This window comes from Acidipila rosea (assembly GCF_004339725.1).
Classification (GTDB): domain Bacteria; phylum Acidobacteriota; class Terriglobia; order Terriglobales; family Acidobacteriaceae; genus Acidipila; species Acidipila rosea.
Genome location: NZ_SMGK01000003.1, coordinates 1 through 57,671 on the forward strand (window position 1 = coordinate 1; position 57,671 = coordinate 57,671).

Below are 57,671 nucleotides of genomic sequence, written 5' to 3' on the forward strand. Positions count from 1 at the left end.
GAGAGAGGATCTCCACTCAAAGGCCGAATACATTGCCGCAGACTTGTCTTCTCGCCCACGCTTTCCCCTTGCAGTCGCGCGGCGGACCATACATTGGTCAGGTCTTCATGGGTCCGGTATGCTGCTTCTGGGAGTGCGTGAACTTGAAACGATGTCTCTGGTGTTTGATACTCCTCCTCTGCCCTGGAGGCGGGGCAGCCCAAGCGCAAGACGCCGTGGTGACCTTCTACTCCCATGGGTCTTTGCTGACAACTGGCCTTCCAGGTACCGTACATGATGTCTACATCGGGGGCGTCTTCGATGGGGCCCAAGGGATCTTTTCTTTTAGGGACGGCTTTTTTGCGCACAATAACCGCTTCCTCACTCTCCGTTTCGCTCCCGGACCACATACCTTCGGCGCAAGTAATGGAAAGCGACCGGAATCGCGAGAGACCTTGGACGTGGACCTGAAAGCCGGAGGGCAGTACTTCATCCGGGCACAGGGGGAAAGCAAGGGAGTCCCAGGCATCTGGACTATTCAGCATGGACGACTCGATCTCATGTCGTGTGCGGATGCTCAGAAGGATATGGAGAAGGCGAAGCCGCTTGACGAGAAAGCACTCTGGAAGAAGATGCGGCCACAGCGCGCCTCACTGATAGTGGATGAGAGCAGCCCCCCGTCTTGCCAATGAAGGGAACGTGCCGGAACGGGCATAGCAGACAACGGGAAATTATCTGGAAGCGGCATTTCGCCCTTCCCGGAAAATACATATGATAAAGGACGTTATCATACATATCATGCAAGATGAGATTGAGCCTCCGATGCCGCCTGAATCCGCTCCACGTAAGGGAGATGTCCTTTTCCGAGGAGACCTTCCCGATTGGCATAACAACGCTTGCCTGAGCGGAACAAGTCAAGGTGACCCAGTCGCTTACGTTGAAGGATATCGGCGAGGAGCGGAGATCCTCGTCCGCTTCGTCAACGACAACGGACGTGACCAGGATTTTCTGGTGTACCCGATTCTTTTCCTTTACCGCCACCATTTAGAGCTGGCTATGAAGAGAATCATCCGTCGCTTGCCGCGCCTGCTGTATCGAGAGTTGACTTCCAACGAGACAGGCCAGCTGCGGCAGCATAGCCTCACTGGCCTATGGCAGGCGCTGAAGCCAATGGTTGCCTCCATCTATAAAGCGGTAGATTGGCCTGATGCGAAATCTGAGGACATTGCGGGTGCTGACGACTACGTTCGGCAGCTTTCGGCCATCGATCCAGATTCCGAGAGTTTCCGTTACCCCTTCGGCAAAAGCGGCAAAGCCAACATGCCGGAAGGACTGATTCGTCTCAACATACGGCATTTCGCTGTAACGATTAGCCGACTCGTTCAGTACATCGATGATATCGACACCGCTACCAGCGTCGTGGGAGAGTGGCAGGACGATATGGAGGCTGATGGTGCTCCATAGTCAGCCGCAGGCTATAGCGATAAGCCCCCGCCTCCCCGAACTCTTTCATGCAGTTCCCGATGGGGGGCGGCGGTTTTGGGAGTTCTTCACCGTCAACATCCGCAACCCGAACACCCGCCGAGCTTACTTCAAGGCCGTCGAAGGATTCGCCGCCTGGTGCGAGGAGAAAGGCCTGGGGGATCTGTCCACGGTGATGCCGATGCACGTGGCGGCGTATGTCGAGCAGTTCGGCCGCACGCACTCGAAGCCCACCGTCAAACAGCACCTCGCCGCGATCCGGATGCTCTTCGATTGGCTGGTAACCGGGCACGTCATGGAGAGCAACCCGGCCCATGCGGTACGGGGACCGAAGCACAGCGTCAGGAAAGGCAAGACCTCCGTGCTCTCGGCCGAGGAGATGCGGGAGTTACTCGCCGCGATCGACACCACTTCCCTGCTCGGGCTCCGCGACCGCGCTCTGATCGCCCTCATGGGTTACACTTTCGCTCGCGTCGGCGCGGCCACTGGAATGAAGGTCGAAGACTTCTATGTGCAGAAGCGCCGCGGCTGGGTGCGGCTGCACGAGAAAGGCGGCAAGGTGACTGAGCTTCCCTGCCATCACAACCTGGACCAGTATCTGGAGGAGTGGATCGCAGCATCCGGGCTTGGCACCGAACCCGAGGCGCCGCTCTTCCCTACCCTGCGCTATGGCCGACTGACCGATCGCACTTCCCTGCCCCAGGCCAACGTCCACATGATGATTCAGCGGAGGGCGCGAGCCGCGGGACTCCGAACCAAGATCAGCGCCCACAGCTTCCGCGCGACCGGGATCACTACCTACCTGCAGAACGGGGGCAAGCTGGAGATCGCCCAGCAGATGGCTGGCCATGAATCAGCACGGACCACCGGGCTCTACGACCGTCGAAATGATGAGGTCGCGCTCGATGAGGTGGAGCGGATTGCGTTTTGAGTGTTCTTGGGGTCCCGTCAGAAAACGGACGATAGAGCACGGTAAGGGGCGTGATCGTCCGGGGAGAGACTCATTATTAAGCTGCAATGCCTCACAGATCCCCTAGCGGCCTCGTGGAGGGCATTCAGACGAGCTTCCTCCAACCGCCAAAGTGAGCACGCATTGTCTGCCCTTCTTGCAATCGAGAAGGCGCGGCCTACGACCTCAGTTTAGCGTTCTCGCAATCAGTTCTCATTTGCTGTTTTTTTTGCGTTTAGGAAGAGGATGACTTCTGAGAAAGGCGCTAGCTGATGAACGGCTCAGCGAAGCCCGAAAATCACTAACGTGCTCTATTGTCCGTTTCCTGACGGGACCCCTGACTCGCTATCAAGAACCGCAAACTCTACTCGCCGAGAAGCGACATCGCACGAACTTCTGAACTATCATCTCCAGCATGGCTGACGACCGTGCCCTGTACAGCCTTGAAAGTGTTACGTATCACCTGCCTGAAATCAGTAACAAATTCTTGGACCAAGGATCTCTCATGGGTTTTGTTCGGGTGTTAGCGCGTCGTTCAATGCTCTTGCTCGCAATGAGCTATCTCACAGCCCATGGGTAAAGGCGCAACAGGCGCCGTCCGACACTATGACCATCCAGGTAAACTCGAGCCTGGTCTTCCTCGACGTCACCGTCCTCGACAAGAAGGGTCATCCCGTCGTCACCGGTCTAACCAAGGACGATTTCAGCATCACCGACGACAAAATGCCGCAGCGAATCTTCTCCTTCGAGCCGCCCGAGCGCCATACCATCGATACCCATGCGACCGCGGATCACCCCGCAGGCAGCCTTCCCGTAACCATCTTCGTCGTCGATCTCCTCGATTCCAGCTTTTCGGACTTCGCCTACATCCGGTTCATGGTGCACAAATACCTGGCCGCCCAGCCCTCGCAACTCAAAGCGCCAGCCGAACTCATGGTGCTCGGCAACGATTCATTGGAGATGGTGCAGGGCTACACGCGCAGCAAGGCAGACCTGATCTACGCGCTGGACCACATCCAGACGACCTTGCCCTATAAAGAGATGAACGGCTCGTTCGCCTCAGAGCGTTTCGGGCAAGCCATCGACGCACTGCAACAGATCGCCTTGCAAAACAAAGGGATCTCCGGTCATAAAAACATCATCTGGGTAGGCCACGGCGGCCCCAGCATGGAGACGTTTGGACTGCCAGGCTCGACCGTAGAAGAGCTGAATCGTTACGTGCACGACACCACGAATCAGCTGGTGGACGCTCGCATGAGCCTGTTCGTCCTCTATCCCGGTCTGCCGGTTGGCGGCCCCATCCTGACGCTCAGCCAACTCTCCGCCAACTTCAATTTCGGCGACGACGATGACCCCTTCTCCGGAGACATCAACTTCGGCGTCTTCGTCAACGAGACTGGCGGCAAACTCTTCTACAACCGCAACGATGTCAATACCGAAATCAAAGAGGCGCAGCAGCTGGGCTCGGAGTATTACACCCTCACCTACCAGCCGACGGCAGGCAATATGGACGGCAAGTTTCGTCGCATTCGCGTCACTCTGCGCAATCCGAATCTCCACGCGATGACCAAAACGGGCTACTTCGCACCCGACAAGACCGCAGCCGCAGATGCCCGTCAGCAGCGAATTGTCGACATCTCCGAAGCGTTGTACTCGACCCTGCCCCTCGATACCCTCGGGGTCACGATCACCAACGTGGTGCGCCATCCCGACACGCATACAGCGCAGTTCACCGTCCTCCTGGCCCCACGAAACATCGCCTGGCAGCGGACCGACAACGGAGGCAGTTCTGTCGATTTCACCCTGGCAGCGGCCAGCCTCAGCGGCTACAGGAACTTCCTCGCCACCAGAGTCCTGTCTCTCAAGGCCTCTTCAAACAGCCAGGACAGTGCGCGCCTGGGCGCTCTGGTCACACGCATCCCGGTCACCATCAGGATCCCGCGCAAAACGCACACCGTGCGTGTCGTCATTCAACTCACAGCAAGTGGTCGAACGGGCGCGGCAGAGCTGACGCGGAAGGCCATCGACCATGCTCCACAGGCGCCAACCCCAGCGCCGCACCTGTTGCCCCGGTCGCAGAAACCCCAAGTGCCCTCGAGCCAACCCTAGCCCCTAACGTGGTTCGGATCAGTACCGAGATGTAGACATGGCGACGGGAATCCCGTGCCCGGGTCCGGCGGAGGATTCTGTGATGCTCCCTGATGCCTCGATCCCGCTCAACCGATGGCTACCATCGCAAGTCGTGGTTGACGCTCGCACTGTGATTCTGCAGGTGTAAGCTATACTTCTTCACAATCCAACATGGAGCGCCACGTCCTCATCTTCGGTCTCGTCGGCGGCCTCCTCATCGCCACCCTCCAATACACCGAATACCGCTTCGTCATCATCGAGCACTCCGTCGAGCTCTACAGCGCAGTGGTCGCTATCCTCTTCGCGACCTTCGGCATCTGGCTCGGCCTTCGCATCGCGCGCAGTCGCGAAACGATCCGCGAAACGAGCCGTGAGACGATCCGGGAAACGGTCGTGGTGAGGGAAGCGCCTGTCCCCGCGCAAGCCCCCGCCCTCGAACCCTTCGCTCCCAATACGGCTCACCAGCAGACCCTGGGCATCACCGCACGCGAGCTCGAAACCCTCACCCTGGTCGCCCGCGGCTTCAGGGGGCACCTCAAGAAAGGGAATTTTATGTACGCTAAGGCGCGCCGGAGGAACAAGAGCGAGCGCTTCAATCAGTTCCTGCAGTGGGTCACCACGCTCCGCGCCATTGCTGCGGAGCTGAACGACCGTGCTGTAGACGCGCCTCGCGGTGGGCAGTGGAGCGGGGTTCAAGTGCAAAGGGTGCTTGTTCGCGCTTAGAAGAGGAGTGGTCACTCAACTTCCTCAAGCGCGTCTTTCGTTACTTGGTAATTTACGATTGCGGTATGCGAAATGTCCGTTTAGCGTTGACGTTCTGCTTTTGCGCGGTCGGTTGTCACGCGCAGGTGGCAACCGATGATGCGTCGTTCCTTAAACAGGTCCGCGCGAAATATGACGCTCCGTGTGAAAGAAATCTTGAACCGTTCAGTTGCGCCGTGGAGTTTAACTGGTCGCGACACTTCTCTGAGTCTGTACGTCTCGGTGATGAAGGCACGGACGCGGAAATCGCTGAAGTCATTCAGCCCATTCGCAATCGCGTGACGGTGACTCACCAAAACGCCGCAGTGTCAGCCGGGATGACCGAAGACGAAGTGAAGAAGCTTCCTCATGGGGGTATGGCAGAAGACCTCCTTGAACATTCTGTTCAGTACAGCTTGAACAACTGGTTGGCTGCCAGCGGCACTGCTCTGCTTCCACCGCCAGATGCTTCCGTTCACGTCGAAGCGTCCGCGTCAGGCTATAAGCTCAGTCTCAAGATCCAGACTTTTGATGTTGAGATGTTGTTCACGCACGACTTGAGTCTCCAAAGCGAAGGGGTAAAGGGATCTCCCTCAGATAGCCGCGAGACAGATTTTCGTCCGGGACCGCAGGGGTTTATCTTGACTTCGTTCAGGCAAGGTGAGGATGGGGATTTCAGGCCAGGCAATCGAGTCGTCATCACCTACACGTATCAAAACGTTGGAGGATTTCAATTACCAGAGCAAGTGGCCATCAACCGAGAAAGCCACCACGAAAATTGGCACTACAAACTAACCGACTGTAGCGTTCAGACGGCTAAGTGATTCAGCCGTTGAAGCCAATCCATCGCACTGCGGCACCGTCCGGTTTGGGCACTGCTAAAACGTCCGTTTCAGGAGTAACAAGCCAACCCTTCAGGCGGTGATAGGGATGACATCCGCAGTCTATGGCACTAAGTGCTACACTTTAGGCAATGAGACCGGCACCCTCCAGAACGCTGTCGGTTTACAAAGGCAAGGCGTTCGTCCGCTTCGCCAGGAAAGCTCGTATTACCGACGCCGATCTCTGGCAGGCAGCACAGCGGGCGAATGATGGTCTGGTCGACGCCGATCTTGGTGGAGGGGTGATAAAGCAGCGTATCGCTCGGGCAGGGGAAGGGAAGTCCGGAGGTTCGCGGTCGATCATTCTCTTCAAAAAGAACAATCGTGCTGTGTATGTCTACGGATTCGAAAAGAAGGATGCAGCCAATATCGACCGCCGGGAACTGGAAGCGTTTCGAGAGCTTGCGGAAGTGATCCTTGGCTACACGGATGTTGAGATTGAACAACGAGTGAACGATGGAGCGCTCTTCAACGTGGAAGAGCCAGGAGAAGACAATGCCAAGTAAACATCGGAGTGACGCCTTAGCGGCCATTCACGAGACGGCGGCCGATCTGCACCGCGTCGGCGGAATGGATCAAAAGACGATGCGCAAGTTCGACGCGCTGTGTCTCACACCCATCCAGGAGATGACGCCTAAGAAGATTCGCGCCCTGCGAACTCGTGAGAAGGCCAGTCAGACGGTCTTTGCCGCCTATCTGAACGTCACTCCCAGCCTGGTCAGCAAGTGGGAGCGTGGAGAAAAGCATCCCCAGGGAGCGTCTCTTAAGTTGCTCTCCCTCGTGGACAAGAAGGGCTTAGAAGTCGTGGCCTGATTCTGAGTACCTCTCTGAAACGGTGATTTCAGAGAGTACAGGGCTGCTGGCTGCTGATTTAGAGTACGAGGAGTAGTGATTCCACTATTCAGCTGCGGGCCGCTTGTCCTCGTTCTTGCCGCGTGGATCGGACTTCTTTGGGTCCGGGTTCAGCAAAGGCCGAGGCTCGCGGTTATTGCGCTGAGCATCGTCACCGCAAATGCCATGTTCGCTACGTGGGTTTACGTCTACTACCGGCTACATCCCCCTTCTGCTTCGCTCCCACCCTGGAAAGATCCGCAAATCCTCGATTTTGGATTGTTGTTCTTGTTGGCCCCGATAGGCATGATCGTCGGCGGCATAGCCGCTTCGCGCGGCACTGTGAAGTGGCTGAGATGGGTTTTAGAGGGAGCTTCAATACCGCTGCTAGTTCTTGGTTTGCTTGCTGGCGCAGCGGTTTAGCCACGACAACTCCGGTTGTCGGTGGTGGTCCGCTCCAGCTCAAGGTGCTGTACGCCCAACTAGCGACTGGGAAACGGTACAACATCCGCGTCCGATAACGACCCCCGCCATTAACGGTACAAAATGAGGCTTATCAGGCGTAAGTGTTTGATTGCAAGATGTTTATAAGATTATCGCGCAACCCATCCGGTGGTGAGTTTGAGTCCTTAGCCTGATACTGGCTCCTGCGCTGTTCGACCTCCAGGGCTGCTGCGGCTTCGGCCTGAGCGGCTTGTTTCTTCCGCTCCTGCTTCCATTCCTGGTAACGCAGCCTGAAGGATGCCCGGCCCAAGAGGATGTAGACCTTCACGTGTAGTGGCGTGATGGTGGGATTGCTCATTTTTGCCTCGCTGCTAAAGCATGACCGTGGAAATGCCGGAACCGTGCAAAGCGTGGAACGGTAAAGCGGTCCCACCCTTCGCACCGCTCCTTGGAAGACGCCACTGCTGCCGGCGTCTCCCACTACTGGAATGGTCCGCCGCAGGCTTCACCAGACGGATTATCTTGGTTAGCATGAGGAGGCTCGTCATGGAAATTTCCACTCTTGGCATCGACTTGAGCAAGACCACCTTTCATGTAATAGGATTCGACGCGCGAGGCGAGATTGTTTTGCGTCGTAAGTTTTCTCGAAAGCAACTCCTCCAGTTCACGTCAAACCGCCAGCAGATACTGATTGGCATGGAAGCCTGCGGGGGCGCACATTTCCTCGGCCGTGCCTTGCAAGCTCAGGGGCATGATGCCCGACTGATGCCGGCACAGTTTGTAAAGCCGTTTCGTAAATCAAACAAGAACGACTATCTGGATGCAGAGGCGATTGCCGAGGCGGATCACCGCTGGCGGTCGCGTGGAGCGCTTCGGCTATCGCCTGCTTGTCGCCTTTTCGGTAGTAGCGGCCACACATGGCTACAGGATACGCTGAGCCTCTCCGTTAGCAGGCTCAGCTCTACTGTGCCCTTGAGGTAAGCCGCCAGCGTGCCCCGTCCAGCCAGGGCGCACTCTCAGACGCTCACCAGCAGCCAGACCTCAGCCGGACGGCCTCCGGTCTGTCTACGGCCCATGCGGATCATCCCGCCTGATTGCGCCAGCGTAAGCGCCGCATCCAGTTCTGCGCTGCTCTTGTGCCTGCCAAAGTGCTCGCTCAGCTCCGTGCGCGTCACGCCTTCCGGTCGCTCGCGAAGCAGTTGCACGATGGCATCCGCCGTAGGGTCGCCGATGCTCTTTCCAAAAATGTAAGCGGCTGAGTCTGCCGAGTACCGCCACAGCTCAAGCGCGGCGTGCAAGTGCTCCAGGCGAATCTCTGCCGAGCAATCGAGCAGGGCATAGAGCAGCGCCAGCCGGACCGCCTGCGCTTCACCCCGCGCAATAATCGAGCCGAGCAGACCCGGCTTGCCCTCGCTGAGCTGCGGATAAACCTCTTCCCATAGCGTCTTCGCATCATCTGCCCAGCTTATGGCCTGCATCGTGCTCGCGAATGCTACAACAGCACGCGCGCGCTCACCGATGAGGCTGAGCGCTTCAGCATTGACCGCCCCGCCAAAGGGCAGGCACTTCGAGCGCGCCGAGCACACCCACAGAAAGCGATTGGCGAAGCCATTGGCCACGTCAGACGCTGTGAGTAGACGTTGCAGCTCCGTGATGGTGATATGACCGATCACGGAGATATGCGGCTCCGCACAGGTCGCCTTGGCATTCTTCGTCAGCACGCGAAGCGGTACGCCGTCCCACGCCTGCCGCACTACAGGTGAGAGCGTGCTGCCTTCCCGTGCCGCGCACTGCAGCGTCTGTCCCAGCTCGCCCTCTACGCACAGCAGCCGCTTATCCCGTTCGCCAGCGTCCGTGAGCTGATCCTGTGTGTCAACCACACGGCCCTTCTCTTTTATCTGCACGGATTCGGTAATCGAGTCACGCACAGCATGGATCAGACCTTCGCCAGTCGAAAGCCCGGACGAAATGCGGGTCTTCGACCAGTGGATATCGATCAGTTCGCAGACGCGCTGCACTTCGCTCCAGGACGTTCCCTTGCGGGCCTTCGATGAATTGCCCACCAGCACCACGTAAAGGTTTGTGTAGTGCCGATCAGACCCGGCCATGTAGTGCGGCCCGCGCCCGATCATCGAACCAATCGCCACCATGAATTGAAAGAGCAGCGCGGCGGGGTCTGCCTCTGTGCCCGGCTCCACCAGCCGCACAAACTCACCGGCCAGCCCATAGAGTGCGGCATCCGCCAGCGGAGCGGGCCACTGCCGCGCATCCTGTTGCGCCGGATGCGGCTTTGCCTGCTCCGCAACCTGCACGGGCGCTGCTGGCTCATAGCGGGACACACTGCGGGCAATCTCGCGCACCTCCGCATCCGGCAGCGGCGGCGTGCAGCGCGCCGCGTTCTCAACCAGCAGCGCGGCCTCGATTGCAGCCGGAGTCATGCTCTTGCGCCGCATGGCTCCGCCCCGTCTGGCGAGCGCGTCATTGCGCCCACCTTCACCAATCAATGCCTGTTGCGTGCCCGGTTGCGCTGGTGCGGCCTGTTGCTGCGCTGGCTTCGCCTCTGAGAGCTTCGCCAGCAGCCATACTGGTGCATCCGCCGGCGGCTGCTCTGGCGCGAGCCATTGATACAGCCGCCCGCTTGGATGAAGAGACGGCGGGGCGACCACATAGCCGCCCTCGCCGCGAATGTCCAGCCCCTTGCCGAGAATGCCCGCACTGTTGCGGATCAGCACGCCCGCTGGTGCGCGGAAGTAGTAATGGCAACCCTTGCGATTGCCATCCTCACCTGTCCTGCCCGTCATGACGCAGAGCGTCTTCGGCAGAGCGCCATGCATGGCGGTGAGCGCCTGCAGAGAAGCCTTGCCGTCTTCCCCGTCCACGTCGAGCACCAGCAGTCCGCTTTCTCTGCCGGTCACGATGCCCACATTCGCTTCCGGCCACTGCTGGAACCAGCTCTTTATCTGCGCCGCGTCTTTCGATGCGTCTTTCAGGCCATGCGCCGTGCGCGGATGCTTGCCAGGCGAGCCGCAATTCTTCTTCCGGCAGGAGCACACCCCCTGCTTTGGATTGTGAAGCGGGACTGTCAGCCAGCCCCGCTTCGTGTAGTCGAGCGCTTCGGTGAGCGTGCTCACTGGCACCTGCCCCGGCACCTGGAGCAGATGGCGAGGTGCGCGAACCAGCTTTTCTTCGCTGCTTTCGCACGCTTTGCCATCCGCAGGTATTCAGGCGAACCGCTGGGCTCTAACTCACGAGCCCGAAATAATGAGCTCGTCTCCTTGTCCCAAAAATATTCCCCCGTTGGGCAGCAATCTTGTGGAGCGCTGCACATGGTGATAACCTCGCCTACAGTTAGGGTTGAAGTAGACGAAGGGCTCAGCGCTCCACGCTGAGCCCTTCGCTTTTCATCGTCAGTGGTTAGCCTGAATTCGGCCATTATCCTGAAGCCCTTGGCGACCGTGTCGATGTAGTGCCTAACAAAGCCGCTCAAGCTTTCACCCCTTTACCGGATGTTTTGCTCAGTCCGTCGATAAACGCCGTGATGTCGCTCTCGCGCCATCCCCGGGCGCGAGCGCCCATCTTGACAGGGGCGGGAAATGACCCGTGGGTGATTTTTAAAAAAATCGTCGATTTACTGAGAGGTACACGTTTTTGCACCTCAGGTAGGCGTAACAAAGTTTCTGGCTCCTTACTCATTGAAGTCCTTCCGGGATCAATGATCCAACCAAAACATAGGACAACAACACTCGTAAGAAAAGTGATTTATGTTGCAGCAATGAGCCTCTTGATATAACAGAAATCAGATAATGCGAGGATGCCGGAAGGATCAAATGGAAGTGCTGCTTATTTTCGATGAGGACGAGTTTGTGAATCTGCTAAATGGCGATTACAGCACTAACAAAAATTCAGGCTGGAATGCGATGCCAAAGAACCTGAAGCCTGGCCAAAAGTTGTCCGGGAAAGAAATGGTAATGGTGTTCAACGCGCTGCCGAAGTTTTGGCAGCCTTCTGAAGAATTTAAGCAGCAAAACCCCGAACTTCCTTCTATAGCCCGGTTGCTTAATCAAGAAGCGCAACGTCCTCACCTAGCCAAGTCGCTTCGTAGATACGTCGATCAGTGGATTAAGTCAGGCTATATCGATGAACTTGAATATCCCGGCAGGAGAAATATACCGAGCCAAATACCGAGCAAGAAGCCGGGCGGCAGGCCGCGCGAGAGCGAGATATGGAAAAAGCTGGAGAGCTTTTTAGCTGAAAATCCTATAAACCTTACCCTGTCCAAACGGGGCTCTCCAGTAGCGGTTTTTCCTGAGCCAAACGAAGATAGCTGGGGGAACGATGAAACTGTGCGTCGATGGTTGGGCTTTATGGATTCGGAGCTGCGCACCACAATCGCCAAATGCCTCAAGTGTGGAACTTACTTTAAGCGTTCGAGGGTACAGGAATACTATAAGCGGGGCGCTCTCTGCAAAGCTCATAGTGTCTCCGAGGGAGTAACTCAGGCGCGAGCACGGAAGCGAAAACTACGCTTAGAAGTAGCGTCAAAAGCCTTCCAGTCGTGGACTGCGCGCAAGCGAAGGCCGCTCAAGGATTGGATTGCACATCATGTAAATAAATCCCCTAAGACGGAGGGAATCACTGGAAAATGGGTCTCAAGGCACTTGAGGGAAATCGAGGCGATGGCATGCGACAGTACGGATATCACCTAATAGCATGAGGCTCGGTTGGGGCTCAGGGTGCTTTTCCAGGCAGGTGTTGCACGCCAATGTCTTACCGGCTCGTCATGGAAACGACCGCCCCGCCCTTAATTCGCACTTCCTCCGCATAAGTTCATGAAGCTAGATCGCCTGATAGCAAGGCACTTACCAGCTTACTTCGCTTCATTCGCTTCTTTCGCACTCCTGCAGGGAAATGCGCGCCGTGGCATCAGGCCCGCGCATTGCCAAAGTTGCCCACCAGCACCTTCGATTCCGTCACAATGCCGTCGATGTGGTCAGCCCACCATTGCATCATGCGCTTGCGCTCAGGCAAGTACTCAGCACGGTTATAAGCGCCGCGCACGGCATTGCGTTCGCAGTGGGCAAGCTGGCGCTCGATCACGTCAGGGCGAAAGCCGGACTCGTTGAGAATGGTGGAGGCCACTGCCCGGAAGCCGTGGCCGGTCATGCGGCTCCTGTATCCCAGCCGATAGAGCGCAAAGAGCATGGTGTTATTGCTGATCGACTTCGCCGCATTGCGCCCAGGCAGCAGATATCTGCTCGTGCCCGCCAGCGGCTTCAGCTCTTCCAGCAGCACCACCGTTTGCCGGGCCAGCGGGACAATGTGTTCCGCGCGCATCTTCATCCGCTCTGCCGGAATCACCCAAAGCCCTTGCTCCAGGTCTAACTCCGCCCACGTCGCGCCGATCAGCTCATTGGTGCGCACAAAGGTGAGCGCCAGCAGTTGCAGGGCAAGCCGCGTCTGCCTGTCGCCTATCTCGTCATAGGTGGCAATCTTCCGCACCAGCTCCGGGAACTCTTCAGGCCTGACGGCGGGCTGGTGCTGCTTCACATGCGGAGCCAGAGCGCCGCAAAGATCAGGCGCTGGATTCCGGCTGCACCTGCCCGTCGCGATGCCGTAGCGAAACACCTGCCCGCATACCTGCAAGACGCGGTGGGCGAGGTCATACGACCCGCGCGACTCTATGTTGCGGATCGCAGCCAGCAGCTCCGGCGCGTCAATCTCGGCAATGGGCCGCGAACCCAGCAGCGGGAAGATGTTTGCCTCAAGTCTCCGCCTCACGTCGCTGGTGTGGCTGGCCACCCATGTTGCGCTCTGCTTACCAAACCACTCGCGCGCCACAGCCTCAAAGGAATTGGCGCTGGCGAGCTGCTTCCGCCGGGCCTCTGCCTTGCGCTCGGCTGAAGGATCAGCGCCGGACTGCAACTGCTTGCGGATCGTCTCCCGCTTGGCCCTTGCTTCCTTCAGGCTTACCAACGGGAAGGTGCCCAGCAGCAGAGACTTCTCTTTGCCGTCCTGCCAGTAGCGAAACCGCCAGTGTTTCTTTCCCTCACGGTAGACCCAGAGGTAGAGCCCGTCGCCATCGGACAGCTTGCGGATGGTCGTAGTGGTACAGGCTGCATTCTTGCAGTCCAGAGCAGTGAGAAGATTTGCGGGCATGGCCGATCCTCGCGATAGGAAATTGGCGCAGAGTCAAAGCCGCTTCAGACCGTGGTCAGATTCCCAACCCCAAAAACGTGACCACGGTTTCTGACCACGGTTTGACCAAGGTTTGTACAAAACGTCATCGGACCACGCTGTACTCTATTTTGGCCTAAGTGATTGACTTTATGAAGGAAATCGGACTCTATGGGATTCGATAGGAAGGGAGTCTGGCGGAGGGAGAGGGATTCGAACCCCCGTAGCCCTTTCGGGCTAAGCGGTTTTCAAGACCGCCTGTTTCAACCGCTCACACATCCCTCCGCGTGAGTTATCAATAGCTTAGCAGCACTTGCCGGAACTTCGCGCTCCCGAGTTGTCGCCGTTCCCTGCTCCAAGCCGCGACGGCTCAATCAAGTCCTTCATCTTCTATTTCTTAGCCCCGTCAGAAAAATTCCTGCCATAGTGCCTTCATGCGTCACAGCGACGCCCAGGCGCAGCCTTGGCGCCTCGCGGCTCGCTTCACCTCTCCATCTCCGAATAGAAATCGCGCGCCCCTGTCGCTGGCAGCCCAGCATCGACTATCGTTTCAAAATCATGCAAACAGCTATTCAGGCAGGGCTATGATCGGGACCGGACGCAGGCAGGCATCACGCAAACTGGCATTTCTACTTCTTGCTCTTGGAGGCTGCAGCGCTGTATTGCGGACGGCCGCAGCCCAGTCTCAGACAGATATCGACTGGCCTGCCTACAACGGTCACGTCACCGGCGATCACTACTCCAGCCTCTCGCAGATCAATCGGGGCAACGTTGCCCGACTCAAGGTTGCGTGGCAGTTCGACACTGGAGAAAAGGGCGGCATCCAGACCAATCCTCTCATCGTCGGACACGTCCTCTATGCCTATACGCCGTCGCAGAAGGTCGTTGCGCTCGATGCCGCCACCGGCAGGCTGATCTGGAAATTCGACTCCGGCATCACGGGAACGCAGCCGGATCGCGGCGTAGCTTACTGGACAGACGGCAAGCAGGGCATCCTCTTCGCCGGCGTCATGAATTATCTCTATGCGCTCGATGCCGCGACCGGCAAACCTCTTCCCGGCTTTGGGGAGAATGGCCATATCGACCTGCGCAAGGGTCTTCGTGGCGACTATACACAACAGTCCATCGCTCTCACTGCTCCGGGCATGATCTACAAAGACCTCATCATCGTGGGTGGACGAAATCCAGAGACTCATCCTGCCCCGCCCGGCGATATCCGCGCCTTCGATATACACACGGGCGCACTTCGCTGGAGCTTTCATACCATTCCCCACCCGGGAGAGTTCGGCTACGATACCTGGCCCAGGGATGCGTGGAAGAATGCCGGGGCAGTTAACAACTGGAGCGGCATGGCGCTTGATGAGAAGCGTGGCATCGTCTACGTGCCTACTGGGTCGGCGGTATTCGACTTCTACGGCGGCGATCGAGTCGGCAATGATCTCTTTGCCGACACGCTGCTCGCTCTTGACGCCTCAACTGGCAAGCGCCTCTGGCATTTTCAGGGCGTGCACCACGACATATGGGACCGCGACTTCCCCTCGCCTCCTGCCCTCGTCACGGTAACGCGGAAGGGGAAGCGCGTGGATGCAATCGCGCAGACAACGAAGCAGGGCTACCTGTACCTCTTTGATCGCGACACCGGCGCGCCGCTGTTTCCGATTGAGGAGCGCGCCTATCCGCCCAGCCATGTGCCCGGCGAAGTAACCTCTCCCACGCAGCCCATGCCGCTCGCTCCGGCGCCCTATGCACGGCAGCGGCTCACAGAAGACATGCTGACCACGCGCACACCTGAAGCTCATGCATGGGCGCTCCAGCAGTTCAAAACATTCCGCAGCGGCGGCCAATTCCTCCCCTTCGCCGTCGACCAGCAGACCGTCGTCTTTCCCGGCTTCGATGGCGGCGGCGAGTGGGGCGGCCCGGCTGTCGATCCTGCAACCGGCGTCCTTTATGTCAACGCCAATGAGATGGTCTGGACGGGCGGCCTCACGGAAAAGAAGCAGGGTCAAAGCCCCGGCGCGACGATATATCAATCTCAATGCGCCGTGTGCCATGGAGCAGACCGCGCAGGCTCTCCCCCCGCATTCCCTTCGCTCGTGGGTGTGGAGCAGCACCTTACCGACCAGCAGATCACAGACGTCCTTCACCAGGGAAAGGGCAGAATGCCCTCCTTCCCGAGCTTGAACTCCGGCCAGCTCGACGCCCTGCTGCATTATCTGAAAGTGGGCGACGCGGAGGCCAACAAAGCAGTGGCCGGAAGCGGCAACAGGAACGACAAGCAGGAACTGGCCTCGGCTGCTTCATCCGGCAGCAGCCACCCCGCAGCGGACTATCAATTCACGGGATATCGAAAATTCCTCGCCCCTGAGGGCTACCCGGCATTTACGCCGCCCTGGGGAACGCTGAACGCCATCGACCTCAACACCGGCCAATACCTATGGAAGATACCTCTCGGCGAGTATCCGGCGCTTGCCGCTCAGGGCATGAAGAATACCGGCTCAGAGAACTACGGCGGCCCCATCGTGACTGCCGGCGGCCTTGTCTTCATTGGCGCCACCGTCTACGACAGAAGGTTCCGCGCCTTCGACAGCCACACGGGAAAGCTTTTGTGGGAGACAGAGCTGCCCTTTGCCGGGCTTGCGACCCCGTCCACTTACTCCATCGACGGCAAGCAGTATGTCGTCATTGCAGCGAGCGGCGGCAGAGATCCGAAATCACCCACCGGAGGGATGTATATCGCCTTCGCCCTGCCATGAAGATCGCGCCACGACGAGAAGTTCGCGTAGGGAAATTTCAGGATCTGGCAGTTCGCCCCTGAGCGGACGGTACAGCAAAGAGGGAGACTGCACCATTGGCCGCATGCACACCGGACTGCGTCCGGCGGGGTGCGCCTCCTACAGCTTTGCCCTTGACCAGGCGCATCTTTTCCCGGTCCAGAATCTTTCTCACCTGCGTGCGCGCATGGCTCGCCCATGGGCCGCTGCGGTCAAGCTTGAGGTAGGCGGTCCAGTGGTGGAGCGCCTTGCGCCGTTCTCCACGCCGCTCATAGGTCAATGCCAGGTTGTAGTGTGCGTCGCCATAGCGGGGCATCAGGTGGATGGCTTTCTTATAGGCCTCGACTGCCTCAGGCAGCCGCTGCAGCTCGTCCAGCACATTACCGAGGTCGAAGTAGGCCAACGCATAGCTCGCATCTGCCACCGTCGCCTGACGGTAGAGCTCCTCCGCACGGGAGTAGGCGCGGCGATTGTAATGGATCGTGCCCAGGTTGATGCAGGAAGGCGCGTGGTCCGGCTTCGCGGCAAGAATCTGCTCATACAGCACCGCAGCCTCGCTGACCCTTCCCAGCTCCTCATCACGAACAGCCTCGATGAACCTGGCCTGAATCTCCGCCTCCAGCAGCGCCTTCCGCTCCGGCATCGTTGAGGGCAGCGTCTCGACATTGGAGAGTCGCTCGCAACCATTCAGATCGAAATCGAAGACGAACTGGCGGGCAATCGGATCCATCACCGAGCCCGAGTGCCGGAAGACGAGCCGTGAGCCCTCGCGAGTTGTTCCCGCCTCAAGCAGCGGGTTGGCCACGCCTGAGACGGCACGCATTGCCAATACAGAGGCGCGGATGCTCGCTGCCGAGATCCGCAGCGCACGCAGATCGCGCAGCTTGCGAAGCTGCCCCAGATCCTGGAAGGAGTAGCCACTTTGGGGCGCGATCAGCCCCGCGCGCTCCCAGCCTCGAAGCTGCTTGGCTGGAATTCGTAAAATCCGCAAAACATCGGGACGGCTGTATGGGGTCACAGATGCGCGCTCCGGAGGAACCGTCAGCATAATCACTACCGCTTGTGGTTGATTATGAGGACAGCGGAGGGCCTAGTACAAGATGGCGATGTGAAATTTCGGTGGATAAACGCGCAGAAATGGAGTTTTTCTGGAGCCGACGACCGGAGTTGAACCGGTGACCTGCTGATTACGAATCAGCTGCTCTACCAACTGAGCTACGTCGGCTTTTCCTCTCTGATACTAACGTCCCCGGCGTTGGAGGTAAAGGGCTGAGGCCCCGCAAAGACGCGAAAAGGCTGCCCGGCAACAGGGCAGCCTTAACGCTTAGGGAGAATAGTTCCAACGGAGGCAAGCCATCAGAACTTTCTGGCGAAATATTATGGTCGTACCAGTGGGGTGTCAAGGCAAAATCGGCGTTGCTGCAAATCCCTGTATGCAGGAGAGTTACGGGCTGCCGCCCGCGGCGGATGGTTCGAGAGCGGGAAGCGGCATTTTGCCTTTTCTTCGCAGAAATTTCCTGGAACCAATGAAGATTGAACGGTTTACCCTCAATCTTGCACTGCTATTGGGTCATCGCCCTGTTAGCGGCCAAGCTTGAGACTGATGAAGTCGTCGTCGTTCATGGTGGAGAGCGGCTTGCCCCGCGCCATGCGGATGAGCGCTCTGCCGCCACCCAGAAACACTCCGAGTACCAGGGCAGCCAGAGCCAGCGCGATGGTCATGTAGGCGATGCTCAGCAACAGGCTCGCGGTCTTCTTGGCCTCTCCTGACCCGGCCAGCGTATTGCTCCACACAATGCCCGCGTTGTAGTGGATATCGTCGAGCAGCTTGCGCGCCTCGCCCGGATCAAGGTGGCCTGTCGTCACCGCCAGCAACGGCCCCGCGCGGCGCACCAGCAGCGACTCTGGATCGCTGGCCCCGAAGGCTGAGGGGTTTGCCTTGAGGGCTGCGGCAAACGCGTGCTCCCGGTCCAGCGCCATCTGGGGCGTCGGATAGTTGATAAGCGTGAGCGTGCCCTTGCCGCGGCGCGCGCGATATTCTCCGCTCACCACCTCGGCATCACGGCTGAAGTCGATGATCTGCGCCGGCAGCTGGCCGCCGTCATGCGCATAGCTGGCAGGGCCGAGGCTGTAGTGGACACTTGCAGGATCGAGCGACTGCGCCGGCAGATAAGCTGGCAGAGACGGCGCGATAGCTTCCGGCCCGGCTGTCTTCGGCAGGGCAGCCGCAAGTTCGCTCAATACATGCCGCGCGGCTGCGTCTGGACGGGCGAAGTCCGCCTCCACCATCGTCGCTCCCGACCAGAACGCGTAGTGCGTCCCATTCGCCGCGCCACCATTGCCGATCTTCAGATCGCGCATATCAGGCTGACGAAAATAGGTAAACGCCCCATAGGCACCCGTCGCATCCGGAAAACTGAACGCCTGCAGCGTCACCTTCTGAGCTCCATGCTCATAAGTGGCGGCCGTGGCCTGCGTGAGCCCGAACTCCTTGAGCGCGGCTGCGTCCGCTGGCGTGGGAGATTGCGGAGCGCTGCTCTGCTGCTGCCAGCCTGCAAAGCTCGCCGGCAGCGCCGGTTTCGACGAGGGAGCAGCGAACGCAGCGGCAGACGCCAGGAGGACAGTGGCTGCAGCCTGCACGATACGGATGTATGGGGAGTGAGACGGCATAGGACCTTTGTTACTCTTCTGAGATTATCACTGGGCTGCGCGCCGGAGCCCGATTCGAAGAATCCAGATCCGCTCCTGCGCTATACTTGTCTAGACAGGAAATTGCTTCCATGAAAAATTCATCTGAATCCGCAACCGGACGTTCTTTCGCCCATGCCATGCTGCGCGAAATCTACGAGCAGCCTCAATCGCTGCGGGACACAGCTAACAGCTACGTCAGCGATGGCGGGTTGAGCGCGGAGGCCTTCGCCGCAGCGCAGGAAGCGCTGCGCGGACATCAACGCCTGGTGATCGCGGCCAGCGGCTCCAGCCGACACGCCGGGCTTGCAGGCGAAATCATGCTCGAAGACCTCGCAGGGCTTACCGTCGATGTCGAGTACGCCAGCGAGTATTGCTATCGCTCCACCCACACGCTGCAGGACCCCGGCGTCATCGTCATTTCGCAGTCAGGAGAGACGGCCGACACGCTGGCCGCCCTTCGCGAAGCGAAGTCGCGCGGACTCTCAACCATCGCCATTACGAACAACGCGGCGTCAACCATGGCGCGCGAGGCCGATGCTTCCTTGCCGACAGCAGCCGGCAAGGAAAAAGCCATTCCCGCCACCAAGAGCTTCACCACGCAGCTGGGCGTGCTTTATCTGCTGACCCTGGCCATGGCCCGCCTCCGCGGACGCATGACCGCGCAGGGCGTCTCGGCCATGCTCGATCAGTTTGCCGCGCTGCCGGGTCTGCTTGAGCAGGCACTCCCGCGCTGGGAGCAGCAGGTGCACGAGATCGCCGAGCAGACTGCGTCCGCCCGCACCTTCCTTTATTTAGGACGCGGCGTCCATTACGCCATCGCGCGCGAGGGTGCGCTGAAGCTGAAGGAGTCCGCCTATGTACAGGCCGAGGGCTATCCGGCAGGCGAGTTGAAGCATGGTCCGAACGCCCTTGTCAGCAAAGATGCGCCGCTGGTGATGATTGCAACTCAGGACCGCAACGACCCTGACTCGGTGCTGCGCTATGAGAAGACTCTGCAGCTGATGAAGGACATGCAGGCCCAGGGAGCGGAGATCATCGCGCTCGCACTGGAAGGCGATACGGAAGTAAACAAGCTGGCGCGTTGGACCATCGAGGTTCCGGCCGCGAGTGAATATCTGCTGACGATCCTTGAAGTGGTTCCGCTGCAGCTGCTCGCCTATTTCACGGCAATTCTCCGCGGCATTGATGTCGATAACCCTAGAAACCTGGTGAAGGCGGTCGTAGCCGAGTAGCACGGCCTACTTCGGCAGCTTCGCCGTGTAGATATTTGCGGTGGACATGCGGGCGCTCACCAGCGGATTGTCTGCCGGATCGAGGCCCGCGAACTGGTAGTCGAGCGCATCGGCAAAGCGCAGATCTTCCAGCGCGGCAACCCGCTCTGACTTACCGTCGGCAACATTGACCCGATAGATCGTCTGGCTTTTTTGCACATAGGTGTGGAAATAGAGCCAGCGACTATCGTGAGACCATACCGGATCGGCTGCACTCTGCTGTGCCAGCAGTCGCCAGCTCCGGGTTGCGGTGTCATAGAGCATCACCCGGTCCATGCTGAGTGAGAGCGCGGCGATGTAGCGGCCATCCGGCGACCATCGCGGACTGAACAGATCCTGCGAACCGGGAAGCATCTCCGCTTTTCCGGTTTTCAAATCGAGCAGGTAGATGGCCTTGGACTCGGCCGCCTCCCCCATCAACGCAGGCACGCGGCCAAAGACAATTTTGCTGCCGTCAGGAGACCAGTCCGGATCCGCCTCATTCCTGGCCTCCGGCAGCAGCGCCTGCAGGTTGCCACCATCGGAATGAACCGTATAGATCTGCCATTGCTTGCCCGGCTCTCGCGCCATGAACACGATCTCTTTACTGTCCGGCGACCAGTTCATCATGAAAACCTCTACCGGTCTGCCCGTAAGCTGAATCCGCTCCGTGCCATCGGTACGGCTCCGCCACAGCGAACTGTCATTCTGGCTGATCCATGCCATCCATTCACCATCCCGGCTGAAAACAACGCGGTTGGCTGTGGTTAATGAGTCGCCAAAGGGAACAAAACTCTTGCTGGCAGAAGAGTATTGCAGCAGCTCGGAACGCGTGTCAGCGCCGATAAAGAAGATCCGGTGACCGGTACGCGCCGTGATCGGCGCTTCATACTCCAGCGGGCCGTTGGTCAACTGCACCGGCGTGTCGTGATGCTGTCGCAACATCCAGAGATTGCTCTCCCCACTGTGTGCCGACTGAAAAACGTAATCCTTGCCGTCTGGTGTCCAGCTGCCGCAGCATTCCGACCCCGGGCTGCTCCAGGAAGGCAGCAGCGGGCGCAGGCGCCGTCCATTCGCGTCCAACTGCCAGAGAGTGGTGGTGTGGTTAGCCGGGTCCAGCAGGGTAATCCGCAGCAGGCTGCCATCGGGAGACCAGCGCATCCAGAAGGGCCGTCCCGGCAAGGCTGCAAACAACGTTGCTCCGCTGCCATCCTGCTCCGCCCGATAGAGAGCGTTTCCCGAGGCATAGAGGATGTGCTGCCCGTCTGGCATCCAGGTGGCGTCATGCGCCTGGATGCTCGCAATCTGGCGCCCCGCCCCGCCCAGCGTCGGCACAACCCACAGAGTCTGCTCTACTTCCGCCGAAACATGGTTGCGGATGAGCAGCTCCGAGCCATCCGGCGAAATGTCCGCCAGCAGCGGCGCGATGATCTCGTCAGGCAGCGTAAGAGCCGTGGCCTCTCCGTCCGCAATCAGAGCCTGGGCAAGACGCGTCCTGCCGTTCTCCAGCTCCGGAAAATAGATTCGCGTGCCGTCGGTCGCCGTTGCCGGCAGGTTTTCGAGGAAGGCGTCCCCCGGCGAGATCCGCCCCGAAGAGGTGACCCGCGAAATCTCAAGGGGTGCAGGGGTGTCGCCGCCAAAGCTTTCCCCAGCCCAGAAGGCCGCAGCCAGCAGCGCAATCATTCCTGCAAGTCCCCCCGCCACAACCCAGTTGCTCCACTTCAGACGGATTGTCGAGCTGGTCTCCTGCGCGGCCGGTCGTCCTGGCTTCAGGTCATCCACCAGCGCCGGCCCGATCGAAAAGGCGGCTTCCGCTTCATAGGTCACAGGGGCGATAAAGCGATATCCCCGGCGCGCAAGCGTTTCTATGAAGCGGGGATTATCCGCCGAGTCGCCGAGGGCATCGCGGATCTTGTTGATGGCCGTTCCGAGGCTGTGTTCGAAATCGACAACGGTATCGCTGCCCCAGAGAAACTGCTGGAGCTCCTCGCGCGAGACGACCTCGCCCGCTCGTTCCAGCAGCAGGGTGAGAACCCGGAACGGCTGCGCCTGGAGACGAACTCTGATACCGGAGCGTCGCAGCTCTCCCGTCTTGAGATCTGCTTCGAAGAGTCCGAACCGTACCTTAGAGGCGTCTTGTTCCGTCTGCGGCAAATTTGCTGTTCCTGCTTCCTTCTAATCGTAACTGAGCCGTTACGTCAATTTACTCCTCCGCCTACTTTTTACCTGGATATAACTCCCAGCAACTTGCTGATAATAAATGGAATATCTGGTTAACCATCCTTGATAAAGAAAAGATTACCTGTGCATTGTCGATCGCATCTCCCAGGGTGTGAAGTGCATGAGGCTCGACCCAGCAGGACTCAACCTGGGCCCGCCGATTTGGAGGCACTACCTAATTATGTTTAAGAAGAATCTTGCGAAGGCAGCGATGTTCCTGTTCCTGCCGTTTCTTTCGCTGGCCGTATTTGCGCAGACTGATACGGCGCGCATTCAAGGCACCGTGACGGATACGAGCGGCGCGGTCATTCCCGGAGCAGCCGTTACAGTTACCAACACGGACCAGGGCACTCGCTACCCCGCCACCTCGGGTGGCAGCGGCAACTTCACCGTGAGCGGCCTGCCCCGTGGCAACTATAAGATCAAGGTCGATGCCAGCGGCTTCGCGTCAGTCGAGCAGTCCTTCGCGCTCGACGTCTCCCAGATCAAGGCGCTCGACTTCAAGCTGCAGCCCGGAGCCGCCAGCACCACCGTCACGGTAACGGATACCGCTTCGCTGATCGACCTGGCCAGTTCGTCCACTGGCGAAGTCATCAAGGGCCGCCAGATCACCCAGCTTCCCCTCAACGGCCGCAACTTCACCGGTCTGGCCCTGCTGACCCCGGGCGTAACCCGCGGCAACCCCGGCGACCAGGCGAACGGCTCCGGCGGCAACGTGGAAACCTTTCGCTACAACGACTCAGGCGGCGCCGCCCTGGCCGTGAATGGACTCCGCCCCCAGGCAAACAACTTCATCCTTGACGGCACCGACAACAACGAGTCGCTGGTAAACACCATCGTCTTCTTCACCCCCATCGACGCCACCGACGAGTTCCGCGTCAACACCAGCGTCGCTCCTGCCGAGTTCGGCCGGGCGGGCGGCGCAATCGTCGAGTCGTCCATCAAGTCCGGCACCAACGAGATTCACGGATCGGCCTTTGATTTCCTCCGCAACTCCGAGTTCGACGCCAATCCGAACTACCAGTTCCTCGGTTCAGGCTTTCAGAAGTTTCCAAACTTCATCCGCAATCAGTTTGGCGGCAGCCTCGGCATGCCGATCGTGCGCAACAAGCTCTTCATCTTCGGCGACTATCAGGGCCTGCGCGAGAAGACCGGCCTGGCGCCGTCCTTCCAGACCGTCCCAACGGCGCTGATGCGTCAAGGCAACTTCAGCGAACTGCTGACGCCCGCCAACCAGAACCTCACGACCATCCCGCAGTGCGCGATTCCCGCCGGCCAATCCTCACCCACGCCAAATGGCGAGATCTATGACCCCATCACCTGCCAGCCCTTTGCCGGCAATGTGATTCCGCAGAACCGGCTCAATGCAGCGGCGGTGAATTATCTGAACGCCTTCCCCATGCCGACGAATCCGAACCTCGTTCAGGGCAACTACGAAGCTATCCAGCACCAGATCACCGCCTTCAACGACTTCGACGTTCGCGTAGACTTCACCCCTACGGCAAAGGACCAGTTCTTTGTCCGCTACAGCTACGGGCAGGACAACTTCACCAAGTCGTCCCTCTTCCCCACGCTGCCCGCAGGCTATGCCTCAGGCCAGAACCAGAGCCATCCCCGCGGCGGCGTAGGCAGCTACACCCGGGTCTTCACGCCTAACCTGCTGAACGAGCTGCGCGTTGCCTATGTGCGGCCGGAGTTTGGCTACACGCCTCCGTTCTACGGCGTGCCGGTCTCGAAGAATCTGGGCATCGTCAACGCCAACCGCAATCCGCTCACCAGCGGCGGCGCGCTGATTGGCGACAACAACTCACAGCTCTCCTACACCGGCGACGGCGGCCCCTACCTCGTCAAGGAATACACCGCGCAGGGCCTCGACACCATCAGCTGGAACCACGGGCCGCACGCCTTCAAGTTCGGCGCCAACATCATCAACCGCCGCGTCAACTTCTTCCAGGGCAATGATTCGAAAGGCTTCTTCAGCTTCGTCAACGCAGGCAGCGGCGATCCCAACTGGACCGGCTACGATCCCTCGGAAGCACTGGTCGGCTTCTCCAACTACTCCCTCGGCGCCAGCTCCGACTTCTTCGACACCTATAACTGGGAAACGGGCTACTTCGCACAGGATGACTGGAAGATCACCAAGCGGCTGACCCTGAACCTCGGCATTCGCTATGACCTCTACACCTCGCCTTACACTGCCCACAATCAGCAGTCGAACTTCGACATCCTGAGCGGTCAGCTGCTCGTCGCCGGGCAGAACGGGCAGTCACGCAGCCAGGTCAACACCAACTACAACAACTTCGCGCCCCGGCTCGGCTTTGCCTACGATCTGTTTGGCACAGGCAACACCGTTCTCCGCGGCGGCTACGGCATGTTCTACTTCCTCGACCGTGGCGGCATCGGCAACCAGCTCAGCAATAACCCTGATTTCAACGGGACCTCGAGCTACGGCACCATTAATGGTTATCGCGTCACCTTCACCGGTCAGGGCCCTGCCTATAACAATGACAGCCGCCTCGCGACCAATCCGCTGCCTCCGCCCACCAGCACCGTCAACATCGCGAACCCGCAGAATGTCAGCGTGATCGCGCAGCTGCCCAACAATCAGACATCCACCATTCAGCAGTGGAACCTGCAGGTGCAGCAGCAGATCGGACAATCGGCAGTCACCATTGCGTACGTTGGCACGCGTGCCGACCACCTTGTCACCACCTATAACCTCAACCAGCAGCCACTCGGATACCTCGGCTACGCCAATGGATATCGACTCTACCCTGGCCTCGGAAACGGCAGTGCGACCGTTAACTCCAACAGCGGTGTGTCGAATTACAACGGCCTGCAGCTTCACTTCGAGCACCGCTTCACCGCGGGGCTGACGACCACCGCCAGCTACACCTGGTCGCACACCACGGATGACTCGGTTTCGCCGCTCGGCAACGAGTCGAATGAAATCTTCATCAACCCCATGACACGCAACGCCATGCTGAACCTGAACAAGGGCAACTCCTACCAGGATCAGCGCCACGTCTTCACCTTCAGCAACCTCTACGATTTACCCTTTGGCCGCGGACGTGAATTCCTCAGCCACATTCCCCGCGTCGTCGATTATGTAGTCGGCGGCTGGCAGTCAAACATGATCGCCCAGCTCAACACCGGCACGCCCTTCGACGTCATCGACTCGCATAACGCCCCGACGGATTATGCCAACGTCATCACCCCGCCCATCGTGACGCACAGCGCAACGAAGCCTTACTTCACGACTTCGTCCTTCGCAGCGCCAGCCGATATCGGCGGAGTTTACACGCTGCCCGGCACTGCGTCGCGCGGCATCCTGCACGGTCCTGGCAACAAGATCGTCAACTTCGCCATGCAGAAAAACATTCCGCTCACGCAGCGCATCAACACCGAGTTCCGCGCAGAGGCCTTCAACGTATTCAATACCCCTCAGTTCGGCAACCCGGATGGCAACCTCAATGACCAGAACTTCGGCCTGATCTCCGGACTCCAGTTCCAGTCCGAACGTCAGATCCAGTTCGCACTGCGCTTCACCTTCTAACTGCGGTTCCTTGCAGCGCCACGGCGGCTCCCCGGCGTGGCGCTTTTCTTTTATCCCTTTGTTCCATCTGCAATAATTCCGTCGCCGATAGAACACCGGAAAACCAACATGATTTCAAGCTGGAGTGATTTGAAGTGCATCTGATTTCCCGTTTGCAGATTGCAGCTCTTCTTGCATGTGGCTCACTTCTGCCGCATGCCGTTGCCGAGTGTAAAGCCACGGCCGGTTCCGCACCCTGTATCGACAAAATCGATCCGCCGAACTGGTGGGCGACCATGCCCGAGCCCATGTTGCTGATCCACGGCGAAAATCTTGGAGGCGCGAAGATTACCGTGGATGGCCGCCAGGTGTCGGTGGCCAGGACGCAGTTCTCTCCCAACGGCCACTGGGCATTTGTCTGGCTGCAGACCGCGGGAGCACCCGCGCAGACGCTTCACATTGCTGCTGCCTCGGCCACCGGCAAAGCTCGGGCCGATTTCCCTCTCGAGAAACGGAAACCCGCCTCCGCAGGCTTCAAGGGCTTCTCCTCTGCAGACGTCATGTACCTCGTCATGACGGACCGCTTCGCCGACGGCGATCCTTCCAACGACGACCCGGCAGCAGAGCGAGCCACGCCGCGCGGCTGGCACGGCGGCGACTTCAAGGGCATCGAGCAGCACCTTGATTATCTGCAGAAGCTCGGCATCACCACGCTCTGGACCACTCCCGTCGACAGGAACATTCCGTCGCCGCAGTCCTACCACGGCTACGGCGCGACCGATATGTACGCGGTCGATCCCCACTTCGGCACCCTGGCCGATTACCAGCAACTTGCCCGCTCACTGCATCAGCGCGGCATGAAGATCGTCTTCGATTCGGTCCCGAACCACGTTGGTCCGGCCAGTCCCTGGGTTCAGGATCCGCCGCTGCCGGACTGGTTCCACGGCACACTCGCGCATCACACCATAGCCAAGGGTGATTTCAAATCCATCCCTGATCCCCACTCCTCCTGGCAGGAGCGGCGCGACATCACTCAAGGCTGGTTCGCCAACACACTTCCAGACCTGAACCAGGAGAATCCCCTGGTCGCGAAATATCTCATCCAGAACGCCGTCTGGTGGATTGAAACCGCTGACCTCGATGGTCTGCGGATCGATACCTTCCCCTATGTGAATCGCGCCTTCTGGCACGACTTTCACGCTCAGCTGCATGCGCTCTATCCGCAGCTCACCACTGTCGGTGAAGTCTTCAACGGCAACCCCACCATCACCTCCTATTTCGCCGGCGGAGTGGAACACGACGGCATCGACACAGGCCTCTATACGCCCTTCGACTTCCCCACCTACTTCGCTCTCAGGGCAGTACTCATCAAGGGCGAGCCGATGACGAAGCTTGAAGACATCCTGCGACAGGACGAACTCTACCCTCATCCCGAGCGGCTCGTCACCTTCCTCGGCAACCATGACACCAGACGCTTTCTCAGCGAACCCGGCGCCACGCCCGCCGAGTTGAAGATGGCCTTCGGCCTGCTCGCAACCATGCGCGGCATGCCGCAAATCTACTCCGGCGATGAAATAGGCATGCTGGGCGGCGACGACCCGGAGAATCGTCACAACTTCCCCGGTGGCTTTGCCGACGGACAGCCAAGCGCCTTTGACGCGAAGACCCGCACCCCTGCCCAGCAGGAAATGCTCACCTGGGTAAGCACTCTCCTCGCCACTCGCAGCAGGCACCCAGCCCTCGAAACCGGCCAGCAGCAGGACATAGTCGATGAGGATGCAACGGCCTTCGCCTTTGTCCGTGCCGCGGATGTCTCTCACGGCTGCGATGGCAAGGAGCGTTTCCTGGTGGCCGTCAATAACGCAGGCAAGCCCCGCAACCTGAAAATCGAAACGGGGGACACTGCCCTGGCAGGCTGCTCGCGCCTCTCAGCAGTGATTGGCGCGAAGGCGGAATCGCCGATTGCGAATGGAAGTACCACTCTGGACCTTGGCCCGAAGCAGATAGTCCTCTACTCCGTGCGCTAGGCTTGCAGGTCTTCTCAGGCGGCCACGCGGCCGCCTGAGATTTTTTCAGATCACAACACGCACGCGCTTTTGATGAGATGTGTGGCCCAGCATAACCTCGACATTTCGCTTCGGCACATCCAGATACTCCGCCAGCACAGCGCAGACCTCATCATTCGCCTTGCCCTTTTCCGGCGGCGCAGCGACCTTGATCTTCAATGCGCCGTTCGCCATCCTCTCGGCGACTCCGCTCACAGGCGCTCGCGGTATCACCTTGATCTCAAGGATCAGTGAGCCCTCCCGCACCAGCCTGGCGCGTAACTCGGCTGAATTCTCAGCGGACTTGAACCTGCTCATCTCATGTTCCTTTCCCTGAATCGTCTCACGAGGGGGTTCACACCTTTCGTCAGGGAACCGGCGAGCCTGCGGTTGCGTATTTTGAATAGCAGCCATGGCTTCCACTGAAAAATGGCTGCCGGGCTGCTTGCGCCTGGAGGTTGCCGCGAAATGATGAAATTTCTGCTTCTATGTCTCCTTCTGTTCTTCTGCTGGCCATTGGCTCTGGTCGCAGTCGTGCTCTATCCCATCGTATGGCTGCTGTTGCTACCGTTCCGGCTTGTCGGAATCGCGGTCCATGGAGTCCTTGAGCTGGTTGCTGCCATCATCCTGCTGCCTGCTCGTATGATCCGGGCCATCTGAGCTTCGCGCATGGCTGGGCTCAGAATGGCATCCGCACCGTAAAGATGAGCCCGTGGTTGAAGGTGTGGAACTGCGAGGTCGCAATCTGGATACCTGACCCGACCACCAGCGCAATACGATTGTGCAACGGGAAGCGTCCGATCAGACCCGGCGTAGCGAAGTTCTGCATCTTGCCATCATTCGCCCCGCCGTTGAACCAGGTCGAGTTGAACTCAAGCTCCGGCCAAAGATAAACGCCCGCGTGATACTGGAGTGCCGTGTTCCAGGTGACCGGACGACCGATCGTATCGACATTATGGACCGGCAACGCCGCCCCTAGGGTAGATTGGACATCCCACCGTCCGTATCCTTTCCCTGCGGCAATCGTCGGACTCACAATCGCATCCGTCGCACCATTCTTGTAGCTGCCGGTCGGAATACTGCCTGCGAGAAACGCCGTCACAATGCCGTTACTGTGCTGTTCATTGCTCGCATAGAAGCGGTACTTCATCAGGAAGCTTTCGTCTCCGGCTCCATCCTTCACCGTCGGCGAGTTGTGCTGCAGATACGGCGGCACATTGACGATAAATTCCAGGCGACGCTGCGGAATCAGTTCCAGCCCCTTGCCGTTGTCATAGTTCCAGGTCGTCGTCCCGTTAGGCTGGATCTGCCGCAGCACATCCGCGCGAAGCTCCTGCTCCAGGCGAGGCGTAATCGTGACCAGAGGCGTGACCCAGTGAGGCTGCTCGGCCTGCGTCTTGATAACCCGCTGCTGCCAATGATCCAGAAAGGCCGTCTGCGCAGACAGGGCCTGCACACAGGCACACCCCAGGAATCCCAGCAAGAGAGGAACGTACGTTTTTATCCGCATCAAGTCGATAATATAGGACGATTTAATCTTCATCTAATGAGGCCCGACTCACCCCTCGCTGCACGCCTCATCACGGCTGTTTATCGCATCGATGGAGCGCATTGATGCCCGTGTTTAACGGCGTAAAATGTTTCCAGCAGCGTGCTATCGCCACGCGGTTCGGATAAAAGGATTTTCCACCATGAGTGAATCGAACGAGGAAGAAGAGAAGCGCCAGCCAATATTCGGGCGATTCTCCCGACGGTCGTTTCTATCGCAGCTCGGCGCAGCCGGAATTGCTGCGACCACGGCGCCGCTGGCTCACGCCATGGACGGAGCTGCGCAGGCTGAGCCGGCAACCTCAGCCCCGGCGGCTGCTCCCGGCACCGTCCCCGTCACTCTCAGCGTCAACGGCAAGGCGCATAAGCTGCACCTCGAACCTCGCGTGACTCTGCTCGATGCGCTGCGTGAGAACCTTGCGATGCCCGGAACCAAAAAGGGCTGCGACCACGGACAATGCGGCATCTTCCTCGACCATCCGGACACCAACCTGAATCCGCTCGGCGCGCGCGGCGTCGGCGAGGTCGGATTGACCGGCGTAGCCTCGGCGCTCACCATGGCCGTCCATCACGCGACTGGCGTGCGCGTACGCAATCTGCCGATCCGTATCGAGGACCTGCTTGCCTGAACTACGGCAAATGCTTGCTCTCTGGCGCGCTGCGAAAGCGCGCGGAGAGGACATCTGTGTAGCTACCGTCGTTGGAGTGTCCGGCTCGGCCTATCGCAAGCCGGGCACGCGCATGCTTATCACCAGCGGCGGCAGTCGCTCCGGCACCATCAGCGGCGGATGCCTGGAGTCAGAAGTCGGCAAACGGGCCTGGTGGCTTACCTCACATGGGGCAGCGTTAGAGAGCTACAACAGCTTCTTCGATGAGGACACGCAGACCATGCAGGGGCTCGGCTGCGGCGGCACGGTCACGCTGCTGCTCGAGCGCGGCCCTGCAGCGGATGCCGCGATGCTGGCTCTCGCCTGTGCAGTCGAGCTCAGGAACCCCGTCGTGCTGGTCTATTCGCTGCATCCTTCTCCAGGCTTGCTCCACTGCGAGAGCGCCACCCATGACGTCTTCTTCAGCACAGAATATTTTCGCGGCGTGGAGACTGCGTTCGCCGAGCGCCGTTCTTTCACCGTCGAGGAGCCGGGACGCAAGCTGTTCATTGAATACCTCGCACCGCCACCCGCCGTCTGGATTTTCGGCGCAGGTGACGATGCCATGCCGCTCGCCGAGCTGGCGAACTCGCTCGACTGGCATGTGACCGTAGCCGATGGGCGGTCGCATCTGGCGCGCGCAGAGCGCTTTCCATCGGCACGGGTGCTTACGCTCGACCTCACCCAGCTCGATCTCACAATCAAGCCGGAGGATGCCGCCGTCGTCATGACTCACAGCTACGAACAGGACCGCAGACTCCTGCCGGCGCTGCTCTCCGTCGCCCCGCGATATCTCGGCGTGCTCGGACCACGCAAACGCACAGCGCAACTCATCCGCGAAGCTGCCGCAAAACTTGGCCTTGCGGAAGCAGACTGCATGACCCGGCTGCACTCGCCCGCAGGTCTCAATCTCGGCGGCGCATCCCCCGCCGCTGTTGCCCTCTCGATCGTCGCGGAAATGCAGTCTCACTTTGCCGGGCGTGCCGCGGCATTCTCGCGGAACAGCGCGGAAGCAATCTGTGTTTGAAGACTCCTGCGCTGCTTTGATCCTTGCTGCCGGCGCCTCAAAGCGCCTCGGCCATCCCAAACAGCTTCTCCGTCTCAACGGCGAAACGCTGCTCCATCGAGCCGCCCGGCTGGCGACTGAAGCAGGCTGCTCTCCGGTCGTGGTGGTGCTCGGATACGAGGCCGAGATGCTCATCCCCGATCTCGAAGGACTCAATGTTCAGCGGGTGATCAATCAGAACTGGCAGCAGGGCATGGGCTCCTCACTCGCCTGTGGGATTGCGGCCATTGAAGATGCTCAGGATGCACTGTTGATGGTCTGCGATCAGGTCCGGCTGACGCGTGCGGACCTTACTCATCTGCTCGATCTTCACCGGCGCTCGGCTGCCTCGCTCACGGTTTCCAGCTACGCCGGCAGGCTGGGAGTTCCTGCTGTTTTTTCGCGCAGCTACTTTCCCTCACTTGCCGCGCTCAGTGGAGATCGCGGCGCGCGCGACATAATCGAGCGCAACCGCAGTCGCGCCGCGATCTATGACTTTCCCGATGGTGCGGAAGATGTGGATAACGCTGCAGACTGGCAGCGGCTCGCGGACCCGTGAGATTACGACACCCTGGATGCTGAAAGGGGCATCGGTCATCCCGATGCCCCTTTCATTTTCTCCTGCTGGATTACTGCAGCAGCGTCCCGTTCTCCGGCTCGACCTTTGCCTCTTCCGGAGGAATGACTACTGCCGCCGCGACCTTGTCATCTTCCTCAAGGTTCAGCAGCTTGACGCCCTGGGTGGAGCGGCCCGCTGCGCGAACGGTCTTGGTATCGATGCGGATGATCTTGCCATACTGACTGATCACCATCAGCTCCGATGTTTCATCGACCAGCTGGATGGCAGTGACCTTGCCATTGCGCGACGTGGTCTTCACGTTGATGACCCCCTTGCCACCGCGCGTCTGCAGACGATATTCGTCCACATCCGTGCGCTTGCCAAAGCCGTTCGCGGTGACGGACAGAATCAGGCAGGCGCAGTTCGCACCCTCCGTATCGAGCTTGCGCTCCTTGGGAGTCGCAGCCAGCCCGACCACGTAGTCATTCTTGCCCAGATCGATGCCGCGCACGCCATAGGCCGGGCGCCCCATCGAGCGAACGTCGTTTTCGTCAAAGCGGATAGCCATGCCTTCGTGCGTCGCCAGGAAGACGACCTGGCTGCCATCCGTTAGGCGAACGCCGATCAACTCATCATCGTCGTCGATGCCGATAGCGATGATGCCACGCGCCATGACATTTGAAAAGTCCTTGAGCGGAGTCTTCTTCACCGTGCCGTTGCGCGTCGCGAAGAAGAGGAACTTACCCTCTTCCGTCAGGTTGCGAACCGGCAGGATGTTGCGAACGGTCTCGCCCGGCTGCAGGTTCAGCAGGCTCGCCATCGACTTGCCCTTGCCCGCTGCGCCGACGTCCGGCACCTCGTAAACCTTGAGCCAGTAGACACGACCCTTGTTCGTGAAGCAGAGCAGGTAAGCATGGGTTGAGTCGACAATCAGCTGCTGCACGAAGTCTTCCTCGCGCGTCTTCATGCCGAGTCGTCCCGTGCCGCCGCGCCGCTGCTGGCGATAGATGGAGATCGGTGTCCGCTTCAAATATCCGGAGTGCGAAACCGTGACCGCAACCTGCTCATCGGCAATCAGATCTTCCAGCTGCAGCTCTGCCGTTTCGTCGAGGATCTGCGTACGGCGCTCATCGCCGTAATCCTTGCGGACCTGCTCCAGCTCCTTGACGATCACCGAGCGCAGCTTCTTCTCTGAAGCGAGAATCGACTCGTACTCGGCAATGCGCTCGCGGACTTCACCAAGCTCCTTCAGCAGCTCGTCGATCGAGAGCTGCGTCAGGCGATACAGTTGCAGTTCGAGAACGGCATCGATCTGGCGATAGCTCATGCCCGGCTCGACCATGAGGTTGGTCGTGTCCTTGTCGAGCTTGATGATGATTTCCGTCCCCAGCGACCAGGTGCGGAGGTTCTCGCGCGCTTCAGCCCTTGAGCCTGATCCACGAATGATGCGGATGACCGTATCGAGATTGTCGAGCGCAATCTTGTAGCCTTCGAGGATGTGTTCCCGCTCGCGCGCTTTGCGCAGCAGGAAGGCCGTGCGCCGGCGCACCACATCGACGCGGTGGTCGATGAAGTGGCGAATCGCATCCGCCAGCGGTAGCTCACGCGGCTGGCCGTTGACCACGGCCAGGAAGATCATCGAGAAACTCTCCTGCATCTGGGTGTGCTTGTAGAGCTGGTTGAGCACGATCTGCGCTTCCGCACCGCGCTTCAACTCGATGACAATGCGCATCCCGTCGCGATCGCTCTCATCGCGCACGTCTGAGATGTCGTCGATAATCTTTTCATTCACCAGGTCGGCGATGCGCTCAATCAGCTTCGACTTGTTCACCTGGTAGGGAATTTCATTGACGATGATGGCCGAGCGTCCCTGCGTGATCTGCTCGATGGCGCACTTGGCGCGCATCAGGAAACGACCGCGGCCCGTCTTGTACGCATTGGCAATGCCGCTGCGGCCATAGATGAATCCGCCCGTTGGGAAATCCGGACCCTGCACATGCTTGAGCACTTCGAGCAGTCCCGCGTTCGGGTCGTTCACCATCTCAATGGCAGCGTTGATGACCTCTGTCAGATTGTGCGGCGGGATGTTCGTCGCCATGCCAACCGCGATGCCATTCGATCCGTTGACTATGAGGTTCGGAATGCGCGTCGGCAGCACCGAAGGCTCAAAAGTCGACTCGTCGTAGTTCGGAACGAAGTCGACCGTCTCCTGGTCAATATCCGCCAGCAATTCACCGGCAATGCGCATCATGCGGCATTCGGTGTAACGCATGGCAGCCGGGGGATCCCCATCGACCGAGCCGAAGTTGCCCTGGCCGTCGACCATCGGGTACCGCAGGCTGAACGGCTGCGACAAACGCACCAGCGTGTCATAGATCGACGCATCGCCATGGGGATGGTACACACCCATCGTCTGTCCAACGACCTTCGCGCACTTCGTATATTTCTTGTTGTGCTGCAGGCCCATCTCGTGCAGCGTGTAGAGCACACGGCGATGCACGGGCTTGAGTCCGTCGCGCACGTCAGGCAACGCGCGCCCGATGATGACCGACATCGAGTAGTCCAGATACGACCGGCGCATCTCGTCTTCAATGTTGATGGGGACGATGCTTGCTGCGCCGATGGGGCCGCCCGGGCCGTCGCCGCCGTTGCCAAGGGGGAGTTGTGGGTTCTGTTCGTCTGCCATAAAATTACTTAACTCTATGATACTGAAATAGTTAGCCCATAACAACCGCCATTAGCCCATTAGACTCAGCGACTTGCGGAGAGGCATTTTCCGCCTTCGGAAAATTCTCGTCCTACCGCCGCTGGCAAACCCCCATTCTTGCGATCAAAAGCATTTCCCAGGACACCCCGGCACGTTCGTTGGCATCGTAATTAATAGGAAAGATGCCAACCAGGCTGTGAGGGAACGAATGGCACTCGAAACAACAAGAACCTCAACTGAATCTTCTTCTGTTGTTACCGGATTTTTCAAGAACGGTGACGATGCCCACAAGGCTATCAACGAGCTTCTGGATGAGGGCTTCCGCACCAGTGAAATCGGCGCGGTCTTTCACACCACAGGAAGTTATGACAGCGGCGCCGGCCCGACAGGAGCCAAAGATATCCGCACGGAGGGGAGTCCGGGGACAGTGGGCTCAGGCTCGGGCATCTCCGGCGCAGCTTCAGATACCTCAGGGGTCACTCCCGCCGGTCTCTCTACTGGCTCGGGCACCACAACCGCTGGAGCCGGTCGGCCTATGCCGAGCGGTGAACTCAAGCACACCGGCCTTCCCAGCGAACTCAGCCATGAAACGGCACGCAGCGCACCGGGAGCCATCCCGGCAACAGGCGGTTTGCATGAACAGCCGAGGGCCAGGACGGGTACTCACTCCGGCGGCTGGCTTGAGAAACTGAAGAACACCTTTAGCAGTAGCGAGCCGCCACCTGCAGGGGAGTCTCTCGTGAACAAGACCAGCATGAATTTCGGCACTGGTGAGGGACACCTCGGAGCCGTTCAGCCTGAATACGAATATGACTATTCCGGCTCGGCATTCGAGAGCTCCTTCTCAGGAATGGGAGTCGGGCAGGAACGCTCTCGCTATCTGGCTTCAGAACTGGCCGGTGGTGGAGCGGTGATCACGATCAATGCCGCAGGCAAGGCAGCTTCTGCTGAGCGCGTCATTGAACGCAATCATGGTTCTGTCCGCCACACCGCCCCAATCAGCGGAAATGCTGGCTGGCCCGAGGGAAACGCTAACAGGGTTCATGTATTTGGTTCCGTGCAGCGCTCCTATCCGAGCTTTCTAGGGAAACAAGCGGATGCAACCACCAGAAAAGCATCCTGACACTTGGTCAATCAATCAAAAGGCCCCGTCGCAGTCTCCTGCGACGGGGCCTTTCAGTTTAGGCAGGGTCCGCCTTTAGCGAGGCGCGACCCGGCCATTATGCTTTTCGCGATAGATCTGCCGGCTGGCATTATTCTGCCTCCGGTTGATATTCTGCCGCTCCTGGGGCGTCAGGCGTCCCCCGTTCGCCCGCCGATCCTGCGTGATGGAGCGGTTGATATTGGCCTGGCGATTTTCCGCCCTCGCCGCCTCCCGGGCATTCATCTGTCCGCTGTTAATTCCCTGAGCGATACGACCCTGCTCGTTAAACCGGCGGCCGTTGATCCGATTCATAGCCACGTTCCGCGGATGTCCTCCATTCACTGAGGCCAGCTGATTGCGGTCGATGGCTGCGTTCTGCTGATGAGACAGCTGTTCGCCCGTTGGCTGGAAATGTTGCTCCCGCATCGCAGACTGCTCCTGGGCAGTTGGACGCGCCTCAACGCCGCCCGGCCCGTTGTAGCTGACGCGATTGATGGTTGTGTTGCGAATGACGGTTCTATCCACGTACGTGTTGTGAATCACCGTCTGGTTCACGTTGACCACAGCCGTGTTGTAGCGAAATACTCCGCCCTGCCATACGCCACCGCCAAACCCTACGCCGCCGTAGCCAAACCCATAGTTCACTCCGCCATAGAAGCCGACATGCGGCCCCCAGTAGCCCGGATGCCACTGGTAGACGCCCGCGCCAAAGCCCCAGTAGCCCGGCGTCCACAGATAGCCAACGCGCGGAGGCGCAACCCACACCCCGGGAACCCAGTAGTAGCCCGCAGGACCATAGGCCCAATAGCCAGGCGTCCACAGATAGCCAGGGGTAGGACAAGCTGGCTGCGCGTAAACAGGCAGCGGGGGAGGCGCAACGTTGATGGAGACGAACACTCCCGCAAAGGAGACCGATGACAGCCCCGTCAGCAGCAAAGCGAGCAACAGATACCGAACCGTAAGAAGCTTCTTCATTGCGATAACCCACCCTCCGTAGATGGCCAGCAGCCGTGCGGCTGACTGTTCCGTATTTACAGAGAGCTCAAACGCAGCCTCGTCAGAAATGTTGCTGCTTTCTTCGAACTTCTTCTTGAGGCCATCAATCTGACCGTAATGGGCAAAAACCAGAGAACCTCAGCGTAGACCATGCACATGCGATGGAGAGGGCAAGTCACCGCCGGAGACGCGACCAGGCCAACCTAAGTTAAAATTGCGAAGCAGGGCCTATAGCTCAATTGGTTAGAGCAGCGGACTCATAATCCGTTGGTTCCAGGTTCAAGTCCTGGTGGGCCCACCATATCTCCTCAATAGCCACCCGAGGTACAGTGCGCAGTCGCTGCACTGCCCCGGAGTTACGCTTGGCGACCCTTGTAAAGACCGATCTCGGGAAATGGAAGGCGGTTATCCGCAAAACCGGATGGCCCACTGCTTCGAAGACGTTTCGGACTAAACGAGACGCCGAGGACTGGGCGCGCCGTACTGAGGATGACATGGTGCGGGGTGCGTGTATCCAGCGAGCGTCCGCGGATCGCATGACGGTCGAAGATGCCCTGAAGCGCTATCTCGCAGAGGTAACACCGACGAAACGCCCGACCTCTCAAAATTCCGACAACAAGCGTTCCAAAATTCTGGTCGAGCATCTGGGTAAATATTCTCTCGCCGCTCTCACGCCGGAGATCATTGCCAAGTTTCGCGAAGCGCGCCTTGCCGGCGAGGATCGCAAAGACGCAAAGGGTAACCCACCGGCCCGCTCACGCTGCGCATCTATCCTCCAGCCGACCCCGCAACGCCCTGCACTGGCGAGGTGTACAGCGATGACGGGCACAGCTTCAGCCACAAGCACGGCGATCTTGCTCGGATCAAGTTCACATGCATGCGCGAGCCGGGCGGATCCATGCGCGTCACGATTGCTCCTCAGCAAGGGAAATTTAAGCCTTGGTGGCAAAGCTACAAAATTGAGGTTTATGGTTGGAAGCCGTCGCAGCATACGGCAACGGCCGCTCGCAACTACACACTAAAAGCTGCCGGTACGGCGTGGACACTGACGGTGCCTGCGGAACCGGCTGGCGAGACAGTACAACTTCGCTAGCTCGCTGGCTTCAACACGAGCCAGAGCATTTTCAACAAACCGCTCTGGATACCCATGTACTTAAACGACCATGAGGTGTGCCCTTGTTGCAACGTTTTTCCTACCGAACAGCTCTATGGACGATCGCGGCGGATACCACGGCTACGCGGCGACGGATCAGTACGCCGTAGACCCGCATTTCGGGAGCCTCGCGGAGCTACAGGAACTTGCGAACGCCCTGCATGCGCGCGGAATGAAGCTGGTTCTCGATACAGTCCCGAATCACGTCGGCCCCCATCACCCATGGGTACATGATGAGCCTGCGGCAAACTGGTTTCACGGAACACTAGCGCACCACCTCACCGCGAGCTTCGACTTTTCCATGCTCATCAATCCACACGCACCCGAGCGTGATCGCGACCCAATATTGCACGGCTGGTTTGCCAATTCTCTTCCAGACATGAATACCGACGACCCCACCGTCTCCCAGTACCTGCGGCAGAACACCGTCTGGTGGATAGAAGAGACCGGCGCCGACGCGCTGCGTATCGACACCTTTGCGTTTGTCAACCGAGGTTTCTGGAACGACTTCCACGCGGAGCTTCATCTTCTGTTTCCGCGACTGACGGATGTAGGAGAGGTCTTCGACCAGCATCCGGAGATCACGTCTTCGTTTGCGGGCGGTGTGACGCGCGCCGGAATCGACACCGGCCTCTACACGCCGTTCGATTTTCCAACCTATTTCGCCACGCGCGAGGTATTCGGAGAAGGCAAGCCGATGAGCACGCTTGCGCAGGTGCTTGCATCGGACGCGCTCTTTCCGCATCCTGAGCGTCTGGTGCCATTTCTGGGCAATCACGACACCAGTCGCTTCGCCACAGCCGTGCCCGATACCGATGCACAAAGGCTGGCGATCGCATACCTGCTGACCACGCGTGGAATGCCGCAGATCTATGCAGGCGATGAAATCGCGATGAAAGGAGGCGGGGACCCCGGCAATCGCGTGGACTTCCCCGGCGGCTTTGAGGCAGGGCCAGAGCAGGGCGCTTTCACCGAAAGCACCCGCACGCCCGAACAGCAGGCGACCTGGTCATGGTTCCAGCAACTGCTGAAGCTGCGCCGTGAGCATGCTCCGCTGGCGTGCGGGGCGGAACAGGTGCTCGATGCAGGGCCGAACGACCTCGTCTACATACGCAAAGGCACGTCTGCCTGTTCGGCAATGGATCGAAAGTCGGGCGAAGATGGCGATTTCATCGTGTTACAGCGCGCCGCAGACCCCGCGGCACATTCATTGATGATTGAGTTGAAAAATACCGCGGCCGAGGGGTGCACGCCGTCAGTGCCGGTCCTGGGGCAAGCCGCCTTCAAGCAGCACGACACCCAACTGACCATCAACCCTTCCACGGATGTAGTTATCCTGCCATGCCGGTTCGAGCGGCGCTGAACTTCCAGAGGCTGCCGGGCTTGGTCAATCGGGGACTTGCGAACTCAATAATGACGCTGAGAGGGTCTGATCTTTTGAGGTCACCGCACTCGTTTCCCTGCGCTTGGGAGCTTCTTAAGCGCGGCTTTGCTGGGGGCCGTGCATAGTCTGGTGTTCGCCAGCTGAACTACCTGCTTTTTGCCGTCTCTAGGTCGCCCGAGATGAAGGCGGCAATTCCCTGCGCACCTTCTTCCCACGTGGACCGCGCTTGTGCCGCGTCGTAATTAGTCTCCAGCATTCCACGAATGGTGAAGATGCGGAGCTTGGTTTCCGCGTCTTCAGCTTCGGGCCTTCTTAGGTCTTCGGTCAGTTGGACGATTTTGCCCCTGATACTTCCCGATTCGTCGGGTGGGATCTGACTCACCTGCGCATACAACGCCTTCGAGGGCTGCTTCTGAGCGGCAAAGAGATGCTGTGCTTTTTCGTACAAAGGCTGAGCGTCCGTCCAACGATTACCCCACGCGAGGGAATCAGCCCTATTCAAGCGGGACGCGCTGCGAGGAGCGGCAACACCCGCTCTAATATCGGTCTGCCTCCCATGCAGCAAGCATACCGTTCGTCGGTACCCAGAAACGCGCTTGTCGTCGGTCCCCGGTTCACGCTCAGTTGACGCATGATCGCCAAGTCGTAAATTGATGTTATCGACGGACTTTACCTGGCTCAATGAGTGCATCGGGCTGTTATCGCTCGTTGAGCGGCGTGAAACAGATGCGACTCTATCTGTAGCTATTATCGGGCTGTTGTTCTCAATTGTCTTCAGGTGCCACGCCATCGAGGAGTTCCAAAGCCTCACTTCCCCTCTTGAACCGATGCAGGTATTCACGAGGTGTGATTCCGAGGACGCGTAAGAAAGTACGCCTCATCGCATCAGCGGTTTGCAAGCCACATCCATCGGCAATCTCTTTCAGACCCATATTTGAGCTGTCGATCATCTGCTGTGCAGCTTCAACCCGGAGCCGGTCAACGAACTCTCCCGGGTTCATCTTCACTTCTTTGATGCACACTCGTGTGAAGTGTCTGGCACTCATTCCTAAACGGTCGGCGAGCTTCTCGACCGTTAGATCTTCACGCAGGTTTTCCATCATCCAGACCTGAAGCTCGCGAAGAGGTTTGGATGTGACAGCCTGATGCGAGAGCATGTGGCTGAACTGTGCCTGACCACCGGGGCGAACGAGGAACATCACGAGGAAGCGAGCGATATCCAGTGCCGCACCGTGGCCCTGGTCTTCCTCAACCAGTGCGAGACAAAGATCGATGCCTGCGGTGATTCCTGCGGAGGTATAGATGGGGCCATCCTGCAGAAAGATGGGTTCAGGATGGACCATAACATGTGGGAATTCGGTAGCCAAGCGGTCGCAGAACTTCCAGTGCGTGACCACGTTCCGGCCGTCGATGAGGCCGGCCGCGCCGAGGAGAAATGTTCCCGTACAGATCGAAGCGATGCGCCGAGACCGCTTCGCGGCATCGGCAATCCACGCGACGAACTCGAGGTCATAGCTTCCTGTCTCCGACCCAGGACCTCCGGCAATCACCAGCGTATCGATCGCTCCGGTGATCTCGTGGATTGGTAGTGCCTCGGCGAGCGCGATGTTGCGGTTCGTTTGAAGCGTTCGTCCCTTGCCTGGATTGCCGAGGACGACCTCGTAACCGCCCGCGCTTGAGAAGACCTCCAGAGGCCCAGTGACGTCGAGAACCTGGACGGGAGGCTGACCTACAATCACCACTTTTCGCATGAAGCCATTCTAGAGACTGACGATGGGTGGATGTCCTAATTTGCTGTATCCGTGTCGTGGCGCCGGTTCACGTATCGCCCTATCTTTGGATCTGTAAGGGACGGCATACGGAGACAAACGATGATGAATCTGACTCAAACTGACATCAGAATTCCCGATAGCAAGCTGGCTTCCGAGGCACATGACATTCTTCGGGAGTATTCAACCGATCTTCTCTATAACCACTCCAATCGCGTCTACCTGTTTGCCGCAGAACAGGGCCGTCAAAAGGGGCTGCGCTTTGATCCGGAGCTACTCTATGTCAGCGCGGCCTTCCATGATCTTGGATTGCTGACCGAATACTCGAGCGAGAACGAGCGCTTCGAAGTGGACGGCGCAAATGCGGCGAAGGCATTCCTCACCTCACACGGCATCTCGGTTGAGGTGGCCCAGACGGCCTGGGAGGCGATTGCACTTCACACGACTCCCGGCGTGACCCAGTACATGAAGCCCGAGGTCTCGCTGCTGTTCACCGGCGTTGGCCTGGATGTTCTCGGCGAGGGCCTCGACCAATTCCGCACAGAATTGCGGCAGGAAATCGTCGCAGCGTATCCCCGTGAAGACTTCAAGGAAGGCATCATAAAGGCCTTCTTCGGGGGCTTCGCGCATAAACCGGGATCGACTTGGGGAACGGTAAAGGCGGATGTTTGCGAGCGATTCATCCCCGGCTACAAGAGTCCCAACTTCTGTGACCTCATCGCGAACTCTCCCTTTCCCGATTCCGCGTCGAAGCCAGCAGTGAATCGCCGCTCTTCCTAGAGAAAATCTAACTCGCCGCTCCCGGAAGCGACCTTCGCCTTCCTTCGCAGAACCTCGCCTCAAAAACTTATCTACTGGAGAAAACCCCCATGTCACAGGCATCTCAGGTAAAGAACATCGTCCTAGTCCACGGCGCATTTGCAGATGGCTCAAGCTGGTCAAAAGTGATTCCGCTACTGCAGGCGAACGGCTTTAAGGTTACCTCTGTTCAGAACCATCTCACTTCCTTCAACGATGACGTTGCCTCAACGAAGCGTGCGCTTGCTGCGCAGGATGGCCCGGTCATCCTCGTCGGCCACTCTTATGGTGGCGTAGTCATCACAGAGGCGGGCAACGATCCCAAGGTGGCCGGCCTCGTCTACGTCGCGGCATTCGCCCCGGATGCTGGCCAGTCGATCGTCGAGATCAGCAAAGACTTCCCGAAGCCGATTGGTTTGGACAAGGTAGTTCCGCAGCAGGACGGGTTTCTGTTGCTCTCCGCCGATGGCGTCGCGACTGGTTTCGCGCAGGACCTGAGCAAAGAGGAGCAGGCGCTTATCACCTCCGTCCAACCGCAGACTCATGGATCGATCTTTGTGGCTCAGCCTACGCAGGCTGCGTGGCACAGCAAGCCATCGTGGTATATCGTCGCCACCGAAGACAACATGATCGCTCCTGAGCAGGAGGTCAGCATGGCAAAGCAGATCAACGCCGCGACAACCACGCTTCCGTCGAGCCATGTGGTGATGTTGTCTCATCCGAAGGAAGTTGCCCTGATCATCGCAGACGCTGCTGCTGGCGCGAAGTAATCGTTCGAGGACGCCAGCGAACGGGGATGGGTTCACCTCTGTTCGCTGGCATCGCCTTTCAAGAAACATCGTCGAAGGAGTTCATTATGGAAGTTCTCATAGGCAACGTGTCCCTGGAGGTGGAACAGTCCGGAGCGGGGGATCTTGCGCTCGTTTTCCTGCATTACTGGGGCGGAACGCATCGTACCTGGACCAAACTCACAGCAGAACTTGAATCCTCTTACCGCATCGTCACCTACGACATGCGCGGTTGGGGCAAGTCAGGAGCGGCAACAAACGGCTACTCCATCGCGGCCCTGGCGGATGAAGCGCAGTCACTCATCGAGCATCTCGGGCTTAGCAAGTATGTTTTGATCGGCCACTCAATGGGGGGAAAGGTGGCCCAGCTGGTTGCATCGCGAAATCCACCGGGGCTCGCCGGGCTGGTCCTCGTGGCCCCGGCTACACCCACGCCATCTCATTTTCCCGAAGAGGCGAAGCAGCAGCAGATCCATGCTTACGACAATCGCGAGACCGTGATTCAGACAATCTCTTTCCTCAGCGCTCACAGACCCGATGCGAAGATGGTGGAACAGATCGTGCAGGACAGCCTTAGCGGTACCACCGAAGCGAAGCTTGCATGGCCTACCTCGGCGATCGATGAAGACATCTCCGCAGAGGTCTCCAATATCTCTGTGCCCACCCTCGTCCTCGCGGGAGAACTCGACCGGCTCGATTCAATCGAGCAGCACCGTCGTGAGGTGATCGCAAGAATTCCCGGAGCGAGGCTCGAGATCATTCCGCACAGCGGTCACCTCCTACCAATTGACGAACCCGTGCGGACGGCAAAAGCAATCGACAGCTTCCTCAAACGCTACCGGAGTTAACTATGACCACCTATCAACGAAATCCTTTAATTGCTTCGAGTCGTGAGCGGCTGATTGTCGAAGCACCGCAAAGTCAAAAAAAACAAGATAGCTGATTGAAGTCGAGTGAATGGAGACAAAGCATGTCGAAGATAGTTCGAATCCCAATCCTTCCATTTCAGATGGCGAATGCCCATCTGGTTATCGGGAACCAAGGCTGCGTTTTGATCGATGCCGGGTTACCGGGCTCCGCCACAAAGATTGAGAGAGCTCTTTCGAGCCAAGGCCTTTCTTTCAGAGACATCGAGGCAATCGTGATCACCCATGCTCATGTCGACCATGCAGGCGGCGCGGCTGAACTCCGCGAAAGGTCCCGGGCGCCGATCATTGCGCATGAAGAGGATCTCCCGCACTACAAGAGGGAGGTTCCCATGACGTTCTGTCCCACGGGTTGGGCAGGGCGACTATTTTTCAAGACCCCTTTGCCCCATGAGAGCTACACGGCTTTCGAGCCTGACGTACTGCTCTCAGATGGCGACACTCTCGACCTCTCGAAGTTTGGCGTCAACGGTATTGTCAAGCACACCCCCGGCCATACCAAAGGTTCCATCTCGGTTGAGCTTGGAAGCAAAGAGGCTCTGGTTGGTGATTTGCTTGCTTCAGGTATTTTTATTGGCGGCCTGTTGCGGACAGGACACGCGATCAGACCTCCATTCGAGGACGACCCGCAAACAGTGGCCAAGGAACTGTTTCGATTGGTTGATGGAGGCATCGAACGGTTTTATCTCGGACATGGCGGAGCGTTGGACGCTCGCGAGGTTCGCCGCCACGCTGAAGCCCTCGTTCGCATGCATCAACAAACGAAGCAAACCTGAGCTGATTATTTCAATTGCAAGTAATAGGCTGACGCATAATCGCCAACGCACTCTTTGAGAGAATGTGGATGAGTGACTAGCCCTATACGCATCAGATTGAGATCACAGGGAGCGTTGGCTATGGACGCTAGCCGGCTGTTCGCGGTATCCACTCATAGACGATGCAAGGTCCACTGTGCCGTAATGCCAATCTAGTCCGAACCCCATACTCCAGATGGTCGCAGCCCAACTGCTATACAGTCAAAATTATGCTGGACCTGATGGTAGACTTCCAGCTTCAACGGAAAAGAGAGTGAAAGACCTTGCCAGAGGAGAATTCCGCCCAAAAGCCAGCAGATACCGTAGAGACACAACCGAGTCCAACTGCCCCTAGTAGTCCCAAGGAGGCAGAGGTTGTACCAAGTTCCCATCCCACCCATGAAGAAAATAAAAAGACTGACCGGGATAAGCCAAAGTGGACTGACATAGCGGTTGCCTTCTTTACTGTCTGTCTCGTAGGGGTTGCCATTTGGCAGGGAATTATCTTCAGAAGGCAATGGCAGGAAATGCACTCTGGCGGCACTGACACCCACGATTTGGCCGTGTCTGCTAAGGCGCAAGCGGACGCATCTAGGGCGCAAGCTGACGAAGCCAAGGTTCAAGTTGAAAAACTGACCGAATCGCTCAAAAAAACTGATGTACTTATCAAGGAAGCCACTGCACAGGCTGCCGCCACCAACGCTTTGGCTGTTCAAGCACAACGGTCTGCGGATTTCGCTCAGCAAGCCATTAAAACGAGTGTGGAATTGGAACGTCCTTGGGTAGGTGTTAGCTCCGCACAAATAGTTAATTTTGTGGAAGGGCAAACGGCCAAAATCACTGTCAATTTCACAAATTCGGGAAGGAGACCCGCTTCCGCTAGAGATATACACGGGGCTGCTGTATTCAAATCCTTGCCAATGTTTCCAACGCTTGGAACAAAGGAGGCGAGCATTGCCTATATTCTTCCCGGAGCTACTTTTAGTACAACATTTGAATACAACGTTCCCGTGGGTGCCTTTGCGGAATGGAAACGCACTAAGCAGGTTTTCTTTATTTTTTCGGAAATTGTCTATACAGACGTGGGAACAAATGCTTCCTACATAACCCATTTCTGCGAGTATTACAGCCCTGACAACAAAGACCAGCCGTTCACTCTTTGCACTCGTTATAACGAAGCAAAATAAAACCAGCAGGACGATTGAAAGCTGTCTCTGTCCATTTTCTGGGCACCTTAAGTGCTGAGTTTTGCTTGATTGGCTACTCACTCAGCACCCCCGATCTGGGAGCAACTTGCCGTTTGGGCCGAAAATCGCCTTCTCGACCGCTGAGTCAAAAACTCATAATTCGTTGGTTCCAGGTTCAAGTCCTGGTGGGCCCACCAGCTTCCCCCTACAAAGCGGTCAACGCGCTGACGCGATATAGCGCCGGACACCGGTGGTAGAGTTCTCTGTCGTGAATGCGCTGCTGTTTTCAGTTGGATTTGGAAGGCACCACCGCGACCGCTCCCATTGCCCCGATGTGGCCGAGATGGCCTGGGTACAGTCGGCCTGGTAAGTCATTGAACTGGCCGCCGGTAACCAGGAGGTCGACGGGCAAAGGTCGGTCGGAGAATAGAGCTTCCCCTTCCCTGCCCTCCTCCACACTGCCTCGGATTGGCCGCCTTCGTAGGCGCCTACCTTGGTTCATTCTTCATGACCGGCTCTAGACAAAGACATTTTGCTTGACCGCCTCTCAGCATTTGATGAGCTTCGCGATGCGCCGCTCTGGCTTGGGCGCTGCGGGAGAGAAACAGGTGAACTCGACGGCTCCGATGTTTCCATCCAGGCTAGATAACTCTTGTTCGACGATGTTTTGCACCTGGTCTGGCTGTCCAAGGGCTCTGAGGTTCAATAGCACGTCGTGCTTTGCCGATGGCGATGCATCCAATGCTCCTTCGATCCAAGGGTCTTGACCATTCTCACAGATTGCGGCCTTCACGAATGCAGTTGGCGACGTCACTACCGTCTTAAGGTGCACAATCGCGATGCCGGCTGCGGTGAGCTTCTGATCGAGTGAGTCCAGAAACGGTCCCAGAACCATGGCCGGAGACACTGGAACTGTCGGTTCAAAGCTCGCCTTTAGATTGAGCCATGCCAGCGAGCTTTCTGCCTGGGCATACTGCGCGTAGTCGATCTCCAGAGTCTCACTCGCGACCGCCAGACTGCCCGAGAGAACCTCATCGAGCCACGCGAGAACGCCCTGTCCCGTAGTGGCGCAAATCTGGCGCACCGGGCGTCCCGGTAATTGACTAGATATGGCGGGGAAGGCTGGGTGCACATCTGTCTTGGTGTAGCAGACGAGGTCCGCCTCTTCTATCTGCTTCCGGAAGAGATAGCCGAGGTTGGGTTCCGCGTCATCCCGCAGCAGTGCTTCAGCGCGGGCGGGATCGACCAGAACCGTGAAGGGCGCGATTCTGTAGTCATGCTGATATTCCTGGAATGGCCGCAGGACGGTGGCGACTATATCCGCGCAGCTGCCGACTGGCTCGGCGAAGATTACATGCGGCGAGTAGACGCGGAGCTTATCTGCGACCTCGATGAGATCGGAGAGCCTGCAGCAGAAGCAGCCGCCGGTCACCTCACCGGACTGCCTGCCATGCAGACCGGCGAACCGCGTGTCGACCAGGGCCGTTCCCTGGTCGTTCATGATGACGGCGCAGCGCTGACCAAGGCGTTCCAGTTCGCGAGCTGCAGCGAGGATCAGCGTCGTCTTACCGGCACCGAGAAATCCGCCCACCAATACGATCCAAGGTCTGACGGAGGGCTTGACGGCGGAAGCGTCGTCACTCATGCATGAACCTCGATCTTGAGCGCATCGCCTTCGTGCAGCGTGACCGGGTCGGCAAGTCGCACGATGCCCCGGTCGCCGTGCCGGTTCATCGTGTGGGTGAGGTTTTTTTCAGCGAGCCGTACCGAGGCAGCGGTACCCGCGGCCACGATCTCGCATGACCGGCACGGCAGCGTACCGGCGAGAACTTCTAGGTTGAAAAGCGTGCCGCTGCTCGATGGTTCATAGGTGAACGAGCCCCAGCCTGTGCCCGTCGCCCAGAAGCAGCGGAACTTCCGGTGCGACAGCAGAGGAGCGGCGACCACGGAAGCTTGCACGCCGTCGTAGGCAAATCCGCTCAGCGCGACAAGGCTTGTCCAGGACGCCATGGCCCGCGCATAATGGTGCCCGCACTCGGCTTCGTCCCATGGGTTGCGCTTGATGCCGTCGTAACGAGAGCGGATGTTGCCGATGCACTCGATCCCCTCGGGAACCATTCCAGAGTAGAGCATCAGCGCAGCGGCGGAGTGCTCAAAGCCCGTCATCACTTCCGCATAGTACGGAAAGGGAATGTGAGGCCGCGGCACACCGGCATAATCGCAGATGACCATGGCCGCTTCGTCATTGAGAGCAAAGGTCCGTTCCACGTTATTGTGGTCGATAAGCGTCCGCTTGTAATTGAAGCGATAGAGCGAACCGAGGGTGGAGCGCACATGCTCCCGAGAAACCAGCGGGCCGAGTCCTGCCACCTCTGAAAGATATTGCCCGACCAGCTGATCGATCAGGCACCCCAGGCCGACCTGATACTGGGGATGCTCAGTGTTTTCAGAACCCATGTCGCTCTGCAGATGCGGAGCGATCTGGGACTGTTGATACCCGATGATGTGCTGAATATAAAAGTTCCCATTGAACAGGTTGGCATCGATCCATCCGCTGCCCTGGTCGAAGAGTCTTCTGTACTGGTCAGCAGCGGTATGATCGCCAAGCGCGCGGCCCATCTCTTCGCAGGCCCGCAGCGCGCCGAGATACCAGATGCCGCACATCGGATTCGGCCCGTAGAACTCTACGTCATAGGTGTTGTGCTGCACACCGGTCAGCACACCCTTACGCTCGGCATCCCATCCTCCGGGCTCCCACGCAAACGCAATCGCCTTCTGCAGCCGCGGCCACATGGCCTTCGCCCATGCGTTATCGCCAGAGAGCTTCCAGTCGAGATAGGCGTGCATGATCTGGCCCATCTGGCCGTCCGCCGCTGCGAAGCCGAAGCGCGCGTATCCGTCAGGGAGCAGCTGGCGGAAGCGCATGCCGCCTTCATCGTCCATCGAGTAGCCGAAAGAGGCCTTGCGCAGAGAGCGCGCAAACGATGGAAACAGGAAGGCGGTTGCAGTCTCATAGTTCCATACATGGGTACAGTTGCCGAAGCAGCAGCCCACTGTGTCGTTGCTCCCTTCAAAGCCGTGAAACTCGCCATCCGCCGTGCGGAAGCACGTCGTCGACGCCAGGGTGGAGAGGTTGGCGCTTGCGGCTTCCTTCACCACCCCGGGCAAAGTGCTCTCGCGGAGTGCCTTCGCAAAGAGGCGGGTTCGGCTCTCAAGCTGGTCGATATTTTCAGCGGTGTACTTCGCCGCACCCCATGCATCCTTGAACCGCGTTGCATAGTAGTTGCCGATGACCGTCTTTCCCTTTCCTTCCGGGGCCGTCCAGCCGCACCAGTCCGGCGTGCGATTTGGAAAGTGCCAGGCCAGGATGAAGGTGAAATCCGCGCTCTGGCCGGGAGCGATCGTGCGCTGCTGACAAAGGGCCGCGACGGCGTTGTGTGGGTCGGGTTCGGCGCCAAGCTCGCCGTTTGTGGAGAAGGCATCCCAGAACAGCATCGGCGAATTCCACCAGCGACCCTTGGGCCATCCCTGCCAGTGGGTCAGGCGGATTCCCGCTGCGGGAATAGCAGCCAGCGCAAAGCTGCCGGACATGGGGTCTGCGGCAGGCACCCGCGGATTGCTCATCAGAAATCCGGCCAGCATTGGATCGGCCTGATACTCATTGTGCCGCTCGTCCTCTACCGGTTTCACGTTTCCCTGCGCGACGGCGGTCGTCACCGGATTGTCGATGGAGAATACGATTCCGACCTTTGCCGTCGCAGACCCATGATTAGTCACGCGGTAGCGCAGGATGGCCGCAGGCAAACCTGAATCGTCCGGGTTATGCGGGATGAAAGGAGAGAACGCATCCAGTTTGACTTTGACGGGAAGGGAGGCATCCTTGAAGTCGATGTGCGCGAGAGGATACTCCCCGGTGAATTCAGCCGACTCCAGACGGCTCAGGCCCGGAGCGTTGTTCGATCCCAGGCCGCTCGCGCCCTCATACGGCGGAAGGATGCGGGCCTCAAGCACATGGGCCACGGGCTTCGCGTTGCCGGACTGCACCCAGATCGCGGGAAAGGCATAAGGCGGCGAAAAGCCCACATTGGGGCGGTTGAAGATCTCCCAGTCGCGCAGTTGTCCGCGTCCTCCCAGACCGAGGCTCCCAGCACCTACACCGCCCAGCGGGAAGGAGATCATCTGCAGTTGCTGCCCGCGAAAGACGCGCGGATAGGAGATATCCGAGTGTGCTTTTGTGTGGTGTTTGTCTGCCTCCGAGGTCGAGCTATGCGCTTGGGTTTGTGCCTCCGCACTAGCAGACCAGTGTTGCATCTGGGTGGCTGCGCCGACGACCCCAGCGGCCTGCTTTAGAAATGTGCGGCGCGGCAGCTTACTTTGTTCGCTCATGCTCCCTCATTGCCTTTCGCAGTTCCTCTTCTGAGGCATCGCTCCAGTACTTGCAGTTCAGCCGGAGAAAGACAGAGGTGTAGGGAACCGTCAAAGTTGTCTTAAGGATAAGGATGTGGAATGTCTTTCCCGTTTCATCGAGTGTCTTGATGAGCTGCTCATGCGGGAGTGACTGCACAGGCAGAGAGCCGAGGATCGCGTGTATCTGGTTGCGATACTCCGTCACTCCCGGTGCGCTCTGCTCGGTAAGATAGGGGAGTTCGGCATCCATGTACACGATCGGGGCGACGTGCTTCGAGCGCGCGAGGTCGTCGAGTACCGTCCGTACCACCTCATCCTGACTGGCTCCGGTGTCTATGGTCTCCACTCCCGGCGATACCTGCAGGGGGTAGGCCGAATCCACAATCACGATCCAGTTTCGGTGACCGAGAAGAGGCAATTCCTGCTCCACCGCGGTGCGCCAGCCATTCGGCGCGGCGGCAAGCAGCGGTGTGCAGACAGCAAAAAGTAGTCCGAGTGCAGGAAGGGACCTTATCGTTCTCCGAAATTTTTGCTCATCCCGAACGCCTGCCATGTCAGCGAGGCCACCTTTCCGATAATGGCGGAAGCTTGGGAAACGGCGCATGCGGCTCCTTCTGATACCAGAATGCGGTGGAAGCAATGTCGTCTGCCAGCGGCTGATACTTACCGTCGGGCCACCATCCGAGTGCCTGGATTGTAACCTTCAGGTCGCTGTGGAAGATGATGGGATCCGGGATGTGCCACCGGTACAAGCTCCACTTGGGCGGCCCATCTGGTTCCTTGGCTTTGTGATCGAGCACATTGTTAATAAGGCTGCGGCTCGATTCTGTATCTATGTTGGCGATGACACGTTCTGCGGTGAGTCCCTGGGAACCGTGAGACGTGACGGCGACGCATTGACAAAGAGCATCTTGACTTACGGCGTGGAGATCGAGGAATCGCCTACTCCTATGATTGACGAAAACGTGTTGGAGCAGCTTGCGGCTTTCTGAACTGGATCACATCGCACGCAAACGCCTTCTGGGAACTCAATTGAGCGGCATGAAGGTACAACAGCGGTACACTCATCAGCTTTTACCCGTTTAGATAAATTGCTCTAAATTACGGTCGCTCAACTACTTACGGTTACGCGTAAGTACGCTCGTTTTCCTCGTATTATCATAGACTTACAGAAATATCCGGAAACTCATAATCCGTTGGTTCCAAGTTCAAGTCCTGGTGGGCCCACCAGCTTCCGGTCGGCGATAGACTCGTCCATGAGGATTGCAGCGCAGATGCCCGGATTGATCTTTCGATCCCACACGAGCGTGATCAGGCCAGGTATCCCGGCGCACCCGGCGACATAATTCTCAATCTCGAGACGCGCCCAGGCATGGAGCGCACTCCGGACGTGCCTGCCAACTCTTATCGAAGGCTTCTGAGGCGACGTTCGAGACAGGGGCTTGAATCCTTTCACCTCGGCCAATCGTTAGCGACGCAAGAAGTAGAAGAATTGTGCCGCCGACCAGGGTTGCGGCGACCGAAATGTGATCCAGAAGCAGGCCGCCAAAGCCCGCGCCCAGCATGATAGACAGCTGGATGGCGCCGACCATCAGTCCACCGCCGCTCTCGGGTTCGTCACTGATGCCTTTTGTCAGCCAGGTTGACCAGCACACTGGAATCGCGGAGTTCAGTGCACCCCATGCGAACATCGCCACCGCTACGCCAACGATGTGGTACCGAACGGCGAGCAGCCCCAATGTGACGGCGCCCAGCGCAAGAGGCAAGCCCGTAAGCAGGGAATAGAGATGCCGCCTCACCATCGTGGTGGCGCCGTAGGTACCGACAAATCCAGCCAGGCCGAGCCCGAGTAACAGCAGGGAGAGTTGCGGAACGCTTACGCGGGTATAGGTTTCCAGAAATGGCCGTAGGTACGTGAACGTCGCAAACGCGCCAGCAAACGTGAGCATTACGCCCAGCATGGCGAATGCTACATGGCGCCGCCTCAGAAGCCCTGCGAGTTTCCCCACGGGATTGGCGGCTTGCGGCGGCATGGAAGGCAGACTGATCCACTGCCAGATGAGGTTCGCAACGGCGAGGGGAGTGAGCGCGAAGAAGACTCCGCGCCAACCGATGATGCCTCCCAGATAACTGCCGATCGGGGCTGCAAACGCGGTGGCTACAGCATTCCCGGTATAGACCACACCGAGCGCTTTAGGCACGGATCCCACTGGGACAAGGCGCATGACCGTTGCTGTCGCCAACGACCAGAAACCGCCGATGACAACGCCGAGAAGAGCTCGCGCGACCATCAACACAGCGAAGTTCGGCGCCATCGCAATGATGACCAGCGATGACAGCATCAATCCCGTCATTCCGATCAGTACATGCCGGCGGTCGAAACGACCTGCAATCGTCGCAATCAGCAAGCTGGTCGCGACGGCAAAGAGGCCGGAGATCGAGATTGCCTGGCCCGCCATCCCCTCCGTGGAATGAAGATCATGGGCAATCGGGGTCAGCAGACTGACGGGCATAAACTCCGACGCAATCAACAGGGCCACGCAGAGCGCCATCGAACCGACAGCGCTCCAGGTTTGTATCGGGGACAACTCGGACTGGGTTCTCGCATTTGCCATGCATCTCCAGAAATAGCGGAGATGGGTGACTCGGCGCTTTCCTGATCCTGCCAATCTTTTGCCTGATCCTGTTTGAGCGTCGGATTTGTGAGGCCGAGTGAGTGTTTTCGGTTGTACGCTGGGGTGGGAAGGACAGGAACCGACGTTGCCGAAACACACCTCGAAAACTGCAGGAACAAAGCCCTCACTCGCAGAGCTGCGCATCGATTTGGCCGGCAAAATTGTCGCGCATACGCCGTCGGCTGGAGAAACCGCAACCACCGTACCGGGCCTGACGCTCTTCCGCCAAACTGCTCCGACGGCTTGCTATCTGGCATCCGTTGAGCCCAGCGTCACGATCTTCGTACAGGGCAGAAAGCAAATCAATATCGGAGGCGTCGAGTACCACTGTGACGAGACCTCTTTCCTGATCGCTTGCATTGATCTGCCAATCCAGAGCCAGATCATCGAAGCCTCAGCAGCGGCGCCGCAACTCTCGATGCGCCTGCGGCTCGATATGCAGATCGTGCGCGAGGTGGTCAGCAGGGAAGATTTGCCGCAAGGGAAGAGTTCTGCTGACCGGCGCGGGCTTGCTGTAGGGCAGAGTACGGCGGCACTGCTAGGTGCTTCGACGCGACTTATTGATCTGCTTGATACTCCGGAGGACATACCCTTTCTGGGGCACCTGATTGAACGGGAGATCATCTACCGCATTCTCCGAACTGCGCAGGGGGAACGGCTTCGCGTCATCGCGACAGCGGGGAATCTGAGCCACCGAACGGCTAAGGCCATAGCATGGCTGAGCGCAAATTATGCCAGGCCTCTGCGTATGGAGGAACTTGCCGAGATCGCGCGGATGGGAGTGTCGACGCTCCATCATCAATTCAGAGCGCTGACGGCGATGAGCCCGTTGCAATTCCAGAAACAGCTCCGGTTGCGCGCTGCGCGAGAGCGAATGCTCAGAGACGGCCTTGATGCAACAAGCGCAGCCTACGAGGTGGGCTACGAGAGTGTCAGCCAATTCAATCGCGAGTACAGCCGGTTCTTTGGTCAGCCGCCGATGCGGGATATCAAGGCGATCCGCAACGGCAACATTGTCACGATCGACGCCGCATAAACAAATGGAGCGTGCTCTCTACTCCGTTTGCGAGGACACTTTTTTCTTCAGAGATGAACTCCAGCCGTCCTCATAGCACCAGGCTTTAGCGCGCATCATCTCTGCATCTTCTGCTAGCAAACCAATGCGCTGCAGCCGTAACGGCTGGATCCTTGGTGAGTGTTATAACCGCGGGAGGGTCATCAACCTCTATATCGGGACGCACTCCCTCCAGGTGGAGTCGGTCTTAAAGAAGAGAGGGCGCAGAGCCAGGCCTCGCCCTCCTCTTCCTTATGGGAAGTGCCATCATTTCCCGGACGGTTGAGTCGCGGTGTTGACGACATTGCCCGAAATGTCGCGCACCTCCACCGGGCCCAATCCGGCAGCCTTCAGCGCAGGCTCTATCTTGGCGCGATCGCCCGCTGTCACGATGATGAGATGATCCGGATGCAGATACTGCTTTGCCGCGCGGGCGACGTCTGCCTGAGTGATGTCCTGATACCTGGCCGGAAGCTTGGAGTAGTAATCGAGCGGCCGGTCATACACAAACAGGCTTTGAATAGCGTAGGCGATCGCTGAGTTTGTTTCGAAGCGCCCGGGCAGCGAACGGATCGAAGCCTCCTTGGCAGCGGCGAGCTCCTCCGCCGTGGAGGGATGAACGAGGAAGTTGCGAATCTCGCCCATCATCTCCTTCGCCGCCGGCGCGGTCACATCCGTGCGAACCAGCGAGCCGACAAAAAATGCTCCCCCGTCCCTAAATCCCTTGAAACCGGAAAAGGCTCCGTACGTGTAGCCGTGCACCTCGCGCAGGTTCATGTTGATGCGGCTGGCGAAGGCGGATCCGAGCGTATAGTCCAGAACGTCGAGCAACTCCGAGTCGGGCGAGTTCTCGCGCACGCCGTTGCCTATGGCGAACAATGCCGTCTGCGGCGCGCCCGGTTTGCTCACGATCACTACATGGGTTGGTGGCGTCTCAGGCGCGGCGGGAATCTGCGGCGCGGCTTCAGCCTGGCTGGTCCACTTGCCAAAGTATTCGTTGGCGAGCTTCTCAGCTTCGGCGCGGCTCACATCGCCCGTGAGCACCAGCACGGAATCGTTGGGGCCATAGCGATGCTTGTAGAAGCCGGAGATGTCCTCCGCTGTGATTGCCTTTACGGTTTCGGGAGTGCCGTTGCCGGAGAGGCCATACGGCTGGTCGCCGAAGAGTAATTTTGGTCCCACTCGCATTGCCATCTGAATGACGTTGTCGGTCTCCTGCGAGATCGTCACCAGGCGCTGCTTGCGGCGGCGTTCGATATCCGCAGTGCGGAACGCAGGATGCAGCGCGACGTCGGCCAGCAGGTCCATGCCTTCATCCGCATGCGACCTGAGCACGCCCATGCTGATGCCCGCGTAGTCCATTCCGGCATTGGTGTTGATGTGCGTGCCGATGCTTTCCTGGTCCTCGGCCAGCTTCTCCAGGCTGCGTGACTCAGTGCCGTCACCCATCACCTCGGTGACCAGTGTGGCCAGGCCCGCAGTGGCAGGCTTGTTGTTATCGCTGCCGGCGCGCGAAACCAGCTCAGCCGTCAGCAGCGGCAACGCGTGCTCTTGCACGAGCAGCACCTTCAATCCGTTGTTCAGCGTGAACTCGGTGGGAACTGGCAGATGGAAGGTGGGCATGGGTCCCGGAGTGGGTTTGTTCTTGCGCCACTCCTGGGATTTCTCGAATGCAGGCGTGTAAGGATTGGTAATCTTCACGTTAGCATCGGTGTTGTCGGGGCTGCGCGGCACATCGTGCAGAATCTTCTTGCCGGGCACGCAGTAGACCACGACGGCCGAGTTCTTCGACAGGTACTTGTCGGCAGCGGCCTTGCTGCTGGCAATCGTCACCGCCTCCGTCATGGCCACATCCTTGGGCAGAAAATCCGGGTCGCCGGTGTACTGGTTATACCTGTCCAGCGTGTCTGCCACGCCCCCGAAACCGCCCAGCCGCTGCAGGCCGGTGATCTTCGACGTGAGCGCAAGCGCCTTGGAGGCCTTCACTTCCTCGGCCGTAGGACCGTCCTGCTGCAGTGTAGCGAGTTCCTTCCAAAAGGTGGCTTCCAGGTCTTCCAGCTTCACGCCGGGCTTGGCCGTGATATCGCAGGATGCAATGCCCGTGAGCTTCAGCTCCATCGTGTTGCAGGTGACACTCTGCGCCACCTGCGACTTGATCACCAGCGACCGATCGAGGCGGCTGGCCTTCGCTCCGCCCAGCGCGAAGATCGCCGCGTCGACACTGTAGGCATCGGGCGCAAACGCAGGGGGCGTGAGCCAGGCAACGCTGAGCCGCGGAAGCTGCACAGTGTCGGTGATGGTGGCGCGGCGCTCCGCCGTAATTGGCGGCGTAATCACGTGTACCGGCTCAACCTTAGGTCCACGCGGGATGGGTCCGAAATACCTCGTCAGCAGATCTTTCAGCTTCACTGGATCGAAGTCCCCGGCAACGGCGATGGATGCGTTGCTCGGCGTATAAAACTGCTGGTGAAATGCGCGAACGTCGGCGATGCGAGCAGACTCGATATCAGCGTGGCTGCCGATGACCTCGCCGTAGTATGGATGATTTTTCGGAAAAAGCAGGTGGAAGACCGCCTCATCGGCAACATCGTAGGGCAAGCCTTCGCGTTGGCGTCGCTCATTGCGAACCACGTCGCGCTGGTTGGCGAGCAGCTTGCGATCCAGGCCTTCCATGAGGAAGCCCATGCGGTCGCTTTCGAGCCACAGCGCGAGTTCCAGCTGATTGCTGGGCATCGTCTCGAAGTAGTTGGTCCGGTCGAAGTTCGTGGTGCCGTTTACGTCCGTCGCGCCCGCCGCCTGCACATCCTTGAAGTGCGCCTTCTCGCCGACGTGCTCCGAACCCTCAAACATCATGTGCTCAAACAGGTGCGCAAAGCCGGTGCGGCCAGGGCGCTCGTTCAGCGGACCAACGTGATACCAAAGGTCGACGGCCACTAGCGGTAAGCGATGATCCTCATGTGTGAGTACGGTGAGGCCGTTGGGCAGCGTGTACTTCTGGTAGGCGATCGTGGGCAGCTGGCGCGCCTGCGCGGCTTCGGCGGCATGCACTGCAGGGCGTTTCGGAGTTGGCTGCGATGCCTGTGCTACAACGAACGTGGCCGAGGCGGCCAGTGCAAGCAAGGTGAAGGAGCGCGAAAAAGCACGAGCTTTGGAGTACACGAGATGCCTCCTCAATTGGTGATCCGCAAGTCGCAAGGATGATAGCAAAGGCCGGGTACATTCCGGTGACGAATCTCTGCAGGAATTATGCCCCGTCGCTGATCATCCTCTTGGCCCGTTATTCTCGCGGGAATCAATTTTGTCTCTGAGAATGCGCCAAAATTCCAGCTCAGCTTGGGATGAGCATCTTTCGTTTTACACGCAGCTCGGCTTCCACGTTCGCATTCCACGTTCGCAGCGGCGAAAAGAAAAACCAGTGAGGGTAAGTCCCTCACCGGTCTCTTCACCAGCACCGCTACTGAGTTTTAACCAGACTAGCGCTTCATGATTCTCACTACGGCACTATCCTTGCCAGCCCAGGCTTCCGCGCCTTTGTGGGTAAGCTTGCCTTCCGCGTCGTTCCAGTGCAGGTGCGTGATGGAGCTGACACCCTTCTCATACGCATACGTCGTGCCATCATCGGCGAAGAGAGTGAAGTCGGCATCTGCTCCCGGGTAGACGCGAACAGAGGCAACCGTCTGCTTGTCCCGGGTACTCTCGATCGTGGATCCAAGGGGCACAATCGAACCTGCCCGAACAAACAGCGGAAGGACATCAATAGGAGCATCAACCGTGATCGTCTGGCCGCCCTTCACTCGCTCGTTCGTCCAGTAGTTGTACCAATCGCAGCCCGCCGGCAGGTACACCTCACGATGGGTTGCGCCCTGGTCGGTCACAGGCGCCACCAGGAAGGCAGGCCCAAACATGTACTCGTCCGGAATATTGGCTACCTTCGCATCGTTCGGGAAGTCCATGAAGAGCGCACGCA

At 58.8% G+C, this 57,671-nt stretch carries 46 protein-coding genes, 3 tRNA genes and 1 pseudogene (1 of these 50 running past the window's edge); 28 read left to right on the forward strand and 22 right to left on the reverse strand.

Features of this window, described 5'->3' with window-relative positions; all coding sequences use genetic code 11:
* Window positions 1–750: 750 nt before the first annotated feature.
* From C7378_RS09975 to C7378_RS10005, 7 genes are all read left to right on the forward strand, one after another.
* Window positions 751–1,443: a hypothetical protein gene (locus tag C7378_RS09975; protein WP_131995773.1), complete on the forward strand. Its 693-nt coding sequence runs from the start codon at window positions 751–753 to the stop codon at window positions 1,441–1,443.
* Window positions 1,430–2,392, forward strand: a complete 963-nt coding sequence (locus tag C7378_RS09980) for a tyrosine-type recombinase/integrase (RefSeq protein ID WP_131995776.1) — start codon at window positions 1,430–1,432, stop codon at window positions 2,390–2,392. The genes C7378_RS09975 and C7378_RS09980 overlap by 14 nt, the downstream gene beginning before the upstream one ends.
* A gap of 624 nt (window positions 2,393–3,016) precedes the next feature.
* Entirely contained in the window at window positions 3,017–4,519 is a 1,503-nt protein-coding gene (locus tag C7378_RS09985; RefSeq protein ID WP_131995779.1) for a VWA domain-containing protein, read from the forward strand.
* Window positions 4,520–4,711: 192 nt separating this feature from the next.
* Window positions 4,712–5,263, forward strand: coding sequence for a hypothetical protein (locus C7378_RS17970; protein WP_243648176.1), 552 nt, complete (start codon window positions 4,712–4,714; stop codon window positions 5,261–5,263).
* 125 nt (window positions 5,264–5,388) lie between these two features.
* A complete protein-coding gene (locus tag C7378_RS09995; protein ID WP_131995782.1) occupies window positions 5,389–6,105 on the forward strand; it encodes a hypothetical protein in 717 nt (238 codons plus the stop codon).
* A gap of 149 nt (window positions 6,106–6,254) precedes the next feature.
* Entirely contained in the window at window positions 6,255–6,668 is a 414-nt protein-coding gene (locus tag C7378_RS10000) for a type II toxin-antitoxin system RelE/ParE family toxin (protein ID WP_207901398.1), read from the forward strand.
* The gene (locus C7378_RS10005) at window positions 6,658–6,975 is read left to right on the forward strand and encodes a helix-turn-helix domain-containing protein (protein ID WP_131995785.1); all 318 of its coding nucleotides are present in this window, start codon (window positions 6,658–6,660) and stop codon (window positions 6,973–6,975) included. Before C7378_RS10000 ends, C7378_RS10005 begins: the two co-directional genes overlap by 11 nt.
* A 574-nt stretch (window positions 6,976–7,549) precedes the next feature.
* On the opposite strand, the gene C7378_RS10010 is transcribed toward C7378_RS10005, so the two are convergent.
* On the reverse strand, window positions 7,550–7,795 hold the full coding sequence (locus tag C7378_RS10010; protein WP_131995788.1) for a hypothetical protein: 246 nt from the start codon (window positions 7,793–7,795) through the stop codon (window positions 7,550–7,552).
* A gap of 188 nt (window positions 7,796–7,983) precedes the next feature.
* On the opposite strand from C7378_RS10010, the pseudogene C7378_RS10015 reads away from it, so the two are divergent.
* Window positions 7,984–8,289: pseudogene (locus C7378_RS10015) on the forward strand (IS110 family transposase); the annotation flags it as partial.
* A 164-nt stretch (window positions 8,290–8,453) separates the two neighbouring features.
* Here the strand turns inward: C7378_RS10015 and C7378_RS10020 are convergent.
* Window positions 8,454–10,568, reverse strand: coding sequence for a bifunctional DNA primase/polymerase (locus C7378_RS10020; protein ID WP_131995791.1), 2,115 nt, complete (start codon window positions 10,566–10,568; stop codon window positions 8,454–8,456).
* A gap of 352 nt (window positions 10,569–10,920) precedes the next feature.
* Window positions 10,921–11,130: a helix-turn-helix transcriptional regulator gene (locus C7378_RS10025; protein ID WP_131995794.1), complete on the reverse strand. Its 210-nt coding sequence runs from the start codon at window positions 11,128–11,130 to the stop codon at window positions 10,921–10,923.
* A 134-nt stretch (window positions 11,131–11,264) separates the two neighbouring features.
* Here C7378_RS10025 and C7378_RS10030 point away from each other — a divergent pair, with 134 nt between their 5' ends.
* Complete coding sequence (locus tag C7378_RS10030; RefSeq protein WP_131995797.1) at window positions 11,265–12,143, forward strand: hypothetical protein; 879 nt, start codon at window positions 11,265–11,267, stop codon at window positions 12,141–12,143.
* 217 nt (window positions 12,144–12,360) lie between these two features.
* On the opposite strand, the gene C7378_RS10035 is transcribed toward C7378_RS10030, so the two are convergent.
* Complete coding sequence (locus C7378_RS10035; RefSeq protein ID WP_131995800.1) at window positions 12,361–13,593, reverse strand: tyrosine-type recombinase/integrase; 1,233 nt, start codon at window positions 13,591–13,593, stop codon at window positions 12,361–12,363.
* A gap of 213 nt (window positions 13,594–13,806) precedes the next feature.
* Window positions 13,807–13,896, reverse strand: a tRNA-Ser gene (locus tag C7378_RS10040).
* Window positions 13,897–14,195: 299 nt separating this feature from the next.
* Between C7378_RS10040 and C7378_RS10045 the strand changes: the two genes are divergently transcribed.
* Window positions 14,196–16,364, forward strand: a complete 2,169-nt coding sequence (locus C7378_RS10045; protein WP_131995803.1) for an outer membrane protein assembly factor BamB family protein — start codon at window positions 14,196–14,198, stop codon at window positions 16,362–16,364.
* A 37-nt stretch (window positions 16,365–16,401) separates the two neighbouring features.
* Here C7378_RS10045 and C7378_RS10050 read toward each other — a convergent pair whose 3' ends face one another.
* The 3 genes from C7378_RS10050 to C7378_RS10060 all read right to left on the reverse strand — a co-directional run bounded on the left by C7378_RS10050 (window position 16,402) and on the right by C7378_RS10060 (window position 19,052).
* Window positions 16,402–17,430 (reverse strand): tetratricopeptide repeat protein, encoded by a 1,029-nt coding sequence (locus C7378_RS10050; protein ID WP_131995806.1) that lies wholly within the window; start codon window positions 17,428–17,430, stop codon window positions 16,402–16,404.
* A 101-nt stretch (window positions 17,431–17,531) separates the two neighbouring features.
* Window positions 17,532–17,607: transfer RNA gene (locus C7378_RS10055), tRNA-Thr, on the reverse strand.
* 356 nt (window positions 17,608–17,963) lie between these two features.
* The gene (locus C7378_RS10060) at window positions 17,964–19,052 is read right to left on the reverse strand and encodes a DUF6599 family protein (protein ID WP_131995809.1); all 1,089 of its coding nucleotides are present in this window, start codon (window positions 19,050–19,052) and stop codon (window positions 17,964–17,966) included.
* Window positions 19,053–19,138: 86 nt separating this feature from the next.
* Between C7378_RS10060 and C7378_RS10065 the strand changes: the two genes are divergently transcribed.
* Window positions 19,139–20,305, forward strand: coding sequence for an isomerizing glutamine--fructose-6-phosphate transaminase (locus C7378_RS10065; RefSeq protein ID WP_279388585.1), 1,167 nt, complete (start codon window positions 19,139–19,141; stop codon window positions 20,303–20,305).
* Between the two features lie 6 nt (window positions 20,306–20,311).
* Here the strand turns inward: C7378_RS10065 and C7378_RS10070 are convergent, their stop codons facing one another.
* On the reverse strand, window positions 20,312–22,477 hold the full coding sequence (locus C7378_RS10070) for a winged helix-turn-helix domain-containing protein (protein WP_243648177.1): 2,166 nt from the start codon (window positions 22,475–22,477) through the stop codon (window positions 20,312–20,314).
* A gap of 247 nt (window positions 22,478–22,724) precedes the next feature.
* On the opposite strand from C7378_RS10070, the gene C7378_RS10075 reads away from it, so the two are divergent.
* Both C7378_RS10075 and C7378_RS10080 read left to right on the forward strand, forming a co-directional pair.
* Window positions 22,725–26,099 (forward strand): TonB-dependent receptor, encoded by a 3,375-nt coding sequence (locus C7378_RS10075; protein WP_131995815.1) that lies wholly within the window; start codon window positions 22,725–22,727, stop codon window positions 26,097–26,099.
* A gap of 134 nt (window positions 26,100–26,233) precedes the next feature.
* Window positions 26,234–28,105, forward strand: a complete 1,872-nt coding sequence (locus tag C7378_RS10080; RefSeq protein WP_243648178.1) for an alpha-amylase family glycosyl hydrolase — start codon at window positions 26,234–26,236, stop codon at window positions 28,103–28,105.
* Window positions 28,106–28,150: 45 nt separating this feature from the next.
* Here the strand turns inward: C7378_RS10080 and C7378_RS10085 are convergent, their stop codons facing one another.
* Entirely contained in the window at window positions 28,151–28,441 is a 291-nt protein-coding gene (locus tag C7378_RS10085; protein ID WP_165876743.1) for a DUF167 domain-containing protein, read from the reverse strand.
* Window positions 28,442–28,591: 150 nt separating this feature from the next.
* Here C7378_RS10085 and C7378_RS10090 point away from each other — a divergent pair, with 150 nt between their 5' ends.
* Complete coding sequence (locus tag C7378_RS10090; RefSeq protein WP_131995821.1) at window positions 28,592–28,783, forward strand: hypothetical protein; 192 nt, start codon at window positions 28,592–28,594, stop codon at window positions 28,781–28,783.
* 19 nt (window positions 28,784–28,802) lie between these two features.
* Here C7378_RS10090 and C7378_RS10095 read toward each other — a convergent pair whose 3' ends face one another.
* Complete coding sequence (locus tag C7378_RS10095; protein ID WP_131995824.1) at window positions 28,803–29,666, reverse strand: hypothetical protein; 864 nt, start codon at window positions 29,664–29,666, stop codon at window positions 28,803–28,805.
* A 148-nt stretch (window positions 29,667–29,814) separates the two neighbouring features.
* Between C7378_RS10095 and C7378_RS10100 the strand changes: the two genes are divergently transcribed.
* Genes C7378_RS10100 through C7378_RS10110 form a run of 3 tightly spaced genes read left to right on the forward strand, consistent with a single transcriptional unit; the run spans window position 29,815 to window position 31,922 of the window.
* Window positions 29,815–30,300: a twin-arginine translocation signal domain-containing protein gene (locus tag C7378_RS10100; protein WP_165876741.1), complete on the forward strand. Its 486-nt coding sequence runs from the start codon at window positions 29,815–29,817 to the stop codon at window positions 30,298–30,300.
* A 10-nt stretch (window positions 30,301–30,310) separates the two neighbouring features.
* Window positions 30,311–31,345: an XdhC family protein gene (locus C7378_RS10105; protein WP_131995830.1), complete on the forward strand. Its 1,035-nt coding sequence runs from the start codon at window positions 30,311–30,313 to the stop codon at window positions 31,343–31,345.
* Complete coding sequence (locus tag C7378_RS10110; RefSeq protein WP_207901400.1) at window positions 31,338–31,922, forward strand: nucleotidyltransferase family protein; 585 nt, start codon at window positions 31,338–31,340, stop codon at window positions 31,920–31,922. Before C7378_RS10105 ends, C7378_RS10110 begins: the two co-directional genes overlap by 8 nt.
* Before the next feature lie 70 nt (window positions 31,923–31,992).
* Here C7378_RS10110 and gyrA read toward each other — a convergent pair whose 3' ends face one another.
* Window positions 31,993–34,608 carry a DNA gyrase subunit A gene (gene gyrA / locus C7378_RS10115; RefSeq protein ID WP_131995836.1) on the reverse strand — a complete coding sequence of 872 codons (2,616 nt, stop codon included), beginning with the start codon at window positions 34,606–34,608 and terminating at the stop codon, window positions 31,993–31,995.
* 229 nt (window positions 34,609–34,837) lie between these two features.
* On the opposite strand from gyrA, the gene C7378_RS10120 reads away from it, so the two are divergent.
* Window positions 34,838–35,752: a hypothetical protein gene (locus C7378_RS10120; protein ID WP_131995839.1), complete on the forward strand. Its 915-nt coding sequence runs from the start codon at window positions 34,838–34,840 to the stop codon at window positions 35,750–35,752.
* Between the two features lie 75 nt (window positions 35,753–35,827).
* On the opposite strand, the gene C7378_RS10125 is transcribed toward C7378_RS10120, so the two are convergent.
* Complete coding sequence (locus C7378_RS10125; protein ID WP_131995842.1) at window positions 35,828–36,748, reverse strand: YXWGXW repeat-containing protein; 921 nt, start codon at window positions 36,746–36,748, stop codon at window positions 35,828–35,830.
* 245 nt (window positions 36,749–36,993) lie between these two features.
* Here C7378_RS10125 and C7378_RS10130 point away from each other — a divergent pair.
* The 3 genes from C7378_RS10130 to C7378_RS10145 all read left to right on the forward strand — a co-directional run bounded on the left by C7378_RS10130 (window position 36,994) and on the right by C7378_RS10145 (window position 39,285).
* Window positions 36,994–37,070: transfer RNA gene (locus tag C7378_RS10130), tRNA-Ile, on the forward strand.
* Between the two features lie 507 nt (window positions 37,071–37,577).
* Window positions 37,578–37,862 carry a DUF5110 domain-containing protein gene (locus C7378_RS10140; RefSeq protein ID WP_243648179.1) on the forward strand — a complete coding sequence of 95 codons (285 nt, stop codon included), beginning with the start codon at window positions 37,578–37,580 and terminating at the stop codon, window positions 37,860–37,862.
* Between the two features lie 115 nt (window positions 37,863–37,977).
* Window positions 37,978–39,285 carry an alpha-amylase family glycosyl hydrolase gene (locus C7378_RS10145; protein ID WP_243648180.1) on the forward strand — a complete coding sequence of 436 codons (1,308 nt, stop codon included), beginning with the start codon at window positions 37,978–37,980 and terminating at the stop codon, window positions 39,283–39,285.
* A 166-nt stretch (window positions 39,286–39,451) separates the two neighbouring features.
* Here C7378_RS10145 and C7378_RS10150 read toward each other — a convergent pair whose 3' ends face one another.
* Window positions 39,452–39,754 (reverse strand): hypothetical protein, encoded by a 303-nt coding sequence (locus tag C7378_RS10150; protein ID WP_131995848.1) that lies wholly within the window; start codon window positions 39,752–39,754, stop codon window positions 39,452–39,454.
* Window positions 39,755–40,070: 316 nt separating this feature from the next.
* Window positions 40,071–41,057 carry a GlxA family transcriptional regulator gene (locus C7378_RS10155; RefSeq protein ID WP_131995851.1) on the reverse strand — a complete coding sequence of 329 codons (987 nt, stop codon included), beginning with the start codon at window positions 41,055–41,057 and terminating at the stop codon, window positions 40,071–40,073.
* 120 nt (window positions 41,058–41,177) lie between these two features.
* On the opposite strand from C7378_RS10155, the gene C7378_RS10160 reads away from it, so the two are divergent.
* The 5 genes from C7378_RS10160 (at window position 41,178) to C7378_RS10180 (ending at window position 45,568) form a co-directional block, all read left to right on the forward strand.
* Complete coding sequence (locus tag C7378_RS10160) at window positions 41,178–41,855, forward strand: HD domain-containing protein (protein ID WP_131995854.1); 678 nt, start codon at window positions 41,178–41,180, stop codon at window positions 41,853–41,855.
* Window positions 41,856–41,944: 89 nt separating this feature from the next.
* Window positions 41,945–42,643, forward strand: coding sequence for an alpha/beta fold hydrolase (locus tag C7378_RS10165; protein WP_131995857.1), 699 nt, complete (start codon window positions 41,945–41,947; stop codon window positions 42,641–42,643).
* Between the two features lie 86 nt (window positions 42,644–42,729).
* Window positions 42,730–43,509 carry an alpha/beta fold hydrolase gene (locus C7378_RS10170; protein ID WP_131995860.1) on the forward strand — a complete coding sequence of 260 codons (780 nt, stop codon included), beginning with the start codon at window positions 42,730–42,732 and terminating at the stop codon, window positions 43,507–43,509.
* A gap of 161 nt (window positions 43,510–43,670) precedes the next feature.
* Window positions 43,671–44,363 (forward strand): MBL fold metallo-hydrolase, encoded by a 693-nt coding sequence (locus C7378_RS10175; RefSeq protein ID WP_279388595.1) that lies wholly within the window; start codon window positions 43,671–43,673, stop codon window positions 44,361–44,363.
* 302 nt (window positions 44,364–44,665) lie between these two features.
* Complete coding sequence (locus tag C7378_RS10180; RefSeq protein ID WP_131995866.1) at window positions 44,666–45,568, forward strand: hypothetical protein; 903 nt, start codon at window positions 44,666–44,668, stop codon at window positions 45,566–45,568.
* Window positions 45,569–46,115: 547 nt separating this feature from the next.
* Here C7378_RS10180 and C7378_RS10185 read toward each other — a convergent pair.
* From C7378_RS10185 to C7378_RS18200, 4 genes are read right to left on the reverse strand one after another with little or no spacing between them, the layout of a single operon-like run.
* Window positions 46,116–47,213, reverse strand: a complete 1,098-nt coding sequence (locus tag C7378_RS10185; RefSeq protein ID WP_131995869.1) for a GTP-binding protein — start codon at window positions 47,211–47,213, stop codon at window positions 46,116–46,118.
* Entirely contained in the window at window positions 47,210–49,954 is a 2,745-nt protein-coding gene (locus C7378_RS10190) for a GH116 family glycosyl-hydrolase (RefSeq protein ID WP_131995872.1), read from the reverse strand. Before C7378_RS10190 ends, C7378_RS10185 begins: the two co-directional genes overlap by 4 nt.
* The gene (locus tag C7378_RS10195) at window positions 49,938–50,579 is read right to left on the reverse strand and encodes an RbsD/FucU family protein (RefSeq protein ID WP_131995875.1); all 642 of its coding nucleotides are present in this window, start codon (window positions 50,577–50,579) and stop codon (window positions 49,938–49,940) included. Before C7378_RS10195 ends, C7378_RS10190 begins: the two co-directional genes overlap by 17 nt.
* Window positions 50,530–50,775, reverse strand: coding sequence for a DUF2961 domain-containing protein (locus C7378_RS18200; RefSeq protein ID WP_207901402.1), 246 nt, complete (start codon window positions 50,773–50,775; stop codon window positions 50,530–50,532). Before C7378_RS18200 ends, C7378_RS10195 begins: the two co-directional genes overlap by 50 nt.
* On the opposite strand from C7378_RS18200, the gene C7378_RS17690 reads away from it, so the two are divergent.
* Entirely contained in the window at window positions 50,713–50,967 is a 255-nt protein-coding gene (locus C7378_RS17690; protein WP_165876746.1) for a hypothetical protein, read from the forward strand. The genes C7378_RS18200 and C7378_RS17690 overlap by 63 nt on opposite strands.
* 357 nt (window positions 50,968–51,324) lie before the next feature.
* Here the strand turns inward: C7378_RS17690 and C7378_RS10205 are convergent, their stop codons facing one another.
* On the reverse strand, window positions 51,325–52,590 hold the full coding sequence (locus C7378_RS10205) for an MFS transporter (RefSeq protein WP_131995878.1): 1,266 nt from the start codon (window positions 52,588–52,590) through the stop codon (window positions 51,325–51,327).
* Window positions 52,591–52,687: 97 nt separating this feature from the next.
* On the opposite strand from C7378_RS10205, the gene C7378_RS10210 reads away from it, so the two are divergent.
* On the forward strand, window positions 52,688–53,686 hold the full coding sequence (locus C7378_RS10210; RefSeq protein WP_243648182.1) for an AraC family transcriptional regulator: 999 nt from the start codon (window positions 52,688–52,690) through the stop codon (window positions 53,684–53,686).
* Window positions 53,687–53,971: 285 nt separating this feature from the next.
* Here C7378_RS10210 and C7378_RS10215 read toward each other — a convergent pair whose 3' ends face one another.
* Window positions 53,972–56,863, reverse strand: a complete 2,892-nt coding sequence (locus C7378_RS10215; protein ID WP_243648183.1) for a M16 family metallopeptidase — start codon at window positions 56,861–56,863, stop codon at window positions 53,972–53,974.
* Between the two features lie 314 nt (window positions 56,864–57,177).
* Window positions 57,178–57,671 carry the final stretch of a glycoside hydrolase family 31 protein gene (locus C7378_RS10220; RefSeq protein ID WP_131995881.1) on the reverse strand. It continues 1,912 nt past the right edge of the window, so 494 of the gene's 2,406 nt are visible here — the last part of the coding sequence; the start codon falls outside the window, past its right edge; the stop codon is at window positions 57,178–57,180.

Coding starts and splice junctions, on each gene's coding strand:
- C7378_RS09975 (WP_131995773.1), top strand. CDS start 751: ATGATAAAGGACGTTATCATACATATCATGCAAGATGAGATTGAGCCT.
- C7378_RS09980 (WP_131995776.1), top strand. CDS start 1,430: ATGGTGCTCCATAGTCAGCCGCAGGCTATAGCGATAAGCCCCCGCCTC.
- C7378_RS09985 (WP_131995779.1), top strand. CDS start 3,017: ATGACCATCCAGGTAAACTCGAGCCTGGTCTTCCTCGACGTCACCGTC.
- C7378_RS17970 (WP_243648176.1), top strand. CDS start 4,712: ATGGAGCGCCACGTCCTCATCTTCGGTCTCGTCGGCGGCCTCCTCATC.
- C7378_RS10000 (WP_207901398.1), top strand. CDS start 6,255: ATGAGACCGGCACCCTCCAGAACGCTGTCGGTTTACAAAGGCAAGGCG.
- C7378_RS10005 (WP_131995785.1), top strand. CDS start 6,658: ATGCCAAGTAAACATCGGAGTGACGCCTTAGCGGCCATTCACGAGACG.
- C7378_RS10010 (WP_131995788.1), bottom strand. CDS start 7,795: ATGAGCAATCCCACCATCACGCCACTACACGTGAAGGTCTACATCCTC.
- C7378_RS10025 (WP_131995794.1), bottom strand. CDS start 11,130: ATGAGTAAGGAGCCAGAAACTTTGTTACGCCTACCTGAGGTGCAAAAA.
- C7378_RS10030 (WP_131995797.1), top strand. CDS start 11,265: ATGGAAGTGCTGCTTATTTTCGATGAGGACGAGTTTGTGAATCTGCTA.
- C7378_RS10035 (WP_131995800.1), bottom strand. CDS start 13,593: ATGCCCGCAAATCTTCTCACTGCTCTGGACTGCAAGAATGCAGCCTGT.
- C7378_RS10045 (WP_131995803.1), top strand. CDS start 14,196: ATGATCGGGACCGGACGCAGGCAGGCATCACGCAAACTGGCATTTCTA.
- C7378_RS10050 (WP_131995806.1), bottom strand. CDS start 17,430: ATGCTGACGGTTCCTCCGGAGCGCGCATCTGTGACCCCATACAGCCGT.
- C7378_RS10060 (WP_131995809.1), bottom strand. CDS start 19,052: ATGCCGTCTCACTCCCCATACATCCGTATCGTGCAGGCTGCAGCCACT.
- C7378_RS10075 (WP_131995815.1), top strand. CDS start 22,725: ATGTTTAAGAAGAATCTTGCGAAGGCAGCGATGTTCCTGTTCCTGCCG.
- C7378_RS10085 (WP_165876743.1), bottom strand. CDS start 28,441: ATGAGCAGGTTCAAGTCCGCTGAGAATTCAGCCGAGTTACGCGCCAGG.
- C7378_RS10090 (WP_131995821.1), top strand. CDS start 28,592: ATGATGAAATTTCTGCTTCTATGTCTCCTTCTGTTCTTCTGCTGGCCA.
- C7378_RS10095 (WP_131995824.1), bottom strand. CDS start 29,666: ATGAAGATTAAATCGTCCTATATTATCGACTTGATGCGGATAAAAACG.
- C7378_RS10100 (WP_165876741.1), top strand. CDS start 29,815: ATGAGTGAATCGAACGAGGAAGAAGAGAAGCGCCAGCCAATATTCGGG.
- C7378_RS10105 (WP_131995830.1), top strand. CDS start 30,311: ATGCTTGCTCTCTGGCGCGCTGCGAAAGCGCGCGGAGAGGACATCTGT.
- gyrA (WP_131995836.1), bottom strand. CDS start 34,608: ATGGCAGACGAACAGAACCCACAACTCCCCCTTGGCAACGGCGGCGAC.
- C7378_RS10120 (WP_131995839.1), top strand. CDS start 34,838: ATGGCACTCGAAACAACAAGAACCTCAACTGAATCTTCTTCTGTTGTT.
- C7378_RS10125 (WP_131995842.1), bottom strand. CDS start 36,748: ATGAAGAAGCTTCTTACGGTTCGGTATCTGTTGCTCGCTTTGCTGCTG.
- C7378_RS10145 (WP_243648180.1), top strand. CDS start 37,978: ATGGACGATCGCGGCGGATACCACGGCTACGCGGCGACGGATCAGTAC.
- C7378_RS10155 (WP_131995851.1), bottom strand. CDS start 41,057: ATGCGAAAAGTGGTGATTGTAGGTCAGCCTCCCGTCCAGGTTCTCGAC.
- C7378_RS10160 (WP_131995854.1), top strand. CDS start 41,178: ATGATGAATCTGACTCAAACTGACATCAGAATTCCCGATAGCAAGCTG.
- C7378_RS10165 (WP_131995857.1), top strand. CDS start 41,945: ATGTCACAGGCATCTCAGGTAAAGAACATCGTCCTAGTCCACGGCGCA.
- C7378_RS10170 (WP_131995860.1), top strand. CDS start 42,730: ATGGAAGTTCTCATAGGCAACGTGTCCCTGGAGGTGGAACAGTCCGGA.
- C7378_RS10175 (WP_279388595.1), top strand. CDS start 43,671: ATGGCGAATGCCCATCTGGTTATCGGGAACCAAGGCTGCGTTTTGATC.
- C7378_RS10185 (WP_131995869.1), bottom strand. CDS start 47,213: ATGAGTGACGACGCTTCCGCCGTCAAGCCCTCCGTCAGACCTTGGATC.
- C7378_RS10190 (WP_131995872.1), bottom strand. CDS start 49,954: ATGAGCGAACAAAGTAAGCTGCCGCGCCGCACATTTCTAAAGCAGGCC.
- C7378_RS10195 (WP_131995875.1), bottom strand. CDS start 50,579: ATGCGCCGTTTCCCAAGCTTCCGCCATTATCGGAAAGGTGGCCTCGCT.
- C7378_RS10205 (WP_131995878.1), bottom strand. CDS start 52,590: ATGGCAAATGCGAGAACCCAGTCCGAGTTGTCCCCGATACAAACCTGG.